The organism is Nostoc sp. FACHB-190 (assembly GCF_014696905.1).
GTDB lineage: Bacteria > Cyanobacteriota > Cyanobacteriia > Cyanobacteriales > Nostocaceae > Nostoc_B.
Genome location: NZ_JACJQW010000008.1, coordinates 1 through 57671 on the forward strand (window position 1 = coordinate 1; position 57671 = coordinate 57671).

Genomic DNA, 57671 nt, shown 5'->3' on the forward strand with positions numbered 1-57671 from the left:
ACGCCAAACGATTCATCAGAGAGTTTTATTTTTTCTGTCATTCTTTTACTGTGGTGAAAGCGTTATTTGAACTAGCAATTCACGGTCAAATTTTTGACTTTCCCAAACTCCATACCTATGGTGTTTTCTCATAACTGATTTAGGATTGCTATAGTTAGCTATACGAATGATTTCAATAAACAAATTGGATATTTATTAATTTTTAATATGGATGATGTAGAAATAAATATAGTGATACAAAACAAAGATAATAAATTGCCAGTTAAAATTGTATTTGCCGGAAAAACTTATTTTATTATCATCGTCAATATTCCTCCATTAAATACTAAAAGTGCCAGTAAAAGAGATAAACTAGAAAAAATCACTATTTCTGAAGAAGAAATAACAGCAGAAGTAACATCAAATATTTAAAATTGATAGATTAATCTATTTTGTACCTATCAAAAGCCTGGTTAACCGCAGGGCTAAGGTTTGGAATATCCTGTAAATACCATATCAAAGCATGAGTATCAGTGACTAAATCATTCATCAAATATCCTCACGGGGAAAATTTGACCACGTTTGTTGTCTTACCTCAGCAATATCTGACTCAGTTATGTTACTACCCTTCCAAATTCCTCTTAAGGAAGTGCGCTTTGGTGGCTGAATTTTGACCAACTCTTGCTCAATTTGAGGTGCAATTTGTTCAATCAAGCGTATTTTATCTACTAACGAAAGTTGCTTTATTAATGCAAGCGCATTTTCCAGGGTAACTGCTTTGTCCATTTTTGCTGTCTTGAGCCATCATTAACAGCTTATCATTCCCATTAAAGGTTGTGTTATTTAGCTAAAACCCTTACACATCATACCCTTGCACCTCTCAACCCAGTCTCCATAGACAGCCTTTGTGCGTAAGACTTGGGATATAAACTTTTGTAACTGAGAAATCTTGATAACTTTCTGGTACAATCTACGGTAACTGGACAGATTTATAGTACTTTATTTAAAAGGTCTCATACTGTTACTGGATAAAAATGTAATTTATTAGTTGTTGTAGGAACTTTGTTTACAAGGTCTCTATAAACTTTGTGGAATGCAGATGCTCATAAAATGAATAGCAAAAATAGGCTTGATCAAAGCCACTATTTTTGTTAGAAAAAATATTTTTAGCCTGATATTTATGAGATATATTCTGTAAATTATATAGTTAAAAAATTGTGAAAATATCATATTTATTCAGAGTTTGGTCATTAGATAAGAATACAAATATAGTTGACAGGATTCATCGGATAATCATTAAATTATAAAGTCGATATTTTGACTAAAGCCAATTATTTGATTACTCAATCACACAAAAATATGCGTTATAACCAACTAGGTGAAAGTGACCTCAAAGTTTCAGAGATTTGCCTTGGTACGATGACTTATGGGCGGCAAAATAGCATTGCAGAAGCTCATCAACAGCTAGAATATGCTATTGCTAATGGTGTTAATTTCATTGATGCGGCGGAAATGTACCCAGTACCACCGCAAGAGGCTACTTATGGTTTGACAGAAACATACATTGGCGAATGGTTAAAAGACCAGCAGCGAGATAAAGTTATCGTTGCAACTAAAATTGCTGGCCCTGGACGTGGTTTTAAATGGTTACGTGGCGGGGCAGATGCCATTGAGCGCGATAATATTAAACAAGCTGTAGATGATAGCCTGAAAAGATTACAAACAGACTATATTGACCTTTATCAAATTCACTGGCCCGACCGATATGTGCCACGTTTCGGTCAGACAATTTTTGACCCCACCCAAGTAAAACCATCTGTGCCGATAGTGGAACAGCTAGAAGCTTTTGCTGATATTATTCAAGCCGGAAAAATTCGTTATCTTGGGTTGAGTAATGAAACTCCTTGGGGCGTTGTGCAGTTTAGTAATGCTGCTAAACAGTTAGGATTGCCAAAAGTGATTTCGATTCAAAATGCTTACAACTTACTCAACAGAGTATTTGATGGAGCTTTGGCTGAAACAGTTTATTACGAAAATGTTGGTTTATTAGCTTATAGTCCTTTAGCTTTTGGTTTTTTAACTGGTAAATATCTCAATGGCAAACCAGAAAATACCAGAATTACCCTATTTGAAAACTTTGGTCAACGCTATCTCAAACCAAAAGTCACCTCGGCAGTTGCAGCTTATGTAGAACTAGCCAAACGTCATCAACTTAGCCCTGCACAATTAGCTTTAGCATTTGTGCGGAGTCGTTGGTTTGTTACTAGCACAATTATTGGTGCAACAACCCTAGAACAACTCAAAGAAAACATAGACAGTGCGAATGTAGTTCTCAGTAAAGAGATTTTGGCAGAGTTGGATGAAATTAACATTCAACATCCCAACCCAGCACCTTAAAAGTTTTGCATTCTGCTACTTGAACTCCAAAATTTAGCGATTTCCCAGGTAGAACATGACTCTCGCTACAACGTTTGTTGAACAAAATACTATCCGTCGTCGGGGTACTGGCTTAAAAGCTTACAATCCTGAGAAAGTTTTCAAAGGCTATACACTCTTTACACCGTTGACGGGTAATGGAGAAGTATATCTTTTGGACTTGCAAGGGGAAGTTGTACATCAATGGAATTTGCCTTATCCGCCAGGGTTATATGGTTATCTTTTGCCGAATGGCAATTTGTTCTATAACGGTAAGACTCCAGAGATTCCACCGCGTTTTCCTTTGTGGTCGGCGTTTAAAGGTGGCGTAGTTTTAGAAGTAAACCCCAAAGGCGATATTATCTGGGAATATCAGCATCCAGATCATCATCATGATGGGCGAAAACTCCGCAATGGCAATGTAATTTTATTAGCCATTGAAAAGATACCTCAATCTCTGGTTCCTCGCATCAAAGGCGGTATCGCTGGCACAGAAGCCGATGGTGATATCTATGCTGATGTACTTTACGAAGTCACACCCACAGGCGAAATTGTCTGGACTTGGCACGCCTACGAACACCTCGACCCAGAGAAATTTGTCATTACTCCCCAAGACCAACGACATGAATGGACTCACGGTAATACTGTGGGGGAACTGGCTGACGGGAATATTATTGTGAGTTTCCGGAATATTTCTACCGTTGCTATTATCGATCGCCAAACCGGAAATATCATCTGGACTTTGGGTGATGATGTACTGGCACAGCAGCATTTTCCTAACGAATTACCTAACGGCAATATCTTGATTTTTGATAATGGCGCACATCGTCGTCACACAGCGTTGAATTTTTCTCGTGTGATTGAAGTTAACCGCCAAACTCAAGAAATTGTTTGGGAGTATACCGATAGTCCACCACACAACTTCTTCAGTTCCTATATATCAGGAGCGCAACGCCTTGCGAATGGTAATACTTTGATTACCGAAGGTGCTTATGGACGCATCTTTGAGGTGACTGGAGAAGGAGAACTAGTTTGGGAATACGTCAACCCCCATTTTGCTGCTCGTAATGTCCCTGGGGAGAAGTCGTTGGTAGCTCGTGGGGAACAGAATTCAGTCTTTCGCGCCTTCCGTTACGCACCTGAAGAAGTGCCTTGGCTGTAAAGAAGGCAGAAGTCAGAAGGCAGGAGGTAAGAAAGTTTTTCTGTCTCTGCCTGACTAACAGATTTGGGATGAAACTGTCTCAAAACCGACTACAAATTCCGATTTACAAAGGAACGTAAACATGGCTGAAGTTAAAATATATAGCGCCGTCGTTTGTCCTTTTGCTCACCGTTCTCGCTTGGTATTGCAAGAAAAGGGAATCGACTTTGACTTGATTGAAATTGACTTGCAGAATAAGCCAGAAGGATTTACAGATATTTCCCCTTATGGCAAAGTACCAGCTTTGGTGCATGGCGATCGCCGCGTTTGGGAATCTGCTGTTATTAATGAATATCTGGATGAAGTATTTCCTAATCCGTCATTGTTACCCAACAATGCCATAGGTAAAGCCCAAGCTCGCATCTGGATTGATTTTGCTAACACTAGATTCGTTCCCGCTTTTTCTAGCCTGTTGAGGAGTCCAGATATCCAAAAACAAGAAGAAGCGAAAAAAGAACTCTACAAACATTTAGAATTCATCGAAAACGAAGCATTTGGGAAGTTGTCGAAAGATGGCCCCTATTGGTTTGGTGAATCTATTAGTTTGGTAGATTTTACCTTCTTCCCTTGGTTCGAGCGTTGGGCTGCACTCAAGAAATATCGTGATTTTCCCCTACCAGCCGAATTCACCCGTCTGAAACAGTGGAAACATGCTCTCAAAGAAAGAGATTCTGTCAAAGCGATCGCTAATTCCAAGGAATTTTACATAGAGCGTTATGCTAGATTTGCGACACCTGTCGCAGTCTAGTCTGGCAATTATTGAGATTGCTAAACTTAGCCAAGCATCAATAATGTAAATACTTATACAAGTTTAAAAAGTATTTACCACAGATGCCTGATCTAACTTAAGGCACTTTTCCCTGTTTTTAAAGGGGAAAGTGCTTAGTTTTCTATATTATTATTTTTATCGCTAGTATAATTTTAAATCCGAGTTTTTACTCAAAGCTAAATTCGTAAAATTAAGCATAAGTACGGTGGATAAATGCTGAGATACACAGCACAATAAGATTTATGAAGTTAAGGCAAAGAAGGGTATCAACAGAAACTTCTTATCAGGGAATCTACCTTTTCATAACCTTAAACTTGAGATTGCTTGCAGTAGTTGTTCTTTCCTTATGACTCTTGGCATCTTTGCGTTAGACCAACAAACATCTATGCAGGACTAAGTTAACCACAATTAGATATTGCTGTTGAATATTCATCGCCAACTTCAGTTAACACAATTAATTGAGGAACCAGCAATGATTCGTCGTCTTTTTATCGCTTCAGCTTTGATTTTAGGAAGTTTTGCTGTTACATCTAAAACATTTGCAGCTGATACGGAAAATGTGCCGTTTGGTGGTTCAGTTGTTGCGGCTTGTTCTTTTCCGGGTACACCTGGTAATGGTACTTTAGGCAACCCCACAGCTACTACTTTGAGTAGTGCGTTAGCAGATGGAGGAACCAAAGGAACAGCACAGGTATCATGTACAGGCAGTACTGGGAGTCTCAATATTACAGGTGTTACCCAAACAGCCGGGCCGACTCTCGCTTCTCCTGTATACACTGCAACTGCTGCTGGAGGAACAATTGCTGCCACTTTTACTGCTGGAGTGGCTGGTGCGCCTCAAACGGTGGTTCCTGGTACAACTATTCCTTTAGATGTACACATGCTTGTGGTCAATAGTAGTGCTTTAACAGCAGGAACATACGGCTTTACTGTTAATTTAACAGTCACACCTTAAAGATATTAGCTTGTTTGTTATAACTTGAGTTCTGGTTTAAAGGTAATCCCATAAATCTTGTTTACTCAACTCAAGTTATATCTACCTTATATTACTCAAGAGATTTAGAGAAAAACATCATGATTAGTAATTTGACTATAACAAAATTGGGAGTCTTACTCAAGAATTTCCAGCAGCAACATAGTATGATTATTGCCGCTACTTCTCTGAGTGGTTTGGCATTATCAGCAGGATTTTTTAACCCTAAGACGGCACAAGCACAAGTCCAAATTTCTCCGATGGTAATTACGGCTAAGGCGCACCAAGGACAAGCAGAAGGTGTAATTAATGTCAAAAATATGACTAATGAACCCTTCCGCGCTCGTGTATATGTTCAGCCTTTTACATATCATCGAGATACAGGATTTCAATCTTTGAAATCTAGCCCAACAGACCTTTCCCCTTACTTACAATTTTCACCAGGGGAACTGACAATTCCGGCTGGTGCGACTCGACGCATTCGGTTATTAAGTCAACTGCCACCTAACTTACCAGATGGTGAATATCGAGTGGTTATTTTTACTGAAAATCTCAAAGAAATTCGTGCAGAAGATGTTAATGGCAATGCCATTAGTATCATTGGTAAAGTTGGTTCTACTTTCTATGTTCGTAAAGGGAATGTATCACCTAATTTAATAGTAGATAGCGCCCAATTAAATGCTTCTGCAAAGAAAATTCAACTGTTGGTTAAAAATACAGGTACGGCTTCGGTTTTACCCACAGCTACATGGAATTTAAAAAGAGCAGGAAAAGTGATCAGAAGTGGACAATTACCACCAACAGCTATTGTGGCTCAAAGCGATCGCAATTTTTTCCTCAACCTTGTAGCTCAAAATCAGCCAGAAATTACGCCTGGTCAATATGAACTCAGTGGTGAGCTATTGTGGAGTGAAGGCTTGACAGAAAAAACGGTTCCTTTCAATGTCAATTTGACTATACCTCAAACTGCGGCATCTGCTCTTCGTTAATCAGGTCAGACTATTTCCTGATAGATTCAGCATTCTTTCTACTTTGTACCTTTGTGTATTTGGAGTTATTAATTCACGAAGGTACAAAGATATAAATATAGCAGAAGGCAGGAGGCAAAGTCTTACTATTCCTGGCATTCAAGCTTTGAAATTTTCCTAACATTTCTGACTACCGCTATAGTTTTGATAGTTGTAATAATTATGCAGATTTGACGCTACAAAATTCTGATAATTATTACTAGACCTCTTGCATAAATCAGATTATGCCTACTAAACAAGCGAATGATCTGTAACTCTTTGCGCCTTTGCGCCTTTGCGTGAGACTTAAAATTCGTGTTTCATAACATTCGTGCAAGAGTTCTACTAATTTTGGTAAGCATTCAGACTTGCTCAAGCTTAGATAATCAATCCTATAAAAAATTAATTTAATTTGTAACTCTTTTAAAATACTGTGTCTTACTTAATATCTAATACTGAACTTTCCCCAGATACTAATTATTTACCATCTGTAAATGCGATCGCTCAACCGCAAACTGCTGCATCATTGTCTTCAGCAAGTTCCACTCCAGTAGTTATTAAACCTAGCGCACCCGAAAATTTACCGCCCCAATACTCTCCCATCGACAAAACTTTAACTCCCACAGCAACTATCAAATCCTCCGCTTCGCAGACTCGTGAATCAGAAATACAGCAGTTTGCGCCAGTCGTCGCACCGCCCGAAAGCTTTGCGCCCGAAGCTTCTTTATCTCATACAGTTAAATTATCAGATGACTCAGAAATACCGTTTGCACCAGTCGTCGCACCGCCCGAAAGCTTTACTCCCGAAGCTTCTTTATCGCATAGAGTTCAACTATCAGACTCTTCATTGCAGACTTCCCCAGAAGAGAAAACAAAAGCGAGAAGCGAACCACCATCGATTAAAGTGCCAATCTCAGAAGAGTTACAGGTTTTTCCCGTGGGGTTAGATGTAGACCAACGTCCCAGCATTAAAAGTGTGTTAATGCGTGGTCGAGAAGATGGTATGCAAGCAATTAATTTTGAGCAATGGTTGATACCTTATGAGGCTGTAGTTAGGGCTTTGCAACTCAATGTCACAACTTTAGCTGATGGTCAATTAGAAATTCGCGCTCCTGGTTTGGTGACTCGAATTAATCCGCAAAAACTCACAAATGATCCGCAATTGGGATTGGTGTTTTCTGTCGCTCAGTTGCAAACTTTGTTAGGAGTCACAGCCAAATTTGATATTAGTGATTATGCTGTGCGCTTAGAACGTCCTTGGTTGCTCAAAGCCACCCAGGTAATTGCACCACCAGAAGCAATTGTAGAATTAGCTGGATTACCAGAAGTTCCGGCTCCTGGCTTGACTTTGACCGCCGTTGAGCAAAAATTGAACGTTAGTGGTTCAGCTAGTGGTGCGTCTAATTATCAAGGAGACTTCGCCGCAGTGGGTACAGCTTTAGGTGGTAGTTGGTTCGTACGTGTTAATCAACCTCAGTTTCAAAATCCCACAGCTTGGCAAGTTGCAGAAGCACAATTTCTCCGACAAACAAATCAAGCTGATTATGTGATTGGTTCACAGGCTCCTTTTTGGTTGAGCCAAGGTACTGGTGATTATTGGGGGTTGACCACAATTCAACGCTGGGGATTTCAACCGCCCAAAACTGTTGGTGGTGGTTTATCGCCCAATCAAAGAATGCAGTCTGATCAAATTGGGCGGGTAATTACGGGAAAAGCCGCACCAGGAACTTTAGTGAGACTAACTCAAGGTTTAGGCGATCGCATTATTGCCGAAGTTTTGGTAGATTCTTCGGAAATTTATCGCTTTAATGATGTCAAAGTTGATACGCGATTTTTAGGGGCAACTTATCAACTGTTGCTTTATCCCCAAGGAAGATTAACAGAAACACCAGAAATTAGAAATGTGACATTTTCTACCTTACCCGGACAACTCCCCGCCGGCGCAAGTGCGTTGGTAGTTTCTGGTGGTTTCCGCAGACAATTTGCGGAGGCTAATTCTGTAATTGGGGAGTTTGCTGATTTTCGTGGTGGTGTGGCCCAACGCTGGGGTTTATCTCCTGATTTAACAGTAGGTTTGGGTGGTGTTTACGATCAATCATTTCGCGGTTTGGCAGAAATATTTTATCAACCCCAAAATCTGCCGTTAAAAGTGGCTTTATCGGCTTTGAGTGGCGATCGCTGGGATATTAATACTAATGTCACATTTGATATCTCACCTCAGATTAATACGCGATTTACGAGCGATCGCTATAAAAGCCGATTTGATTTTGATTGGCGAATGTCTCCTTGGTTGACTTTACTTGGTGGTGTCGATAGCAAAGAAGGCGGATTTGGCGGTGTGCAAATTGCTCATAACCGCAAAAATTCTTTTACCTTTGCGCGGATGACTTTCAATACCCAAAGTCATTTACGCTGGAATTTATTGCATCGTAGGGGACAACTAGAGTTAAACAGCAATGGTAACGAAATTGCTTCAGCATCGGAATTAGCTTACTATCTTTCTCCCAAGAAATTTACTCACCAAGGCAACGCCTTATTTTTGGGTTATGAAACTAGTAATATTTTTACTCAAAGCGATCGCCTCGCTACCTTGGGATGGCGCTATCGTTCCCCACAACGCTCTTTGAATGGTAACTATTTTTGGGAAGCACAACTAGCTTATGGTATTGGTTCCCTCGGTTCTGGGGTCATTGCAACTTTAGGCACTAATATTCTCCCTGGCTTATTACTCCGGGGACGTTATCAAGGCATTTCCACCACATCCAATGAACCAAGTTTTGGCTTAGAGTTGGTATCTAGTCTCGACTTGCAAAGAGGTATCAAGCCTCACCCCTCTCGCCAAGCGAACAACTTACGTACTCAAGGCGGAATTTGGATTCAGCCATTTTTCGACCGCAACGGTAACGGTAAACGCGATCCCAATGAACCTATATATTTGGATCAGCCAAACTTACTATTTACCATTAACAATCAACCTTTACAGTCTTTTGCACCCACAATTCAAAATGATGGCGCTTTGATTTATTTATCTCCCGGTAAATATCGCCTTGACCTCGATCCGGCTGGCTTTCCAGCCAATTGGCAAACAGCCATTGAAGCTTTAGCCGTGGATGTAGTTGCTGGCAGTTACACACCTGTTATGCTACCCATGATTCGTTCTTTTACTCGTTCAGGCGTGGTTACTGATTCTCGCGGTAAACCAATTCCCGGTGCCAAAGTCGAAGCCATAGAACTAAATTCGGGACAAAAGCGATTCTCCGTTACCAATGGCGCAGGAGTCTATTATTTGCAAGGTTTACAGCAAGGTAACTACAAAATAGAAGTCAATGGCCAGCCGCTTAACACCGAAAATTTACAACTACAAGAAACCTCAGCACCATTTCAAGAACTCAATCTTCAGTGAAATAAACTGGGTTAGCGGTTATGGATCAAAGCTAAAGGCGGAAATATATACAGAAATGAAGTATTTTGTCTAATTTTGGCTAAAAATTTTACATTATAAATATTAATCAATCTGTATCAAATGATTCTAATTTAGATTTAGTTAAGAGTTAAGATGACCAGATTACGTTAAATTGTGGTTAATCTACAAAAAATTGTCACAACAATTAATTCATCCTGTTTTCCCAGCCTCGATTTTAAAACTTGATAATGGTCTAACATTGATTCATCAAGAGATTCCGACTACTCCCGTGGTTGTGGCGGATGTATGGGTGCGTGCTGGAGCAGCCAGAGAGCCAGAACAGTGGTTTGGAATGGCTCATTTTTTAGAACACATGATTTTTAAAGGGACAGCCACAATTGCCCCTGGAGCTTTTGATTATAAAATTGAAAACCGTGGTGGCGTGAGTAATGCAGCCACCAGCCACGACTACGCTCATTACTGCGTGACAACTGCTGCACCTTATTTAGAAGATACCTTGCCTTATCTGGCAGAAATACTAGTAAATGCGGCTATTCCTGACGATGAATTTCTGCGCGAACGAGATGTAGTACTAGAAGAAATTCGCTCTTGTTATGATGATCCTGAATGGTTGGGATTTCAGTCTTTGATCAAAAATGTGTATCCGCAGCATCCTTATGGACGTTCGGTGCTGGGTACGGAACAGGAACTGATGCAGCACTCAGCCGATGACATGCGCTGTTTTCATCGCGCTCACTATCAGCCAGAAAATATGACTGTGGTAATTGTGGGCGGAATTGAAAAAGCCAAAGCCTGGGAATTAGTGAATCAATCATTTGCTAATTTTGCTCCACCTGTTGATTGTCCACCATCTATTACAGCCCAAAAACCGTTAATTCAAGGTATACAGCGTCAAGAACTGTGTTTACCCAGGCTAGAGCAAGGGCGGTTACTCATGGCTTGGACTGCACCGGGAGTTGACCAACTCCGCACTGCTTATGGCTTAGATGTGTTATCTGTATTCTTAACAGAGGGGCGGACTTCGCGCTTAGTGCGTGACTTGCGGGAAGAACAGCAATTAGTGTATGGAATTTGTAGTAATTTTTCTCTACAAAAAGAATCGAGTTTATTTACTATCACTGCTTGGCTAGAACCAGAAAACATCGAGAAAGTAGAGTACTTAATTCGCAGTCATTTACATGATTTGCAAACTGACGGAATTAGCGAACAAGAATTAGCAAGAATGCGTAGGTTGTTATGTAATGAGTATGCTTTTTCGACGGAAACGCCCAACCAATTAACCGGGCTGTATGGTTACTACAACACTATTGCTCAAGCGGAAGTAGCCACAACTTATCCAGAGCAAATTCAGTCATTTACTACCCAAGAACTGCAACAATTAGCTAAACAGTATCTTTCACCGCAGAATTATGCAGTGACTATCCTGAAACCAGGTTACTAAGAAGGCAGTCCCGATGAAACAAGTTTCATAGCCAAGCATGAAAGTGGGACTAGCATTTTTACTCAGCACTCAGCACTTTCAAGTCAAAAGTCAGACGGGAAGCAAGGGAGCAGGGGTGAAAAGAACTAATGACGATTGACTAATGACCATTGACTATTAAAAAATGACTCCAACTGTAAAACCTTCCCTGTCTCACTCCTTGATTCATCGCACCGTACTCAACAATGGCATTGTTGTGTTAGTGGCAGAAAATCCGGCGGCGGATATTATTGCTGGGCGAATTTTTCTCCGGGCTGGTAGTTGTTACGAACAACGAGAACAAGCCGGGTTAGCACATTTGCTTTCGGCGGTGATGACTAAAGGCTGTGAAGGGCTTTCGAGCTTAGAAATTGCCGAACAAGTAGAATCTGTAGGGGCTAGTTTGAGTGCAGATACCTCTACAGATTATTTTTTATTGTCTTTAAAGACTGTCACCTCAGATTTTCCAGAGATATTGGCATTGACGGGAAAAATTTTGCGATCGCCCACCTTCCCCGATGAACAAGTAGAATTAGAACGGCGGTTAGCCTTACAAGATATTCGCTCCCAAAAAGAACAGCCTTTTACTTTGGCTTTTGAGCAAATGCGGCAAGCAATATACCAAAATCATCCCTATGCGATGTCGCTGCTAGGTGATGAAACTACCATGAGCCGCATTACTCGCCAAGACTTAGTGCAGTATCACCAAACTTATTTTCGTCCCGATAATTTGGTTGTGAGTATCGCCGGCAGAATCACTTTAACAGAAGCCGTCGCCTTAGTAGAGCAAGTGTTTGGTGATTGGCAAATACCCCCACAACCATTACCAGTATTGCATCTGCCCGAAATTCCCGTGAATCCCCAAAGTCTAATCAAGCCGCTACAAACACAACAATCTATTGTGATGTTGGGTTATTTAGGGACAGCCGTCAATTCTCCAGACTACGCCCCACTGAAACTGCTGTCTACCTACTTGGGTAATGGCTTATCTAGTCGTTTATTTGTGGAATTACGCGAAAAACGCGGTCTGGCTTACGAAGTCTCGGCTTTTTATCCCACCCGCTTGTATCCTGGTGCGTTTGTCGTTTATATGGGTACAGCCCCAGAAAATACCACCATTGCCATTGACGGACTACGGACAGAGGTAGATTTACTGTCGGCGACGGAAGTTTCTACCAACGCCTTTCAAGCTGCGAAAAACAAAATTCTTGGACAGTATGCTTTAGGTAAACAAACTAACGGACAAATTGCCCAGATTTACGGCTGGTATGAAATTTTAGGTTTAGGAATTAATTTTGATAGCCAATTTCAACAGCTAATTGCGGACGTGACTGTTGCAGATGCTCAAGCTGCTGCTAGTCGGTATTTGCAAACCCCTTACTTATCTTTAGTTGGTCAGGAAGAGGCTATTAATTTGGCATTGAATTGATATGTGAACATATAGAGACAGGGGGGACAAGGTAGACAAGGGAGACAAGGAAGATAGACAAGATAGATTCATATCTTGCAGCATTCTCAATAACTGTAGGGTGGGCAATGCTCACAGTAAATTTTTAGCATTGCCCACCTTATACCATTTTGGATTTTAGATTTTGGATTGGGTAAGGGTTGATCGGTAAGCTTTTGAGCCATCAATCTGTCGCAATCATTTTTTAATTTGGTATTACCTTAATTGCAAGTCCCCAACTGCTGCAAGATGTAAGTAGACAAGGGAAGTCAGGACTACTATACGGCAGTCCTGACTTCTCTAGTATTGGGACAGGAAACAAGGAATAGAAGAGAGCTAACAATATAGTTCTAAATGAGAACCAAACCAATCTGTTCCCCGTTTCCCGTCCTCATTCCATGAGATTGATGTTTCTAGATGTTACTCATACTTTAGAGTGCCATCAATATTGGCAATGTGGTCGTCAAGGTTTATTGTGGTGGAAACCCACTGTTGAGCGCGGGTTTTACATTGAGCACTTAGACGTGAACCAACTAGTTGGGTTCCTCTGCAAGTCTCAATAAAGTTACCGGGTTGCCACTTCAGACTACCATTAACATTTTCAACTTCTGGGTTCAAATTAATAGAACTAGTTTTGTAAACGCCACCACTCGCTCTTTCGCAAGTAGATGTTAGAACAGAACCTTGAATACTAGTGTTACGACAAGTCAAGCTAAACTGACCCAAAGCCAAGGCAGAATTTGTGGTCATAAAAGACACAACAAATGTGAACAGGACGGCAATACATAGTTTCAGAACTGATTTCATTGTTTTCATCTCCAAGATAAAGAAAATCTAAACAAGGACAGACATTACAGCTATCGCTTCTATACAAACTCTATCCAATTGGGTGGTTTGTACGGGGCTATTATCAAGCAAGAATTTTTAAAACGACAAGGGTAATGATATAAAAGTTTATACTTGTGTTCATAGTATTTTCAGTAGATGGCAAAGTTGTGCGATCGCACAAAAAATGGCATCACTGGTAGTTGTTAATACAAGGGTTAACTACCCTCTACTTTTTTAATTACAGGATTGTGTTAAAAATGCTTTCACTCGATTGACAAAATCTTCTAGTTCTGAAATTAGTTCTGTACTGCCGCGACGTTCTTGATAAAGAGCGAGTTGTTCTAACTTTTCCGCCGCTAAATACATAGATTTAGCACCAATGTTGTTAGTAGTACCTTTAATTTGATGGGTTTGTTGTGCCATTTGCTGAAAGTCACTGTTAGCGATCGCAGCTTTGATTGACTCTAAACGAGACTGCATATCTTCAACAAAAATTTCTAATAATTGCAATTCAAATTCGGCATCATTTTCGGATAACTGATGTAAATGTTCCCAATCAATAAAGAATGTATTACCATCCTCATGATTAATAGCAACTGGATGTTCAGTAGCAATTAAAAACTGACTCCAATGTTCTAAGACTGCGGCTAAATTTTCTCTAATGACAGGCTTGCTTAAATAATCATCCATACCTGCATCAAGACATAATTGTTTATCTTCTTTCATAGCATTGGCCGTCATCGCAATAATCACTGGACGACGACGGTGAGCAAAATCACCTTCATACCAACGATGAATTTCTTTGGTCGTTTCCAACCCATCTAAAACGGGCATTTGGCAATCCATAAAAATTACATCGTAAGGAATTTTTTCTAATAGTTGTAAAACTTCTTGACCGTTGGCAGCAACATCGGCATTGTAACCCAAGCTTTTTAGTTGTTTGAGCGCAACTTTTTGATTGACTAAATTATCCTCAGCCACGAGAATTCTTAATTTAGAGGAGCCAGTAGCCAGACGAGGGTGACTATTTTGTAAATTGTTCATTTCTAACTCCTGATTATTTGGTAGATGCTGTGGTGGGGAGTGGAAACCTAAAATAGTAATGAGAGTATCAAGGAGCCGAGATGGCTTCACAGGTTTGACTAAATAGGCTGCAAATCCCATTTCTAGCGATCGCTGCATTTCATCCCGTTGATTGGTAGATGTCAGCATAATCAGAGGGATCTCCGCCATTGCAGATTGAGCCTTAATCATTCCTGCTACAGCCATCCCATTGATTGGGGACAGCATATCAATTAAAACCACATCATAGGGTTTTCTTTGCTTGTCAGCCGCTTCTATCGCCCGGATAACAGCCTCCGCACTATCAGCTTTATCCACCTGCATTCCCCAACGAGTGGCTTGATAATCGATAATTTTGTGATTAGTTGTGTTGTCATCTACTAAAAGCATCCGGCGATCGCGCAAAATTCCGCGATCGTCCATCATGGTGACTGGTTGCAGTTGTTTGGTAAAAGGAATCTCAAACCAAAATTCCGAACCTTTACCTAACTGGCTGTCTACACCAATTTCTCCTCCCATTAAAGTTACAAGTTGCTTGCAAATTGCCAATCCTAAACCAGTACCACCATACTTGTATTTATTAGCAGTATGCACTTGGGTAAATGGAGTAAATAATTGATTTTGGTTTTCTGTGGTAATCCCCAAACCAGTATCGATAACGGCAAAACGAATATTAGCTGTTGTGGTATTTTCCCAACGCAATTCAGCTTTAATTAGTACTTCTCCCACACTAGTAAATTTGATGGCATTACTAATCAAGTTCATCAAAATTTGTCGCAGACGACTAGCATCACCTTGGAGTTGTGTCGGCACATTGCGATAAATTAACGCAGCAATTTCTAAGTTTTTTTGATGCGCTTGGGGGGCTAATAAATCTAAGACTTCTTCTACACAATTGGCTAAATCAAAATTGAGGGTTTCTAAAGTCATTTCTCCAGCCTCAAGTTTTGATAAATCCAAAATCTCGTTAATCAGACTTAACAGTGCATCACCACTAATCCGAATGGTTTCGATAAAATCTCGCTGTTCTTGATTGAGGGGAGTTTCTAACATTAAACTAGTCATACCCAAAACAGCATTCATCGGTGTGCGAATTTCATGACTCATATTCGCTAAAAATGCACTTTTGGCTTGAGAAGCTAATTCTGCTTGACGACGAGCTACTTCTAATTCTTCTCGTTGTTGGGTTTCTACTTTGAGCAATTGAGCTTGGGCAATAGCAATCCCGACTTGATCAGCAATTTGCCGCAAAAGATGAGTTTCAAAACTTGACCATTGGTGAGGCGAAGCACATTGATGAACAATTAATAAACCGCAGAGTTCCTCTTTAACCAGAATTGGAATGACTAAATTGGCTTTGACCCCAAGCTTTTGCAATAATTCTAGATGACTTTGTTGAATACTTAGTAAATCTAACTCGCTATTGATGGCGATTTGCTTTTGGCGGTACTGTTGTAAATAGTATTGTTGTTGATATTCTGTTTGTAAGTAAGAGTCGGCAATATTTTGTTGTTTGATTGATGGCCAGTCAGAAACTACAGCCTCAACTAGCATATTATCTGAGCCATGACTAGATATTTGCGAAATTAATACCCGGTCAGTTTGCAGAATTTTTTGGACTTCTTTGGCGGTGATTTCCAGAATCTCTGCTATTTCTAAAGATTGACGAATTTTGAGGGTAATTTCTGTCAATAATTGCGATCGCAAGTTTTGTCGTTGTAGTTCTTCTTCCGCTTTTTTGCGTTGAATAAACTGCCCGACTTGTTCCCCAATCGAATTGAGAATTTTCCCTAACTCTTGGTCATATTGTTGAATTTGCTGGCTGAAACAAGTAATTACCCCAAAGATTTTATGTTCGCTGCGAATGGGGAAACCAAAAGCGCCATGCAATCCCATTTGGTTCGCTAGTTGATGGCGCAAAAACCTGTGGTTATTGGCAACATCAGTAAACCACACCAGTTCACAATTAGCCCAAGCGCAACCAGGTAATCCGATTCCTGGTGCAAATGAAATTTCCTGACTCACAGTGGTAAACTCTTGTATTTCTAAAGAATCCCGATGCCAAGAGTCAGAACATCTGAGTACATTTGTTTGTTGGTCAACTATCCAAATTTCGCTGACATCCCATTCCAAGTTTTCACCAATAGCTTGCAAAATCTGGGGAATGGTTTCGGCGATCGTGGTAGATTCTGCTAAGACACGGGTAATTGCATATTGTGTCTTTAGTTGCTTTTGGGCGCGTTTGCTATCAGTAATATCAATCCCTGTACTGATGACATATTCCACTGCGCCTTCGTAGTTTTGCAAAATCGCATTTGACCAAGCAATTAGTCGTCGGCTACCATCTTTTGTTACCCAACAGCTTTCGTAATTTTGATAGCCTTGATGCTCACTTGATTGCAACTGAGCAAACGCAACTTTGACTGGCTCGATTTCTTCAGGTAATAAAAATAAATTCCAGAAATATCTTCCCCTGACTTCATCAAATGAGTAACCTGTAATTTGCTCACAAGCATGGTTAAAGCGAACAATTTGCCCTTTGGCATCAAGTACAATCACCAATGCACTAGCTGTATCTAAAACTGCGGAGATAAAGTTGCGTTCTTCGTTGAGTGTATCTTCTGTTAACTTTCGGGCTGTAAATTCACAATAAATCAGGTAGTAAACCACAGCTAAAATCACAAAGCTCAGACAAATAGCAAAAGCCAGAATTAAAATTGTGTAGCGCGTGCTAACTCTGTCTGTTTGTGACTGCTCTTTTAATAACTGCTTTTGTTCATTTTCTATGGCATCAATAGCTTGGCGAATATCAGCCATTAAATTGTTTTTTTTATCTGCCAATATAGCCTGCAATGCTACATTAAAGCCTTTATCTTGACGCAAATTAATAGTTTTTTCGAGGATATTTATTTTATTATTTATTAGGCTTTCTATGACGATTAATTGCTGTTTTTGACGCGGCTTATCTGTTGTGTGTTTTTGCAGATTTCTGATTTGTCCATTAATATTTTTTAGTGCTATTTGATATGTGTCGAAATCAGCCTGATCTCCTGTAAGTATATAATTTATTTGCCGAGCTTCGGCATCTTTAACATCAGACAGCAGTGTTTCTAAACGAGAAATTTGCTTTTGAGTTTTTTGAATTTGATGGTTGATATTAATAAATATTTTGGTATTTTTATAAGAAATTAAGCCGATTAAAACTAAAATTATCGAAGCTAACCCAAAACCGCCAGTAACTCTTTTAAAAAAATCTCTATGTACCTTTTGTTTGTGTTTACGTTCATTCGTTATGCTGGCTAAATTTGCTAAATTCCGTTGCAATTCCATCTGTTTGATGACTTGTCGCCCCAGAATGCGTAATGCTTCTATTTGTTGTGGAGATAAATTACGAGGCACACGGTCAATAACGCAAAGTGTACCCAAGGCATAACCTTCAGGGTTAATCAATGGCACACCAGCATAAAATCGAATGTGGGGATTAGAAGTAACCAAGGGGTTTTTCGCAAAACGTTCGTCAGCTGTGGCATCAGGGACAATAAAAACATCAGACCCTAAGATAGAATACCCACAAAATGCAATATCTCTGGGTGTTTCTGTTTCGTTCAACCCAACTTTTGCCTTAAACCACTGCCGATTTTGATCAATTAAGCTAATTAAGGCAATTGGTGTTCCGCAAATATACGAAGCTAAATTAGTCAAGTCATCAAATGCGGCTTCTGATGGAGTATTGAGGATTTTATACTCTAAAAGTGCCTCTATTCTTTGTGCTTCGTTATCGGGTAATGGTGCTTTCATCCTAATTATTTACAGATGTGTTAAACAACTTGGCTAATGCAATCCCTGAATTTTTTAGTGAAGAAGAATTATATAAATCAAAATTCTTAGTAAAATTTACTAATTAATAAACAGTACCGATTATCTGCTGTTGGTTCATAAGTTAATTTATCGGCGATCGCTGACATAATTTTTAAGCCTCGCCCTCGTTCTCGATGATTATTTTCAAATTCAGGAACTTGTTGTAATTGCTTTTCTAAATCGAAAGCTTCTCCTTGGGATAATATGCGGATGTCTATTTGTTTATTCGACAGCCAAACTTCTATCTCAATCGGAGTTTCTTGGGGAAGATTTTTATGAGCATGTTCTACAATGTTGGCAAAGCCTTCTATTAACAGGGTTTGGCATTGCCACCAAATTTCTTGGTCAATATTGGATGTTTGATTAATTTGCTCAAACCAAGATAAAATCTCAGACGAGGCATTCAAGTCTGTGTTTACTTTTAAACAAATTTTATTATCCACTTTGAGTTTATTAAATATTTAGCCTATATCATAAGCGGAACTCAATTTATTTAATTTGAGTATTTTCACTATACATTAACAACTTAAATATCGTTAATTTAAAGTTAAGCAAATATTTAATAATCATTTTATTTAGTTAGCTGTAGTTTATGGTAAAAATTCTAGTGATTGATGATGACCCAATTGTGCAGGCGGTACTGAAAAGAACGCTCCAGAATCAGGGTTATGAAATTACTGTGGCGACAAATGGCAAAGAAGGAATTATCCAAGCGCGGTTACTGCGTCCAGCTTTGATTATTTGCGATTGGGTGATGTCATATTTAGATGGGTTGGAGGTATGCAGACAAATTAAAGCTGATCCAGAATTAGCGACAACCTTTTTTATTTTGTTAACTGCGAAGGGTGCAGCTAGGGGAGAAGAAGAAGATAGAGTCAGAGGACTAGATGCGGGGGCTGATGAATTTATTTCTAAGCCGATTGAGATGAATGAGTTAAAAGCGCGAGTCCGGGCTGGTTTGAGGTTGCATCAATTAAATCAAGATTTGCACAGTCAAAAACAAGCTCTAGAAATTCTCAACCAAACTTTGCAAACTCAAAAGCAAATTATGGAAACAGAATTAGCTGAGGCGGCTGATTATGTGCGATCGCTTTTACCGCTACCACTGACAGGAGTAGTCACCACTGAAACCCTATTTATTCCTTCTGCACAGTTAGGAGGTGATTGCTTTGACTATTACTGGCTAGATGATGATCATCTCGTAATTTATCTGTTAGATGTATCGGGACATGGCGTAGGTTCGGCGCTGCTGTCGGTGTCGGTGCTGAATATGTTGCGATCGCAATCTTTACCCCACACTAATTTTTGTCAACCAAGTGAAGTTCTCAAAGCACTTAATCATAACTTTCAAATGAGTAACCAAGGTGCTAAATATTTCACCATCTGGTATGGAGTGTATGACCGCATTAAACAGCAACTTGTTTATGCTAATGCAGGTCATCCACCAGCCATCCTCATCTCAAATCAATCTCCGAATAATTTGCAAGTTCAACAACTAATCTCCTTAGATTTACCTATAGGTTTTTTACCAGAGGTTGACTTTGTAGAGGCTGTCTTTGAAATTACCGAAAACAGCACTCTTTATATTTTTAGCGATGGAGTTTATGAAATTAATCAACCCAACGGTAAACTCTTGGGTCTTGATGCTTTTATTGAAATTTTAATCAAACATAACCAAGCAAACAATTACACGCTCAATCATCTATTATTAAAAATCATGACTTTAAATATTCAACAATCTCCAGAAGATGATTTATCTTTACTAAAAGTTTATTTTGGTAGTGCAACCTAAATCAAATTTTTATTTTTAGAAAATTTTTCAGAATCGACACAAATAAAAAAATAAAGTCCAAAACAGAGATATTTTTTGACTTTTTAAGAAGTTGCCAACACTTGGCGTTTACAGTCTTCTTGATCAGCAAAAGTTTGAAATACTCTGTTAATTTTTGTTAATTGAAATAACATATTCACTTGGTCACTTACAGAGCAAACAAACAGTTTGGCATGAGCAGTTTTCACCATTTGAGCGGCTGCAACTAAAGACCCTAAACCAGAGCTATCAATAAAATGGACTTCTTTCAAATCAATCAACAACATATCTGCGCCATTATCCAATAGATTACTCACTTCATGCTGTAACTTATTACCTGTCAAACCATTTAATACGCCTTGTGGTTGAATGACTTTGATTGTCGAATCCATAAGCTAATTACCTAATTTTGTAATCAAATATACACTTTTCTATTTTGGCATTTGCACTTCCTAAACGCAAGTTATCAAATTAATATCAATCACAAAAATGCAATTTACATGATTTCTTTAATTATCAAAAGCTAATTTTCATAAACTCTTTAATACTTTGGGGATGGTTGCCAAACAGCCGCCCGAATCACACCCCACAAAAGCATTAGATTATAAATAGCCCAAACACTGTTGATGAGAGATATCCCAGGATACTTATTATGACCAATGATAAATAAATAAAAACTCCATAGCATACCTAAAACTGTCAGTATAAATACCAGTAATTGCGGCCAGACCATACGCAGGTAAATACCAGATTGTCGCTGTTTTGGGGTAACTTGGAAATTAATTTTTTGTCCGGTGAACACACTCCAGACAGCTTGAATTAATAAGGGAAATAATGCGATCGCATATTGTTCTGAACGCCACAATTCACCAGCCGGAATCCCCCAAGCCACTGTTAAAAATGTTAAGCGATTGATAATAAAAGCCGGAATAAAATGTATAGCAAAATCATAGCCAAAGGTTTTTACAGGGGCAATTTCGGTAAAGAAATAAATAATTGGACAAACAATAAATACCAGACTAGCAAAGCCTGAAAAATAGCTATACATGGTTTTAAAATATTGTAGGCGTTGCCAAAATGTCAGTCCTGGTTTAGCAAAGGGATTTTCTTTTAATAAAACTTGGATAGTTCCTTGAGCCCAGCGTAGTCGCTGTTTTAAAGTAGAACTCAAATCATCCGGTGCTAAACCTTCTGCTAAAAGTTCGTGATGATAAATCGATTTCCAACCAGCACCATGCAGCCGCATAGCTGTATTCATATCTTCTGTAATACTATTACTAGATACCCCACCTACTAATTTAAATTCATCTAACTTAGTTTCATCTTTACTAAACTCATCAGCAAAATATTGCAGTCCTACATTAATCAGGGCTTCCCGGCGGAGGATAGCATTTGTCCCTGTGTAAAATGCCGCATTCATCCCATCTTTGCCCTGTTGTAGTGGCCCGTAAAATAAATTAGCTTGATGTCCAAAAGGATCACCAACTGGAATATTATAAAAAGCTTGTGGTGTTTGGACAAAAGCAATGCGGTTTTGTTCGTACTTACCAGTGAAAAGATTATATGTATAAAAATATGGTAAAACTCGTTTGAGAAACTGTGGTTTAGGAATATGATCGGCATCTAAAGTGAGAATAAATTCCCCCGCAGTTTCTCCTGAAAAAATCGCATAATTAAGATTACCTGCTTTTGCATGGTGAGGTACACCCACGGGCTTAGGACGTGCAATATAATGAAATCTTAGCAGTTGAGCTAATTCTTGTTCTTTTTGGTAAATTGCTGTTTCTAAAGCTCGTTTTTCAGTTTTCAGACGTGCAGTTATAGTGTGATGTTCCGGCGGTAAACACAAAATAAACTGTTGTAGACTTGCGAGTAATTCTGCTGCTGATGTTGTCTGAGCATTTTGAGTTGATGATAATTCTTGTAACCACTCTTCCGCCGCTTGAATATTGACTTTGAGATTTTCTAGTTTTTGCAGACGTTCTACTAAATGAGAGCGTTCAGCATCAATACGGTTAGCTTCTTGTTGTAATAATGGTGATTGCAAATCTTGAATACATAATCTTTCGGTCATGGTTCGCATGGCTGGTGAGTTGCCATCATCTAATACATAAACATGCAATTTAGTAACAGGATAATCAATTGCTAAAGCCGCCGTTGCAGTTTGCTCAACAATTTCTGGTGGCTCATTGTAGCAAGTGATAAATACATCTACTGTTGGCCATTCCGATTTTGCTAAAGGTGGGATCATTTGGTCAAGAGATTTAACCTGCCGCACTAAAGGCCGCCACAAACCAATGACAAATAGCACACCGCCAAAATAACTATAAATTTCCGCTAATAATAAAGGAATTGACAGCCACAAAGCATCAAAGTTAATTGAATGAGTAATGCGCCATTGTAAATACCAAAAACCGAAAATTAAATTAATTTCGGCTAAGTAGCGAAATAATAATGTGCGTTTTTTGAGTGTTGAGCGACTGTTACCAGGAAAATTAGCCGAGTTATTCAAAGATGCAAAATTCATGGGAATACCAATAATCAAAAAATCAATTTCAAATATTCAATCAGCCTCCAGATGTATCTGTGGAATTTATTTGCTATCTACAATCGCAAATTATTTTGCAGTGCGGTGATTTTCTGGCGGAGATGCCCAGTAATTGCCATTACTATCAGAAATTAGTTTAATTTTTGGCTGAGGAATTCGAGGAAGACCACGGCCGGAATCTCCTTGGGCGATCGCTTCCCACCAGGGAGAATTCAGGGAAGTATTGGCAGCAATTAAGGGTTTGTGCTTGGTGAGTGTATACAACAAAGATTGCAAAATCATACTGTTGGTGCTGCTGGTGAAGCCAACGGCGGTTTTACCTGTAGCTTCGTAAAAGCCTTCGTAAAAACCTGTGAGTGGGTTATATAAGTCAGTTGTACCTTGCAGTAACTTTTGACTGTATTGATTGTCTGGTAACAAAGCAGCATATCCAAAAGCCACAGCAGTACTGACCATTCTTCCTTGGGGTACCGTTTGTCCATCATCGCTAACAGCTTCCCAAGGTTGGCCCTGGGCGGTAATGGCGCTGTGGACAGTGTAAGGCTTGCGGTCGATTAAGGTTGTCGCGGCGGCTGTTAAAGTCCCGGTGCGACGGTAACGTTCAACTTGGGCTTGGAAAATGGGTTCAAATAGCGATCGCATTTTCGGATCTAAACCAAACTCTAATCCATAAAGAAGAAACGGATTACTGACGGTGTATTGATTGACTTTGGAGTTAGTATCAGTACGTTGACGCTGAGTCGGTATTTTCACTCCTTCTACTACAGTTGTTTGATATTCGCCACCCACAGCCGAACCTGAGACATCAAATCCCCACAATTGAAAAGCCCGTGCTGCATATTCTTCATACCCTAAACGAGTATCCAGGTTGACGCGAGTCAGATATCGCCCTTGGGGATTTTTAATCACCGTCGCACTGGAAAGCAATCCATCCCGGACTACCCGCAGGTATGACCAATCCAAGACAATTTGATCAACCGCTTTGGTATATTCTGGATGGTAGCTTTTTAAGTTATACAACCCAGCTAACAGTCTGCCAATATCCAAAGCTGACCAACCATTGCCTTCAATGACTGGATTACCGCCGTAGTCTATGGGTTGGAGCGATCGCGTATCATAACCCCGATTCGGTAATTCCCCGGCGAATAACTGTAATTTTCCTAACGCTGCTAATAAATGGCGGGTGCGCTGGTCAAATTCTTTTGGGGAAATTACATCCAATGATCGGGCGGTGTGGAGTGCGGCGAGATAATCGCCTAATCCCCAGAGTGTTGCACCTTTGAAATCACTGCGATCGTCAACTAAGCCATTCTTGGGATGATAATTGGCTTGAAAATACCTCCAAGCCGCTTCTGCATAACGCCGTTCTACCACTGTTAATGGTCGAGTTAATTTCAACTGAGATGATGAATTTGGGCTATCAACTGGGGGAATCGGGGTAATCGCCACCTCCTCAACTTGGGGATTCTTGGCTGGGGGATTGGGCGTGACTTTCACCTCTCCCACATTAGAATTATTCCCAGATGTTGGCGGTGGATTTGTGGGTGTGGGAGTCGCCGCAGAATTATTATTACTTGGTGCTTTGGCGGCTGTATTGACATAACCAGTAATTAAAGAACGATTTCCTCTGGCTTTGTAGTACAAAATCTCTAAAATTAGCCCGTTGGTATTCCCAGTTAAGGCTTTATTTGGCTGTTTCGTTTCCTCATAAATCCCTGCATAATAACCACTTTCATCAGGGCTACGCAGATCCTTGACTGCATCAAACAGTTTTTGGGCGTAAGCATTATCTGGGTACAAGTAACGCCAACCAAATGCGGCTTTGGTACTTACACTGCGAAACTGGGGATAAGGTTGGTTAGTATCGGTAATTGTGGCCCAACTCTGCCCGTTAGCGTAAACAGTATTGTAGAGAAAATAAGGTGCTTGGTCGATGTTATCTTCGGTGACTGCTGTTAACTGACCTGTCGCTTCGTAACGGCGCTTCTGCACTTCCAGAACTTTAGCTGCAAAATCAGCTAATTCACCTTGTAAGCCAAATTCAATGCCATCTAAAATATAAGACTCGCTAACAATGTAATTATTGGCGTTAGTACTTTGAAAATCGCGGGTGTCAACGGGAATCTGCACACCATTAATTTCCACTGTTTTATATGGTTCCCAGGCCAAAGCTTTGGGTGCAGAAAAACCCCAGAGTTGATACCCCCGGACGGCATATTCTTCGTAGCCTAGTCGCCCTTCTTGGACTAATAATGTTTTGTTATCTGGGAGAACCGTCGCCCCGTAAAGTTGTCCATCCTTGAGCGATCGCGCTACTTGCCACCTGGCTATAATGCCTTTGAGCCAATCATTATATTGGGGATGACAAGTGCGAATCACATCAAACGCCGCTAAAACTCGACCAATATCTAAAGCAGACCAGCCAATACCCCGTTCAATGGCATTGTTACCGTAATCAACCATCTGCCCGGTAGCTGTGTTATAGACTTTATTGGGTAAGCCATCTTCAAATAGTTTGATATTGCTCAACCCTGTTAAAAACTTATTCAGACGAGAATCAAAATCTGCTTGGTCAGTCAGATTCATCCATCGCGCCGCATTTAACGCCATCAAGTAATTCCCCATATCCCACAGGGTTCCTGAAGGATAACCCCCCACAGAATTGGTAAATCCGGTTGCTGGCTGATAATTTTTGACAAAATATTGCCAAGCAGAACGGGCATAAGTTTGTTCTTCGGCTGTCAGAGGCGCAGTAATATTGCTACAGCTATTGGCATTTTGCGATAAAACTGGCGTGGGGATGTAAATTAAAAATTGCAAGAATGTTCCAATTAGGAACAATGCAATCCATCTCCACAATTTTTGTGAAAAGTACTGGCGCATAAGATTTCAAAAAATTTGTAATGGCACGAATTCCAAGTATGAATAATTAGCAATTATTTAAGTAAGTCGGTGTAATCAAATCAAGCTATTTGCAGAAAAGTCAATAAGCCTCAAACTCTTTACCTGCCTTATTCCCACAATAATTATTTACGCTGACCTACTTACTTGACTCCCGCCCAAATAATCAAAGGTTGACCAACTTGTTTATAAAGCAAACTTTCTAAAATCACCCCATTATTATTTGCCGTTAGAGATTTATTTGGTTGACGCAGAGATTCATATAAGCCGTTGTACCAACCTTTTTCTGATTTGAGTTGAGAGAAGACAGTATCAGTTAAAGAACGGGTGTAATCAGTTTTGTAAAGTACGTGCCAGCCGATCGCAGCTTTGGCACTGAGAAAACGTAAATTATTATGTTGTGCTTGAGTATCGGTAATTGTCGCCCAAGGTTTACCGTTGACAAACAAGCTATTGTAAACAAAATATGGTGGACGATCTAAGTTATCTTCGGTTAGGGCGGTTAATTCTTGTGTGGCTTGATAACGCGCTGCTTGAGCCGCTAAGATTCTATCGGCATAAGCTTTTGGCAGTGCTTGGAATCCTGTTTCGATACCGTCTAGAATATATGGTTCGCTGAGGACGTAGTTATTTCCGCCGGAGTTGTTAGCATCCCGACGATCATAAGGAACGCCTTGACCGTAAAGATTCACAAAAGCTGTATTCGACTGATAATCTAAGGCTTGTTTAACATCCAAACCCCAAAGCTTCAAACCATAAGCAGCATAATTTTCATAGCCCAAGCGACCTTCTTGGTTATACTGCTCTTTACCTTCAACAACAGATGTACCGTACATCTGACCATTTTTGGTGAGGCGCTTGACTTGCCAATGTTGCCACACAGCTTGTACAGGCGATCGCATTTTGGGATACTTGGCTTCCACAATCTTCAGCCAAATTGCCATTCTTCCCAAATCAATGGCTGACCAACCAATTTCTTCTGGTTTATCGAGTTGACCGTAATTAACAGGTATGAGAGTTTGAGCGTTGTAGACTTTGTTCGGCAGTTCACCTTTATATAAAGGTAAAGATGCTAAAGTCTGCAACATTTTGGTCATCTTCGTTTCAAATTCTGCGTTAGTAATAATATTCAGTTCTTTGGCGCTAACCAAAGCTGCGATCGCAGCTGCTTGATCCCAAATCGTGACAGATGCAAAACCATCCACAGAATTAACTAAGCCGGTTTTCTCGTTCCAGTTTTTTTGGAAATATGACCAAGCTAAACGCGCCGCCGCCATCTCTGCTGCATCGAGTTTGCCTACTCCCGGCGCAATGTAAGGTGTTTTGCTTACAAGTTCACTGGCGGCGATTGGTGTTCCTGGTAAAACGGCAGAGTCAGCATCAAGTTTGGCGATTTTTTGGGCTTGTGTATCTACCTGATCTGTGGGAGTAGCAGTTTGAGAGGCTGATACTTCTGGTGTTTGTGTCTTTTGGGAAAGACGACCAGACCAAAAATTTAACCCAGCGATCGCAATTATCGCTGTCACCACCCCTCCAACATAACTCAGGATAGATAAGCCTTTAGGTGGTGGTTGAAAATCAGAACTCATGTTAAGCAAAGCCTTATAATGTAAATCATTTTTTAGTTATCTTCATAACAAGCTTATTTTTCCCAACGTTAGGGAATAACTCACAAATGTTAGTTGTAACCAACTGTTAGTTAAGAGTGTAAAATCCCCTTTATGAAAGGTTTTTCGGGTTTATTAACTTATATAAATTTGTCTCACTTCGTGATCAAACACTGTTATGACTAACGCTTATATATACGCAGGTAATATAAATAATCAGTATAAAAATTTGCGAATTTTCATTTAATTGAGTAGCTAAAAATACTGGTGATGGACAGTTAAAATTTGACACGTAACTGTCCGGTTAAAGAGTTACTACCATAGCCACCTCCCCCCGTGCTTTGATTGCGAACATTACTAAAGCTGTAGTCTAGTTCAGCGTCTAGAATGGGCGAGAACTTAGTTGTACAGCGACTACCGTAACCATAAGCATCGTCCAATTCACCATTTAACCGTTGTTGTCCTAAAGTGGCGAACAGCCGACAACGCAAAAAATCAGCAATCTCCCCTTCCCAAGCAACTTCAGCGTTGTATACCAAAAAATCTGGTGGAGAAAAATAGCCATTTGTGATTTCTGCATTGCGGCTATAACTCCAGTTAAATAAGTTAGCCGCCAGAGAAAATTGTCCCAACTTGCGTTCTAATCTGCTGAATGATTGAATTTCAAAATTCCCATCATTGTAGTTACCCAAGCGCAAAGAAGAAAACAAACTTGTGTATTTATCAATTTGCCAATATAAATCAGGGCCAAACCGCCAAGCTGTAATTTGATTTTCTAAGGTTTGAGCATTAAATTTATAAGGACTGTGGTCTACATTGCCTGATAATGTGACACCCGACAGTAATTTTCCCGTAGAAGAAACTTGAGGCGGCACTATTGGGAGTTCAAATTTAGCATTGAAATTGATGGCTGTGGGTAAGCGGTCAAAAAAATCAACTCCGGCTGTGGTGTGTAAAGTTGCGTCACCGATTTTTCCTTGCCAGCCAAGTTTTACAGGAATATTGCTAACTGATTCTATACCCGGTTGTTCAAATAAATTAAAACCAGTAGTCAAAAATATTTTATTGCCATTAGGCGATCGCCACTGCAAAGTCGGTTCAATAAACAAATTTCTTTGCCCAAAGTTATCTGTATTATTGCGAAAATTAGTTTGAATACCTTCTAAAACTACAGGCTTAGTTGGTTTCTCAGGCTTTGATGCTGGAGGTGGACTAGGTTTTTCTGGTGGTTTGATGACTGGTGGTTTGGGTAATGGTGGCGGTACTCGCAACCCCGGATTAAAATTTTCTGGTGCAGCAATTAAAATCGGTGCTTGATTGAATTGTTCAGGAAGTTTAATTTGCTGACTTTCTTGATTTTGAAAAAGCACAGAATCAATTGATGTTAAGTTACTGACTAGTGCTGGTAATGAACTTCTGTTTTGAGCCGCTTGGGAATTTCCACCAAATAAATTCCAAAAGCTCAATATTAAAACTACTTGCCATTGAACATATTGGTAATTCCCAATCCAACCCCAGTAAAAGTTATCCCGAAATCCCAAAATATAACATTTAAATATATTGCTCATTTGTAATGACTACAATTTAAGACAAAAAAAGTTACAAAAAAATGCTTGAGCAACTCCTAAATTGCTGAGACTTGGCATTATGATGCCCAATAAAGTACTGCATAACTACACCTCCACACCCCTAAACCTCACAAGTGTAGATTTTTAACAGGGTGATGAGTAGCGACTCTAAAAATCACGATTTAATCAGAGTTCCATCCCCCTCACCCGGATTTCTCACCACACCTTTCAAAGCCTGTGCAGGGGAGCAGGGGAGCAGGGGAGCAGGGGAGAATGAAGGTACTCTCTCCCCTGCCCCTCCGCACCTCTGCCCCTCTGCCCCATCAAACGCCTGAAGCTTGTGAGAAATGCGGGCTCATACCCCCACACCCTAAATCAAGGTTTTTGGGGCATAACGTAAAAAACCTACACCCTTACACCCCTAAACCCTTAATTTCTTCAGCCCTGTTTGCAATACTTAATGTTCGATTAACTAACAATTAGATTTTCATGATATTGTGTTGTACAGCACATCTTTTCTGGATCTAGATGTGTAAACTGTATATGCTGACTCAGATTACTACATCAATTTGTGGTATAAGCTCAAGCGCCAAACAGCAGCATTACTAGTTTTGTCAAGCTCAAACAAGAGTAGACATACGAGCTTTGACCCATAAAAATTTACTAATTTATCGTAGCGTCAGATATTTGACTGACGTTACCCAAACAGCCTTTAGCTAGACGCATAGACAAGAAAAAGCAGATGAGCAAAACACGTAAGTTTCGTTTAGGTGCATTTATTCAAGCCACTGGACATCATGTTTCCGCATGGCGGCACCCCGATTCACAAGCAGATGCTGGGTTCAACTTTGAGCATTATAAAGAAATTACCCAGACCGCCGAACGTGGCTTGTTTGATGCAGTTTTTCTGGCAGATAGTCCAGGAGTCTGGGGTGGCTCTCCAGAGACTCAAAAACGCAATGGCAAACTAGTGCATTTCGAGCCAGTCACTTTGTTTTCGGCTTTGTCTGCTGTTACTCAAAATGTCGGCTTCATTGCTACTGCCTCCACTACCTACGAAGAACCCTACACCCTGGCACGTAAGTTTGCCTCACTAGACTACCTCAGTAATGGTCGGGCAGGCTGGAACGTAGTTACAACAGGTAATGAGAATGCTGCTGCGAATTTTGGTCTTGAGCATCATCCAGAACATAGCCAGCGTTATGAACGGGCGGAAGAATTTGTCGAAGTAGTCAAAGGACTGTGGGATAGCTGGGACGATGATGCCTTTATTCGTGACCGAGAATCAGGCATCTATTTCGACCCCGACAAGCTGCATATACTTAACCACAAAGGCAAACACTTTTCCGTCAGAGGCCCGTTAAATGTTGGTCGTCCACCGCAAGGTTATCCGGTAATTGTGCAAGCTGGAGCCTCGGAAGCTGGACGAGACTTGGCAGCACGGACAGCCGAAGTAATCTTTACAGCCAATCAAACCTTAGCTGATGCCCAGGAATTTTACGCTGATGTCAAAGGTCGGTTAGCGAAATATGGGCGCTCTCCAGAGGATCTAAAAATCATGCCTGGAGCTTTCCCCATCATTGGCCGGACTGAAGCAGAAGCCCAAGAAAAATATGAGTTCCTGCAATCTTTAATTCATCCTGATGTTGCTTGGGGTATTTTAAAGACCTATTACAAAGGTGTTGATTTATCAAAATATTCTTTAGATGATTTAGCGCCTGAACTACCAAACGACACCAACAATAACAAGAGTCGTCTGAAGCTAGTAAAAGATTTAGCCACTCGTGGGACTCTCACACTCCGCCAGTTGTATCTGGCCTTGGCGACCGCAAGAGGCCATCGCACCATACTTGGTACACCTGAAACCATTGCTGACCAACTAGAAGAATGGTTCAACAATGGGGCAGCAGATGGCTTTAATATCATGCCACCAATACTACCTACAGGGTTGGATGACTTTGTTAACTTGGTCGTTCCTGTTCTCCAGAAACGCGGACTATTTCGGACTGAATACGAAGGTCGTACCTTGCGTGAAAATCTCGGTCTGCGTCGTCCAGTCAATGGTTTTGTTGCTAAACAACAGAATGAAAGATTGGTATTGGCATAAATCAAGCCGTGTGCAACTTTATCTCAAACCTAACCCCCAACCCCTTCCCTACAAGGGAAGGGGAATAAGATTCAAAGCCTCTCCCCGAAGCAGAGCTACCGTGTACACACAAATCCTCTGATCCCCCTAAATCCCCCTTAAAAAGGGGGACTTGAAGAAAATTCCCCCCTTAAAAAGGGGGGTTAGGGGGGATCAAAGTGCTACTAGGCAACTTGATAAGACTTGTGTGTACACCGTAGCCGAAGCGGAGAGAGGTTTGGAGAGGGGTTTCAAAGGTAAGTATCACGTTAAATCAGCTTTGGATCTCTGCACAACAAAAGTTTGTCGGAATGGCGTAAATCAATTTTTCACAGATGATGAAGCCACACCAGTTAAAGAGCTTTTTCTGTAGATCCCCGCCCTACAGAACATAAAAATTTTGTCATTGGTTAATTGTGGAGCAAAGACAAAGGACAAATGACCAATGACAAAGGATAACCCTACTGCGGATGCTCAGAAAACCTTTGATTTTTGAAGGAAAAAATATGGTTGAATATAGCAGATTAAAAACTTCTCCCTCTGCCGCAATCAGAGCCACCCTTGATTATCCGGTAATTGATACCGACGTTCATACTAATGATTTCACCCCGGCTTTTGAAGATTACATTGCTAAATACGGCGGGTCAAAGCTTGTAGACGAATTACGCAAGGCAGAATCTTCTCGGCTGAACTCTAAGAGTAACGGTAAAGACTGGTATCAACAAACTCCAGAAGAGCGTCAATACAATCGCACAATTCGATCGCCTTGGTGGGCGAGAGTTACTCGCAATACTCTAGACCTTGCTACTTACACTTTGCCTGCACTACTTTATGAACGCCAAGCAGAGCAAGGTTCAGACTATTCGGTATTGTTTCCCAATAATGTGCTTGCACCTGCTGGAGCCAGCCCAGAAAATCGCCAAGCACTACAACGGGCGGTCAATCACTACCACGCTGATATCTATCGCAAATATAGCGATCGCTTGACGGTGGTAGCTGGTATCCCGATGACTACTCCAAAAGAAGCCATCGAAGAGTTAGAGTTTGCTGTAAAAACCCTAGGTTTAAAAGTAGCAAATATTCCTGGTGGTGTGAAACGTCCAATTAAAGCGATCGCCGATAAATATCCCGCCGATCAATTCCCTGAAATCGCCAGATATGCTTCTTACATTGACTTTTTTGGATTAGATAGCGAATACGACTACGATCCATTCTGGGCTAAGGCTGTGGAATTGGGTGTGCCAATTACTACTCACTATGGTAGCCAAGGTTGGACGGGACGCTCTTCCATCAGTAATTACATGAACAACCACATCGGTCACTTTGCCGATGGTTCCCAAGCATTTGCTAAAGCGTTGTTCTTCGGCGGTGTTACCAGACGTTTCCCTCAGTTGCGCGTGGGGATGCTGGAAGGTGGTGCAGATTGGGGCGCTCACGTCTACATTCATTTGGTAGACCGTTTCTCCAAACGTAATATCAAAGCACTGCAAAACTACAATCCAGACCTTACCAATGCAGATGAGTTGTTTGAGTTGTTTGAGCGTTTTGGTGGCGAAATTACTGAAGGATATTCCCTCAGCAAAGAAGAATTAACCAAGAGTGTACTTGGTTCTTCCTTCAGCCGTCATAGCCGTGCGCCAATTGGTAGCGAACTTGAAGACTTTGCTGCGGCTGGAATTGAAAACATTGAAGACATCCGCGATCGCTGGGTGAATAGCTTCTTCTTTGGTTCCGAATCTGACGATCGCACCATCGCCGCAGCATTCAACAACAAAGCTAATCCCTTGGGTGTGAAGATTAACGCCATCTATTCTTCCGACGTTGGTCACTGGGATGTACCCGACCTCACCTCACCATTGTCTGAAAGCTGGGATTTGGTGAAAGAAGGCGTAATTACTGAAGACGACTTCAAAGCTTACGTATTTAGTAATCCCTACAAGTTCTATACCGAAGCTAACCCTGATTTCTTCAAGGGTACAGCGATTGAATCCAAGGTAAATAGCTTTACTTCTCCACAAGTTGATCAAAAACTTGTCGTAGCTTAAATCTTTTGCTGAGAGGTTACGAGATCCCCGACTTCTTTAAGAAGTCGGGGATCTAACCACCAAACATACAAGGAAGGAATTATAACTATGGCTATTGAACGTCGCTCTGGTTTATTGCCTTATCTGTTCTCGGCTGTTGGGGAAGATGCCAACAAACCCGCGCCTTTAGTATTGTTTTTGCATGGCGCACGCGATCGCGGCAATGATTTAGATGTGCTGCTGAAATGGGGCTTACCTCGGTTTGTGAATGAATCAAGCTCTTTACCTTACTTCTTTTTAGCGCCCCAACTTCCTGAAGGACAGACTTGGGTAGAGCGAGAATCAGATGTGATTGCTTTGTTAGATAATTTCATTGCTTCCCGGCCTATCGATGCTTCCCGTGTGATTATCTCTGGATTTAGCTTGGGAACTGCTGGGGCTTGGCATATCGCTGCTTCTCATCCTGGTCGCTTTGCTGGTTTGGTAGCGGTGTCTGGTCGCGTTCCTCAAACCTTAGAATCAAGCCAAATAGATGCACTCAAGGAAATTCCCATCCAAATATTCCAAGGTGCTAAGGATGAAAAACTCTCAATCGACGCTACACAGCAGGTTGTTGATACCTTACGGGGAGTGGGTGGCACAGTAGATTTTACTGTATTACCTGAAGGTGATCACTTTATCGCCGATGAAGTGTATACAGACTTGAAATTGCAAAATTGGCTAATTTCACAGAGCCGTCGTGCTTCTGTAGCTGTTTAAAGCAGAAATCATAGATTTGATGCGAAATTTTCAATACGGTTCAGATAAAAATAATTAACCGCAGATGGACGCAGATATAGACGCGCAAGCGGCTTGCCGCAGGCTACGCGGATGAATCAAGATTTCTAATTAACTGAATCGTATTTGCCCATACTCCAATACCGTTCATTTAAGCAGTTTTTCTTATCTAGGACTTACGCAAAAATTCCCACAAAGCTTAATTTATCGAACCGCCAAGTCGCCAAGAACGCCAAGAAATCTAGAGTCTGCGTAAGTCCTATTATCTTTGAGTCCTTTGTGTCCTTTGCGGTTCGTTAAAAAACTTTGCTTTCACAAAGGACTTAAGCCTTATCTAAACGGTATTTACCTATTCCCCAACTAAACCAACAACTATGACATTACCAACTACGAAACTTGGTCAAACTGGATTGACTGTTTCGCGCCTTGTTCTAGGTACAATGACCTTTGGCTTGCAGACGGATGAAGAAACTTCGATAAAAATCCTCGATACAGCCGCCGAGGCGGGAATCAATTTTTTAGATACAGCCGATGTTTATCCTTTAGGTGGTGGTTTAGCTACGGCTGGGCGTACCGAAGAAATTATTGGACGCTGGTTAAAAGGTAAGCGCGAACATTTTATTTTGGCTACCAAGGCTGTGGGCAAGGTTGGCCCTGCACCTTGGGATCAAGGAGCTTCACGCAAACATATTTTAGATGCGATCGATGCTTCCTTAAGACGACTGGGAACTGATTATGTTGACTTGTATCAACTGCATTCTGATGATGCGTCAACTCCCCTTGATGAAACACTAGAAGCATTAGATACAGTGGTGCGTGCTGGGAAAGTGCGCTACATTGGGGTTTCTAACTACTTAGCTTACCGACTTGCCCGTGCTTTGGGTCGGGCTGATGTGCGGAATTTAACTCGCTTCGTCTCGATTCAACCCCGCTACAATTTGTTATTTAGAGAAATTGAGCGAGAACTATTACCTTTGGCGAAGGAAGAAGGACTGGGTGTAATTCCTTACAATCCTTTGGCGGGTGGTTTGTTAACAGGTAAACATAATTTTAATCAAGGCCCCACAGCCGGCACTCGTTTTACCTTGGGTACTGCGGCAGAACGTTATCAAGAGCGTTACTGGCGCGATCGCGAGTTCAATACTGTGGAAGAATTACGCACAGTGGCGGATCATGCTGGTTTATCTCTGACAACTTTAGCATTAGCTTGGGTTTTGGCGAATCCGATTATTACTGCCCCCATCATTGGCGCGAGTCGTCCAGAACAACTCAGTGACAGTCTCAAAGCTTTGGAAGTCACACTTGATGAAAATTTGAAACAAAAACTCGACGATATTACCGCCGAATACAGAAGAGGAGATTCGCTGCGTTAGTACGAGATAGGTAAGGCAAAAGGTAAAAATAAAAGCAGAATTATGGTTAATCGCCGTCGTTTTCTCAATGTTGCCACATCGGGTATATGTGGTTTTTCTATGGCATATATGTTGGGAAGTTGTAGTCAACAAACCCAACAGCAAGTAATCAAAACTGCCAATTTAGAAATTAAAACTAAAGTCCTCCGTATGGGCTATCAGAGTGCGGGGGATTTGGTACGAAATCGCCAAGTTTTAGAAAAACGCCTAGAACCATTGGGAATTAAGGTGGAATGGGCGCAGTTTGTCCAAGGGCCGCAACTGATGGAGGGAATGGCCGCAGGTAAAGTTGATGTGGGTTCTGTAGGAGAAACGCCGCCAATTTTTGCACAAGTCGCTGGTTCCAAATTGGTTTATGTTGTTGGTACACAAAGAACGCCAACAACAGGAACAAGTAGTGTGATTGCTGTACCACCAGAATCTTCTTTAACTAAATTTGAAGAAATTAAGGGACAGGAAGTATATTTTCAAAAAGGTTCAGCATCCCACTATTTTATTTTGAGAGCTTTACAATCTATTGGTTTGACTATCAAAGATATAAAAATCAGAAGTATACCGACTATCGAAGCACGGGCGGCTTTTTTAGAAGGGAGAATTCCGGTGTGGATGACTGGTGATCCCCATTATGCGATCGCCCAAAAACTCAACCGTATTCGTGTCCTCAGAGATTCTGTAGGTTTAGATTCTCCTGGTAGTTACTATATTGCAGATCGAAAGTTTGCGGAAGAAAATCCTGGCTTACTCAAAATTATCATTGAGGAACTTCATGGTCTTGATAAATGGGCAGATGCAAATCGAGATGAAGTCAAAAAATTGATAATTACAGAACAAAAACTAGCACCAGATGTAGCCGATTTAGTAATGTCTCGCCGCACTTTCGCCGGACGCAGAGGTCTAAGTCCGTCTTTGATAGCAGAACAACAACGTGTAGCCGATTTATTTTTTGAATCAGGTGTCATACCCAAGAAAATCAACATTCAAGAAGCCTTACTTCCACCTGAGTTATATGCTGCTATCACACCATCAGAAATTATGGTTTAGTTTCTTGCACAGGACATAACCACAAAGATTGTCTGTGAAGATAGGGTGCAAGGGTGCAAGGGTATATAGGACTCATATTTGATTTATGAAAAAAATCAGTACACCCAGATCAGCCGTCTTTCCTACTCCCTACTCCCCATTCCCTACTCCCTACCTACATAACTAGATTCAGGAATCAAACCGTATTCCTATAGGGGTGTAAGTGTTTTGAAAACCTCCTCCTTTCTCTACAACCTGAATTTTTTGTTTTCTTGCATCAGTTTTTTTGTAGATAGTTATGGCCTTCTTTCAGCAATTGGACGGCGGATTTAGTCGTCCATTTTTATTCCGTCCATCAGTTTAAACAATGCTACGATATCGACTTTACATGACGAAAAAGATTAGAAAATCCAAATCTTTTCAACGTGCTGCGACTGCGCCAAATTTACCTGATACACCATTCAGATTTATTTGCTATTTTGTTAACCAGTTTCGCTGGTGGTATTTAGTCATGGTACTTTTGGAAATAATGCACGCAACTTGTGGCATTATGTTACCTTATGCCATTGGCGAAATTATTCGCAGTGTGACGCGATCGCCTAACAACAGTCAGCAAATTTTTGATGTTATTCGTCAACCTCTAATACTGTTCACCGCGTTGAGTGTGGGTGAAGTAATCTTTGGACGTGCGGCTGGACTTTTGCAAACGATTCTGCATCCCATCCACCGCCAGCACATCGTCAGATCCTTATATGCTTATTTGCAACATCATTCCCATCGTTACTTAAGTAGTAGTTTTGCTGGGGCTTTAGCACATCGCATCGGGGAAACTTCTCTGGGTGTTACCCAAACGATGCAAATGTTAATTACAGAATTTATGTCTGTGATTGTCGGGTATATTGTCGCCACAATCTTACTGTATCGCGCCTATCCTCCCTTAGCGGCGTTTGTTGGGATATGGGCAGTTTTGTTTATTACTATTTCCTTTTGGTTAGCGACTCGCTGTCGAATTTATTCTCGCAAAGCCGCCGCCGCCAGAAGTGAAACTACAGGCATTATTGTAGATGCAGTCACAAATCTCAGTAGCACTCGGTTGTTTGCGCGTTTGGGTTTTGAACGACGCTATTTAAATGAACAATTAAAGGGCGAACTCAAACAGGTAAGAAAATCTAACTGGTATTCTGAGCGAATTCGCTGGTTTCAGTTTATTTCAGCAGCGATTCTGAAAATTGGCACGTTGTATTATTCTCTCACCCTCTGGAGTCAAGGTGCGATCGCTGCGGCTGACTTTGTTGTCGCTACTAGTTTGTCATTGTTAATCATCAGTGAAGCACGTAATTTAAGCCGTCGCTTTCTGGAATTTTTTGAACATATCGGGAATATTGCCAATGGTGTGATGACAATTGTGCAACCCCATGAGTTGATTGATCGAGAACAAGCGATCGCTCATCCCATCACCCAAGGTAAAATTGAGTTTCGCCAAGTTAATTTCAGCTACACAGAAGATAAGAAAGTATTCGATAATCTTTCCATCACTATTCAACCAGGTGAACGTGTCGGTTTGGTAGGTTTTTCTGGTTCTGGTAAATCTACCTTCGTGAATTTGATTTTGCGTTTATTCGATCCCCAGTCAGGACAAATTCTGATTGATGGGGTTGATATCCGTGATATGACGCAGGATGCTTTACACGGGCAAATCAGCTTGATTCCCCAAGATCCATCGCTGTTCCACCGCACATTGATAGAAAATATTCGTTATGGGCGATTGGATGCCAGTGATGAGGAAGTAGTTGAGGCTGCACGTAAAGCTTACGCCCACGATTTTATTAGCCAAATCAAGGAAGGCTACAATTCTTTGGTGGGTGAACGGGGTGTAAAATTATCGGGAGGACAAAGGCAACGAATTGCGATCGCACGAGTCATCCTCAAAGATGCACCAATCCTAATTTTAGATGAAGCCACCTCCAGCCTTGATTCCATCACCGAAAAAGCCATTCAGGATACTCTAGACTTAGCAATGAATGGCAAAACCGTTATAGTCGTTGCTCATAGGCTGTCTACAATTGCCCACCTCGATCGCATTTTAGTCTTTGACCACGGTCGAATTGTCGAAGATGGTAGCCACGCCAAACTTTTAGCACGCGGCGGTGCTTACTATAGGTTATGGAAAATGCAAGCTGGTGGATTTCTCCCTGTAGAAGCGAACAACAAGAACCCATCAGATTTACAAATTAAATCCTTGTGAATCCTTTGGATTCACAAGGATTTCTCACAAGAGAGAAATCCAGGGGTGAGGGAGGGGTGGGAAGTGTGGGAGGATGGTGAAGAAATCTTTCCCCCCACACTCCCCACACTCCCCACACTCCCCACACTCCCCTTCCCCTCTCTTTCTAATCTCCCTTGTCCAGCAAATATCCCCTGAATGCAGCGAAAAAACCTGCTAATCTTACATCAAGACTAGCAGGATTAGGGATTTTATCAATCGGAGCGGCGGGATTCGAACCCACGACCTCCACTACCCCAAAGTGGCGCGCTACCAAGCTGCGCTACGCCCCGGTCAGAATTATTATTGTATCGCAACGCTTGGGGAGAATCAAGGGTGAAGTTTAAAAAACTTGCAACATCCCAGCAGCTTGCAACAGACCAGGTATAGCAGAGGCATTCCATTTACCTTCTGCACAGCGTCCTGTATTCAGGATAAAGCGCAGATTGTATTCATGGGGATAACCTTCCACTTCCATCCATAATAAATCGCTTTCGGCCTCACAAGCAATTTTTTCTTCATCCATTAATTCTGCTGCGAGTTGTTTCATGGTTTCTGCTAACTGTGCTAACAAACGGCAAAATTCATTTAACTCAGCTTCTGTTAACTCAATCGCCCAATCATCTGTACCCACTAATCCTTTAAATTCAGGTGCATTAGGGTTCCAGCCAATACGCCAACCTACACCGCTTTTCATCAGACGTTCCATCTGCAAATTTTAGATTTTGGATTTGAGATTTTAGATTGTATCTTTTTTTGTCTGTGATGAGATTTGAGGGGCGATCGCTCTTTCACTACGGATATAATTTATCGGTTGTTGTAGGTAGAGACGTTGTACACAACGTCTCTACAAATATTTCAGCAAGTCGGGGGAAAAAATAAAACTATGTTTAAGAGAGGTTAATGAAACTAAAACCCTCTTCCCTTCTGCCTTCTCATGTCACTTTAAGAGTTCAGCACCGCCTGTTTGGGGTGGTTGGGGAGTGGTGGAAGTACTAGGGCGAGGTTTTTGGCGAATGTTCTGCGCGTTGGGGTTAAAAACATCGACTAATGTTTGGACTAAAGCATCTCGTTGATGGCGACTCAGGCGAGAAATGGCAGCGCGATCGCCCTCTATCGGATTCTCGCGTAATATATCATTACCGGGATAGGTAGCATCATACATAATTTCATTGGCTCCCAGGTAATCAGCCAATGTTAGCTTCCAGTCAAAGCGATAAATTGGCGATCGCTCTTTGACGTAAACGTGATAACGTATCAGGCGACTAGCTAAGGTATTATTTTCCGCCTTTTTGCCAGTTTCTTTGTTGACGTACTGGTTTTCTTTCGGCAGGTCTGGTAATTGCTGATATACTAACTGCCAAACATCAGAAGGGCTAATTCTTTGAGCTAGAGCAGGCTGAATGCCAATAAAACTAGAGTGTTGTAGTTGACTTGTGCCTAAACTCACAACAAGTCCAACTACAACCAACGCCATAATTAATGCTGAATTAAACTTCACAACCATCAGTAGGATAATTGAGCAACGCAGAATTATTCTTCTTGTACCATCAGCTATAAGTGCATTAAAACCCGCGCAGGCAGTCACTGAGCTTGCCGAAGTGCGGGTTTTGTTCGTGTAGCCGCGACTTTAGTCGTTAGGCTGGACTAATTTTACATTTCACCGATAATTTCTGGCTGAGTTAGTTCATCAGACATTTCAATGATTGCCCGTAAAACAGGTTTCATCAGAATATCTTCAGAGCTTTCAAAATCTTCATAACGCCGACGCTTGGCACGATTTGCCACCTGAACCGTGATGCGGTAGCGATTCGAGGCTGCACTAATTAAATCCTCGGCGCGGTGCATAATCTGAGATTGGGTTGTCTCGAACTTGGAACGCTTGAGCATAGTTAATGGTTCTTGGGGACATTCCCCAGTTTAGCAGTCCTAGACAAGATACGGCTTATACATCAGCCAATCGTCATTTAAGCTGCATCATATTCATATTCATAAAAGCTGCAAACCCTCTTCCTGCTCCCCTGCTGTCTCAATATGCTTGTTTATATGCTGAACCTGGATTTCTCACAAGAGAGAAATCCAGGGGTGTGGGAGGATGGTGAAGAAATCTTTCCCCCCACACTTCCCACCCTCCCCACACTCCCCACATCCCCTACGTGAGAAATTCGGGTTAACAACTAATTTTCCGCTACCTCTCCGTTGATAGAGGTTAATAGTTTTGTATCAATTTATAACTAAATTTGTCAGACTATCTTGATATCGTAATGGCTAACATTTGGGAAACTGCTGTTAAAGCAGGCAATTTTAACACTTTAGTAAAAGCGGCTGAGGCTGCAAAAATTATACACACTCTGCAAAGTTCTGATTTTTTTACACTGTTTGCACCCACAGATGAAGCTTTTGCCAAGCTACCAAAGGGAACCTTAGAAGAACTACTGCAAGATACTGCCAAACTGAGGAAAATTGTCGCCTATCATGTCACTTATGGCGATGTGAGGTCAGATGACTTAGTACAAATCGCAGAAGCTGAAACCCTGGAAGGATCTGTGTTAGCAATTGAGTCTACTAACGGGGATATCACAGTGAATGATGCTCATATCCTGCAAACCGATATTTTGGCAGACAATGGCGTAATTCACGTTATTGATGCAGTTCTCATCCCGGCGATGGTGGCTGGACATTGAAAAATTAGGGCGTAAACCGCCTCGGAATTCATTCCGAGTCTCATAGCGCCAGTTATCTGAAGATGACTCAACTAAAAATGTCTGACAGTCCACTTAAGTGGACTTTGGCTATGAGCCTGGAACTTTAGTTCTAGGCGGGATGTGGTTGAGGATGAAAATTTTTGTGCGTCAGTCCTAAAGCTGTTTGATTGATCGCATTTACCAGTGGGAATCATAACAAAAATTCCCTACGGTAAAGATAAAATGGCTTACCAAAATATCACCGCCTCCCTTTCCCCAGAAGATATCCAAGAAATTAAAGCCGCCTTTGCAACCATTCAAGCAAAGTTGCCGTTTCTCGTCACCCTCAGCGCCGAGGAACGACGCAAGTTATTTAAAATGGGCGATAAAAGACTATCTTTTGTCAACACTAGCCTAATTGCTGCCCAGTCGAACCGCGATATTTTACCAGCGAGTTTTGATTTAGAAGAATTTGTCCGGGATTATCAATTAGCTACCAATCTCACCGAACTGTTAATTGGACTGCGACAACTGACAGAACAAGTAGATGATACCTTAATGGCAGTTGGTAGCGAAGCCATGAGCAGTAGTTTGACAGTTTATGATTACGTCAAGACTGCGGCTAAGAAAACACCGGGGTTAAAAACCATTGCTGAACAGATGGGTGAAAAGTTTAAAGCTATTAAAAGTAAACCTGCTAAACCTGCATCGGGTTCTTAGAGGATTTTTTAAAAGTCTTTAGAGATGTAGCAAAACATTTTAGATCCCCCTAAATCCCCCTTTTTAAGGGGGACTTTAACTCCAGTCCCCCCCTTTTGAAGGGGGGCTAGGGGGGATCAAAATGCTAGTAAACAACTTGATAAGTCTTGTGTATACACCGTAGTTTTCAAGGGAATCAAAATAGTGAATTTAATTTTATTTCACACATTTTCAATGAGTTGAAAGATATAAACTGTCTAAAAGATGAGGAACAAACTTAACAGTAGCGATTTCCATTTACCTTACAATCCAAAGCTTGTAGAAAGAGCAAAAGAACTTCGCAAAAACATGACTCCAGCAGAAAAAAAGCTGTGGTGTGATTATTTAAGGAATTTTCAATTTCGGGTTTTGAGGCAACGACCGATTGATCATTTTATAGTTGATTTCTACTGTCCTACTTTACAAGTAGTAATTGAAATTGATGGGGATAGCCATTTTACAGATGAAGGTCAAGACTATGACAGAGATAGAACAAGAATTTTAGAAGGGTATGGTTTAAAGATTATTAGGTTTACAAATAGTCAAGTTTTAAATCACTTTGAGAGCGTGTGTGAGCATATACAGGGTTTGATCCCCCCTAGCCCCCCTTAAAAAGGGGGGAATAAGATTTAAAGTCCCCCTTTTGAAGGGGGATTTAGGGGGATCTAAATGTTTGGCTACCAAAAAACAGACTTTTAAAACAGCCTTTGACAATTGAAAAACGAGAAGTATCTTTTAACGAATGAACCTCTGAGCATGGACGATAAACCTTTGAGGTTAGTGAATGAAGCTCGGAGGTTAGCGCGTAAACCTTTGAGCATTGGCGATAAACCTCCGAGGTTAGCAAATGAACCTCAGAACATTAGCGATGAACTTTTGAGGTTAGCGAGCGAACTTCAAAGCATTGGCAATGAACCTCAGAACATTGGCGATGAACTTTTTAGCATTGGCAATTAACCTCAGAACATTGGCGATGAACCTTTGAGCTTCTTTAATTAACCTTTAATCATCATCAGTAAGTATTAAAGTGTTTCAATCAGGAATTACAGATTGCAAGACTGATATTATACCGATAGCCGCGTGTAATCTGCTGCCTTGCCCCAAATTATGCTCACCACACCCCGCCACGCTCAGAAGCTTTCCCTGTTTTTCCTTTTCTGCTTCACCTTACTGTTAACTCTCTGCCTCTCCCTGCCTTGGGTGAGTGCGAAAGAACAGCCCAAACCCAAGCCGGAAGCATGGCAAATTAACGGTATAGTCGCCGCCCTTGATGATGGACATGACCCAGTTAAGGGATATGCACTCCGTAAATTAGTTGAATATGACTTGCAAAACTTAAAATCTGTCGTGCAGAAGCCGGAGGATATTGCAAAGAAAGCTGCCCAAATCCTCAAAGATGAAAAGGTGGACAACTCTGTTCGTGGCAGTGCGGCAGAGGCATTAGGGAATCTGGGGCAGGCGGCGGCTAACTATGTCCCTGACATCCTCAAGTTCCTCAAAGATGAAAAGGTGGACAACTCTGTTCGTGGCAGTGCAGCAGAGGCATTAGGGAATCTGGGGCAGGCGGCGGCTAACTATGTCCCTGACATCCTCAAGTTCCTCAAAGATGAAAAGGTGGACAACTCTGTTCGTGGCAGTGCGGCAGTGGCATTAGGGAATCTGGGGCAGGCGGCGGCTAACTATGTCCCTGACATCGCCCAAATCCTCAAAGATGAAAAGGTGGACAACTCTGTTCGTGGCAGTGCGGCAGTGGCATTAGGAAAAATTAGACAACTAAAGTTAGAAGAGGTTGTTGTAGTTTTGAGTTATGTCTATGAACCAAATCAGAAATTCTTTGATCTTACTTCTGATAACAATAACTTTGAATTTTGGAGCTTTTGGTCTTATTTCCTGGGTGGCGGCGATGAAAAAGTCAAAACCTTGCTGAGATGGCTAGGCAGACCTCAAGCTATTCCTGAGAAGCTGGAACACTCTCAAGCTGTCAAAACACTAGAACTATTCCGCGACATTTGGCAACCCAGCAAAGATTTAACAAGATTACAACAAGACTTAGCCAGCCAAATTGCCGTAGTATCTAGAAAAGTCGCTTGGCAACCACAAGATATTACCATTTTAGAAACCCACTACAACAACCTCAAAAACGCCGGCTATAACGAAGCCGACTCATTGCAATCAGTCATAGTTAACCTCAAAGGTTGGCAGTGGTTTTTCAACGCCAGAATTACCATCATCTCTCACGCCGCCTTTTGGCTTGCACTCATATTCGCTTATCCCAAATTTCCCCAAGTCCAAGCCATCTTCTTCTGGAACCCTTGGGTACGCCGTATTTTAGGCGTGGGCTACGTCGGCTTTCTCCTCACCTGGGTTCCCTTTTTCCGCCGCAAGTTATTTGAACCCTTCAAGCCTTCCCTGTTAGCCGATGCCGGGTTAGATAACTTTCATGACCAATCATACTTCCCCCAGTCGCAAGTTAAAGTTCCCGGTACAGGCGACATCCAACCAGTTACCGCCGCCCTCCCCGGCATCAACGGACAAGTTATCTTACAAGGTGATTCCGGCTTGGGCAAGTCGATGTTTCTCCGCCATCTGCTGACAAACTCCCAGCGCATCGTTGTTTACCTCCCTGCCCAAAAATGCCATAAAGGCGTAATTGAAGCCATTCAAGACAAGCTGCACGGCCAAGCCCAAGATGCCGACTTTCTGAAAAACCTGATTTACAGTGGTGCAATAGATATCTGCATCGACGGACTCAACGAAGTCACCGCCGAAACACGCGCCAAAATCTGCCAGTTTGTGGAAAGCTACTTCCGGGGCAACATTATTATGACTACCCAGCCCCTAGAATGGACACCACCCTCAACGGCCAAAACCTATTACTTACAACCCCTGGAACAAACCCAAATTCAAGAGTTTCTCCTTTCCCGTCAGCCGCGACTGCCCAAAGATGCCACAGTCCAAGGTCAAGATTACGAAATAGCCTGCATTAATTACCTCCAAGAAGTCCTCACCACCCAGCAACCCCAAGAAGAATTAAACGCCGCCCGCCGCATTCTCTCTAACCCAATGGATTTAACAGTAGTGGCGCTGATGTTATCCCAAGGCAAACATCCTAATTTATTCCGCCTGCAAGAACAGCAATATAATTTGATGGCGGCAGAATACCTGAAGGAATGGAATCAAGAATTTCCTTTGAAGAAATTCGCCGCCGCCGTCTATGAAATGCGGATGCAAGATAAACAAGCTTTACCCGCCGATGAATTTTTCCAAGTTGTGAAATCTTTGGAAGACGAGAAATACAAAATGGTCGTCAGCCGTCAATGGCAAGATGAAAAAGGCGAACCCAAGCAAGAATGGTATTTCCGCCACGATAAAATCATGGACTTTTTCTTAGTGCAGAACTTCCTGGGCAACAGCGATGAAGCGGAAGTACTGTTAGTAGATAGAATGGGCGATCCCCGTTTTCGTGGGGTGTACTTCTTGTTAGCAACTTTGCTACCGTTAGATGCAGCGAAAGAACTGCGGGAGAAGTTGATTCAATACGCGGCGGATACTAAAGACAATACGGTGAGTAATACTTTCGTGCAGTTGTTACGGACTCGATAAGCATATAAGCTATTAAGCACCTAATTTGCAGTGTAGACCACATGGGAGTAGAGGAGAGAATTTTTAACATCACCCCCAGCCCCTCTCCTACGAGGATATGGTGTACACACAAATAAATGTTCGTTGAGTGCATCTGTCCCGCCTCGGAATCAATTCCGAGTCTCATAGCGCAAGTCATCTGAAGATGACTCAACTAAAAACATCTTCCAGTCCACGCTTTGTGGACTTTGGCTATGAGCCTGGAACTTTAGTTCTAGGCGGGATGTGGTTAAACACGAAAATTTGCGACTTGTGTGTACACGGCTACGAGGAGAGGGGAGTAAAATCCACGTTATGTTTAAGCCAAAATACAACCAGTACGGGGAGGAACTCTGAGAGAAAGCTGTTTAGTTTCTCCGGCGTTATTCCACTCGTATTCTGCGTAGCCGAATAAAAGTTTGCTGGGTTGAGTTGGCAAACTAGCAATATCTATGTTTGCTACAGCTGATCCTGTACCAGTGTTCACAGCAATGATTAATTCTTCTGTGCCTAAAGTGCGGGCAAAAACGTATAGTGTGCCTTGGGCATAAAGAACTTGATAATCTCCTATCCGCAAAGCTGGGTAAGCATGACGAATGTCAATTAATTGGCGGTGAATTTGGAGAATTTCTTGATCCCAATTCGCTTCTAAGGGAAAGCTGCGCCGGGAGTCGGGATCTATTGCACCAGGTAAACCCACTTCATCACCATAATATATACTGGGCGCACCCGGAAAGGTGAGTAACAGTAAAGTTGATAATTCGATGCTGGCTTTATCGCCACCAGCAATAGTCATTAAACGTGCGGTATCGTGACTAGCCAGTAAGTTGAGTTGCGTTAGCTGAATTTCCCAAGGATATAGTTGCAATAATTCTTGGATTTTAGTGGCGTACTCGGCAGCAAATAAAGGTGGATAAGGTTGATAATCGCGGCTTTGGACTTGTTCTAAGACTACGCGATCGCCTGCGGTAAAGGCAATTGTCGGCCCAGCAAATAAATAATTCATCACGCCATCAAATTGCGTTCCATCTAACCACTCGCGCGAATCTCCCCACACTTCCCCCACAATATAAGCTTCGGGGTTAATTGCTTTGACTCGCTCTCGAAATTCTTGCCAAAAACCAGGAGCTTTCACTTCAAATGGTACATCCAACCGCCAACCATCAATGCCAAATTTCATCCAATATTCGGCAATCTCCATAATATATTCCCTAACTTCTGGGTTGTTATGGTTAAAGGCTGGCAAAGCCCGATTATCCGCCCAACCCTCATAATTAGCCGGAAAATCACCGTTGTAAGCAGAAAGCGGCCAGCCATGAATTTTAAACCAATTCACCCAAGGCGAATGAGGGCCATTTTCCAACACATCATGAAAAAAGAAAAACCCACGGCTGGAATGATTAAATACTCCATCCAAAACCACTTTTATATTCCGTTGATGGGCAGCTTCTAGTAATTCTTTAAAAGCTTCATTTCCTCCCAACAACGGATCAACTTGATAATAATCATGAGTGTGGTAACGGTGATTACTCGCAGATTGAAAAATCGGCGTGAAATAAATCGCGTTAATTCCTAAACTTTGGATGTAGTCTAACCCTTCTAGAATGCCCCACAAATCACCGCCCTTATAACCTTGTAATGTTGGCATTGCTTCCCAGTCTTCCCAACGGGCTTCGTGTAACAATCGTTTACGCGGCTGTTTACTTCTGGCAAAGCGATCGGGAAAGATTTGGTAGAATACAGCGTGCTTAACCCAGTCTGGTGTTTGAATTTGCATAGGTAATTATTTCTACTTTCAGGAGAGATTGTGACAAATATTTCTCCAGTTATGACTCTCACCTATGATGGAAAAATCTCCAAGGTTTTAATTGTTAATTTTAGATTTGAAATTTATTACTCACGCAGAGACAAGGCAGCGCGTTGGGCAGATTTCCCGACTTGAAGCGACTGCCGTGCAGAGACGCGGAGAATCAGATATGAAGGGAGGGAATTTGCGATATATGATGATTTACTTCTCTATCTGAAGTTAGTTGACAGTTATATTAAATTTTTGCGATTTTTATTCATGAAATTTCCATAGAATCTCAGCACTATAGCAATTCTATCCGAGTCGTGAAAAAGTATTCTTTTTAACGAACCGCAAAGGACGCAAAGGACACAAAGAAGAAGAGGAAGGAAAAGAAAGGAAATTTCACGAATGATTTAGGACTGCTATATAGCAATTCTAAATGACTTACAAACATCTTGCTTCCTTGTCTACCTTGTCCTCCTAGTCTCCCTTGTCTGTGTTGTTCACATATCATCAAACAGGACTGCGCTATTCACAGTGAATGTTACTGAATTAGTTAAAATTTCCATTATTCTCTTACTAGTTGCCACTGGTGTAGCTTTAGTATCCCGTCGATTGCGCGTTCCTTATGTGACAGGTTTGGTGTTGGCGGGGTTGCCCATAACCGAATTATTATCCTACCGCATTGGTTTAGATCCTGCTTTAGTTTTGAATTTGTTTTTGCCAATTCTAATTTTTGAAGCTGGGATCAATACAGATGTTAGTCGTTTACGCAGTACTTTTAAACCTATTGCCCTGTTAGCTTTACCTGGGGCTGTTATTTCTAGTGGAATTATTGCCTTATTACTCAAACTAGGGCTGGGATTAGCTTGGATACCAGCTTTACTTGTGGGTGTGATTCTAGCAAACACAGACACTGTTTCGATGATTGCAGTGTTTAAGGAAATACCAGTTCCTTCTCGACTATCTACAATTGTTGAAGGCGAAACTTTATTCAATGATGCGGCGGCATTAGTTTCCTTCAACCTGATTTCGCAAGTATATTCCACAGGTTCAATCACATTATTAGAAGGAATCCAACAACTGCTATTTATCTCTTTAGGTGGTTGCGTTGTAGGTTTAGTATTAGGTTACTTAAGCATACCTGTATTCACCCGTTTAGATGATCCTCTGAGTAGTCTGTTGCTGACGGTTGCAATTGCATTGGGTACTTTTCAGGTGGGGCAGTTTCTCGGTGTGTCAGGCGCGGTGGCGGTGGTTGTCGCTGGCTTAATTTTCGGGAATCAGGGACTTTCGCGCAATACTTCGGCTTCGAGTCGCATCACTTTATTGAGTTTTTGGGAATATGCCAGTTTTACGGTGAATACGTTTATTTTTCTGTTGATTGGTTTAGAAATCAACTTAGTCACCTTCTGGAAAACCTTACCTGCGGTTTTACTGGCAGTTTTAGCTTATCAAGCTGGGCGAATACTAACAGTTTATCCACTACTGGCGATCGTTCGTTGGTTCGATCGCCCGATTCCTCTGCGTTGGCAACATTTACTGTTTTTAGGCAACATCAAAGGCTCACTGTCAATGGCTTTGGCTTTGAGTTTACCAACTACTCTACCGGGTAGAGATGTTTTAATAGCTTTAGTTTTTGGTAGTGTGCTAGTTTCATTAGTTGGACAGGGTTTAAGTTTGCCTTGGTTAGTCAAACGCTTAAAATTATCGAAATTCTCCGCAACTCAGCAGCAAGTTGAAGAATTACAAGCCCAACTGATGACAGGGAAAGCCGCCCAGGATGAATTAGATAGTTTGTTGAAAACAGGGGTATTACCAAAATCAGTTTACGAGGAAATGCGATCGGCTTATCAAGTCAGGGTAGCTGGTGCGGAAAAATCTTTGAGAGATTTGTACAATCGCCGTGTTGATAATTCAGATGCTAAAAATCATGATTTAAGCAAATTGGATGCTATTCGTCGTCGTTTATTATTAGCAGAAAAAGGCGTTCTGAATGAAGCACTACGCAAGCGCATTCTTTCTGAAGAAATTGTGCAAGTGCGGATAAAATCTATTGATGAACAATTGCTGCAACTTGATGATGATTAATTAGGGTAGAAGGCAGGAGGCAGGAGGCAGGGGGACAAGGGAGACAAGGAAGAAACGATGTTTCAACTACCTTGTCTACCCCCTCTACCTTAGACCTCTTGCATGAATGTTATAAAACACGAATTTTAAGTCTCACGCAAAGGCGCAAAGACGCAAAGAGTAACAGAAAATTCGCTTGTTTAATAGGCATAATCTGATTTATGCAAGAGGTTTCTTGTCTACCCCTCTCAGCACTCAGCACTCATCACTCATTACTTTTGATTTTTGATAACTTTCCCAGGACTAATAAAAGAAATACCTTGCTGAAAGTCTGTGCCAATCATCACGGCTTCAACTATTGGCTCAGATATTTTTGTTGATGATACCCACTCAACAATAAAATTTGCCCCGACACCGCCCCGGCTATCATTACGATTCACAAAAAATTCGGTAGAAGCCAAGGCATCTAGTTGAATTGGCTTTTCTAAATATGGTTCAATTAATTTACCACTAGAGTCATAATAGCGGACAGCAGTAATAATTATAGGATTAGTCAAATCAGTATTCCGAATACTGAGTGTAGCTGCTAAATTAAAAATTTCTTGGCGATTGTGATGATAAATTTCCGAATAGATGGGAACATAAATAGTCTGACCCATTGCTATTTTAAAATTCGGATCTAAATTCACTGTTTTGTATGTCTGATTAGTTGGAGTTGGTTTAGGTTGTGAATTTAGGGAATTTTCGGAGGCTTGACAAGCAGCCAGGAAAATAACTGCGATCGCTAAAATAATCTGTAAATGAAATTTCATGAAAACTACTGGCAACCTTCAATAAAATCAATGACTTGATGTACACTTCCTGGCTTAGTCGCAATCAATACAGTCGAACCTGGTTCGAGGACTGTACTACCATTCGGAATCATCAAATCTTCGTGGGGGTGAGGTTGATAGCCAATGATGAGAGAACCACTAGGAAAGCGAGAATCTTGTGCTATTTCGGCAAGACTGCGATTCACTACATAGCAATTATTAGGAATCGCTAGTTTTAACACTTCAATCTGTCCCTGCTCAAAGTGCATCATTGATTCTACTTGGGGATATTCAATGGCATTGACCATTGTAGACACTGATAGTTCAACGGTGCTAATCACATGGTTTGCACCTGCTAAACGCAGTGGTTCTGCAAAATCACCATGACGTAACCGACTCAAAATATGTGGTACACCATAATGTTTAGCCAAAGTCACCATCGCCAAGTTCAAAGCATCACTTCTCAAGACTGCTACTAAGGCATCGGCTTTGCGAATTCCCGCTTCTAACAACACTTCTGTACTCACAGCACTGCCTTCAAATGCCATTGCTCCCACTTGTTCACGGGCATAACGGCAAGCATTCGGCTCAATATCAATGACAGCAACCGTATGTCCTAGTTCTACCAATTTTTGAGCCAAAGAAAGCCCTACTAATCCTGCTCCACCCACTAGCACGTACATGGCTACTCCTGATACTCAAAAACTGTCTACTTTACAGGTTAACAAGAAAGTACTGAGTAAACATACTAGTCGCTCTTTCATCCAAGGCTCGTGAAACCAGTTCATCGGGACTGACTTCTGCTCACTTCGACTACTTCGGCTGCGCTCAGTACAAGTACGCTCAGTGAGCCTCCTGGCTTATCACAACTATAAATATTTACGCTGCTCTACTCCAACTTGTTCAATTCTCTGGCACATCAACCACACGCCACTCCTGAATACCCCAACGTTGCAGAATTGCTTCAGCACGACGAATATCAGCTTCTGTGCTTTCGATTGTGACCAGATAATTGCCTTGATATACTTGTTCATCATAAAGTTGCGCTGCTTCTTCCGGCAAAAACCAACCCCGCAGCGCACCAATAATTCCACCTGCGGCCGCACTAGCACCACTGCCTAAAAGTGTGGCTAAAGCAGACTCGACAGCTAAGGCTGGGCCAAACCCAGGAATCAGTAAAATCCCGAAACCGGCAACTAAAGTCAGTAAACCTGCGGTTCTGGCGCTGGCTAATGCACCTATAGTTGCACCTTCAGTTTGTGTCAGATGATTTTGCGTTGTATCGCTATTCTCAAGTTCTGGCTTGCGAGTAATTACAGAAATTTTATTCATCGAAAAGCCAGTATTTCTTAACTCGTCGATCGCTTGTAGTACAATCTGGCGATCGCTAAATATACCAATAGCATGTTGCCATTTACCTGAAGCCATTTTACCTCTCCAAAGTCTGGATGAATCTACAAGGTTTGGATCTTTACTGGGTTGGTTTTTAGTCTTACCAAGAAATCTGACCAAAAAATGACTATCTACAGGCATGATTGATGGGAGTAAATTTTGACCTCAACTACTAATTTGCCCCAACCTTAGTAGCTTAAATATTCTTGATATAACAGGAGGCAGAAGTTTAAATGATTTACAAACATCTCTCTCCCTTGTCTTCCTTGTCTCCCTTGTCTCTGCTGTTCGCTATAAATCTTTCCGTAATTATGAGCTTTGGTGATGTATGAATCAAAAGAATTGCTGAAAAACGTCTAATTTTAGATGCTGTTCGCTGATGAACTCAGATAATCACCTCTAGGATTTTTCTTGACATCAGAGTATTTCAGCAGTTACAACAACTCAAATAAGGAGACAAATAATTTATAAAAATCAGCAAGAGAGCAAGATTTTAGCCTTAAAATTTACAAGTTACTCACACATTTCTCAAATTATTTATTCACTATAATATGGTGAATTTTATTACTGAATTGAATAGAGGTTGAAGCCAAAATGAGACACGAAAAACTTTCTCCTGGTTTGCTGTTAGCAGTTGAAGATTATCAACATGAAGGTTTGCCAGCTTTGATGACACACAAGCGATCGCTTGGGATTATGGCTCCTAAAAGTATTGTCAAACCAACCAAGAGCCTAGTTTTTATCTACTGTGATGATGACGCAGATTTAAGCCACTTGGCACAATATGGCATAGAAGTTAATCAAAATTCCGGCCATGTGCGTACTGCTTTCCTACCCGTTGATAGTTTAGATGCTTTATCTGAAGAACCTGCCATCCAGCGAATTAAACCATCACGCAAACTCAAGCTACGGATGGATGTTGCACCCCAAGCCGTGAAGTTACCAGAATTTAAAAATAAAACTGGACTAACTGGCAAAGGCGTAATTATTGGTGTAGTTGACAGTGGGATTGATGCAAAACATCCTGCCTTTGCTGGGCGCATTTTACGGTTATGGGATCAAACCATACCAGGGCCAGGCGTGAAAGAAGGCGCTTATGGTGCGGAACTAACGGGTTCCCTACTATCTGTTTCTCAAGATACTGACGGTCATGGTACACACGTCGCAGGTATCGCGTCTGGTGCTGATGCTACTTATGGTGGTGTCGCACCAGACGCAGAATTAATCATTATCAAATCTGACCTCCAAGATGCCCACATTGCTGATGCTGTTCGTTACGTTTTTCGGGTAGCGGCTGAATTAGGCAGACCCGCAGTCGTCAATCTCAGCTTGGGTGGACATGCTGATGCCCATGATGGTACTGACTCCCTCTCGAAAGTCATTGACGCAGAAACTGGCCCTGGCAGAATTGTTTGTTGTGCCGCAGGTAATGAAGGTAACGACAATATTCATGGTCAAGCAAATATCCCCAGTGGCCGAATCAAAGGAATGCGCTTTAATGTACCCTTCAATCAAGTAGGCATTGTTTGGTTAAATGCTTGGTATGGCAAAGACAGCGAATTAGAAGTTTCTGTACGCAGTCCTAACGGATTTGTTACTCCCTTCCAAAAAATTATTCCTCAAGGCAATCCCGCAGTAGATCATCAACTACCCGACTCACGGGTACAAATTGTCACTCCCGGCCCAGATAAAGCCAACGGCGACCATAATTTCTTTGTACAGATTCGGGGTAATGGCCCTTCGCCAGTTATGGGAGGGATTTGGCAGTTACGAGTCCGCAACACTTCTTCTCAAGATACTCGCCTAGATGTATGGACACTAGATGATAGTTCTTCAGTGTTTTTCACAGGTACTAGTGTCCAAGATGCTGTAAAAATTGGTTCCCCAGGATCTGCCAGCACTGCTGTAACAGTTGCAGCTTACACTACCAAAGTCAAATACACCGATATTGATAACCAAGTACGCGAAGTGGGTTTAGAACTCAACAGTATTTCTGATTTCAGTAGTGAAGGGCCGTTACGCAATGATGCTCAAAAACCGGATGTTGCTGCACCAGGGGCGATGATTGTGGCTGCGCTTTCTTCTAATGCAAATTCTGACCGTTCGATGACGATTAATTCTAAATTTCAGGCGATGGCTGGTACTAGTATGGCCACACCTTTTGTTACCGGGTTGGTAGCGTTATTATTACAGCGCGATCGCAATTTAGACCCCAACACCATCAAAGAGTTATTCCGCAAAAATAGCTCAATTCCTGGCAAACCAGCCGGCACTTTTGATAATAAATGGGGTTACGGGTTAATTAACACTGAAAATCTGTAGCAGGGGAGTGTGGGGAGAGAGGGGAGTGTGGGGAGTGTGGGGGGAAAGATTTCTTCACTATCTTTCCACCCCTCCCACATCCCTGGATTTCTCTTTTGTGAGAAATCCAGGGTATAAAGTCTGTACAAGGGTAGGTAATCAAAAACGAAAAATTTGATAGGTTAATCTTAGGACAGTTTGCAACTGCCTACCCTTTTACGCAGGAAACACTTATGAACTATCAGAAGCTAGGTGCGGCATTGTCGATCGCACTGAATGATGTTCAAGACTCAACCACACCGAGTTTAACTGTATTTATTCATACAGAACCAATCACAGATGAAGCGATCGCGGTTTTACAAAGTGTCGGCGTTAATGATGTAACTCCAGACAAAGATACCTTTACGGCTACATTATCCGCAAATACTATTTCCCAACTTTCAGAACAACCGTGGGTGACATCTTTGCAACTTTCCCAACAATTGCGTTTACTGAACGGCGGAAAAAGAATGCCGGGGTTCAAAATGTGAAGATTTAAGTAGAACGGCTTAAATAATCCACGCTATGTCATTGCAAATGAAACGAAGTGGAATGAAGCAATCGCAAGGGTTATGCCAATTTTACATTCTGTTACATAGTTGGGTTTATTCTCACCGACTTACTTAATTCGGCAGATAAGCAGGTGGACAAAATTAAACATAACTTGAGATTCCAGGTCTTGAGACTTCGGCAAAGCTCAGTGACCACTAGGCTTAACCCTCTTCTAGTCGGCTGATTGAGCATTTCGACTTCTCCCCAAGGGAGACGCTACGCGAACGCTTAATGCGTCTTGTAAATTATTTTTTCTAAATACTGATTAACGTTAATAACTCTATCAATAAATCAAGTGATCGCTTATCAAAAAATTTCCCGTTATTAGCTACTAGTAATAACGGGAACGCAGATTATTTTTAATAAAAATAGCAGTCGAAGTATAGGTTTAAGACTATTATTGATGACTGAAAACTGAGTTCCTAGTCAGCACTCAGCACTTTGCTATTAGCGAGTAGCTACTTGTGGCCCTGACCATACTTCTTTGTGTTCACCAAAAGTTACAGGCTGATCAGTGTCGTTTGTATTAACTGTTTTACCATCAGTAGCAACTTGTACTAAAGGCCAGTCTTCTTCACCCATTTCGCCTTCGCGGAACAGTACATGATCTGGTTGGTTTTTACTCCAACCTAGCAATACAGCAATTTTTTCATGTTCATCGTCTTGACGTGCGGGTGCAACGGTGTTGGTATGATTTTTTTGTCGATCCCAAATCACTGCATGATCTGTAGCATCGCCAGTATTGAATACACCCTCAAATTTGCGTGCTAAAAAGCGATCGCTTTTTTCTGACCAACTAACCGGAACCAACACCCCAATATTGCCATTTTCTGGCATCTGCTCTGGCGGTGCAACTTGATTACGGAGTAACGGATCTTTGATCTTGGAAGTTGAAGCCATTACCCGCAATTTCTTGGTTTCTCTGTCTTCAACAAACATGGTGCTACTCACGCGGCTGTTATACATTTCCGGTTGAACGTCCATCTGTACCCGGCTATAAACAGCATACTTACCATCAGGAGACACCACAGGTAAACTCCGATAATAACGCACCCCAGAACTACCCTTCGAGCCAACCGCTTCTTGAGTCGCTAAAATCCATTTCCAAGGAATGGGATGGGGACTACCGATAGGATCTACCTGTTCGGCTTGCTCCTCACTCGGTGCTTCCATTGCAGGTAAATCATCTGTAGATTCTGTTTCTGGTGTTTGGGGAATTGCGTCAACCCCTGGAATGCGATTGAATCCTGATGAACCAACAAGAGAATCTTTAGCTGATGCCAAATTATTTTCTTGCATTAACGCTTCAATTTCAGATGCTTGGCCTTTTTTGTGATGACCACGAATATTGGGAACAGGAGCCAGTTCTACTGCTGCGAAAGGATCAGCACCACTTGTCTGAGAGCCATTGCCAATTGCATAATCCGCTACTACTAAAGATTCGATTTTGTGTGCTTGTAAAACTGGCTGTTTCCCCACTCCCAGTAGATTCTGTGACAATGAAATCGATTCTCCGGGGGTGGAGTTATTCGGAGCATCTTGAAACATTGCTGCTAAATCTGGTTCATTAGCTGTTTCTTGAGTTACAGCTTCTGATTCTCCAGCTTCAGCAGGAAGTTTAGCTACTACTTTGGATTGTTGAGCAGAGGTAGAGTGACCTGATGCTGCAAATAAAGGCGCAATCAGCATCACTAGAACAACAGAATTAAGAAATGGTTGCACACGGAACCATCCTGACAGCAAGAGGGGTTTGAGCATGTGTGGACTCTCTAGAAGTGCGGGTGCTGTGTGAGGAGCAATCGAGGCTTATGTAGTAGGAGGAAAAGTGATGACTACAGGTATAACAATAAACTCACGCTTTTAACTACTAATTGTGAGAAATATTTTTTTTAAACTTGCACCTTGTCACAAAAATTTATTATCATTGCCTGCACCTTTTTGCTTAATAAATACTATTGATTAGCGAAATTTCTGCCATAACAAAGTTGATGCAGATGAACAACATAATTACTGCATAAACCAAATTTTCACGCCTTTAACCAGCAATTAACCACACCATAAAACTGGTGCTTGATTTAACTGCATTAGGCGCATTATGTTGGCTACAAGGCATTTGTAGCCTCTAGGTAGAGCGAAAAGCTGAACTGTTGGGATAGACTTTAGCAACTGCCAAGCCGCAGGAGGCTCCCCTATTTATCCCTGCTACAACAGTGCAGACCCCTGTAACGATGAAACTGAGTGAGGCGTTTCTTTTAAAAGCTGGTAAAGCTGACGCACAACATATAATACTCGAAAAATCGAGTTAGTATCCACCCCTGGAAGTAAATTAATATCTAATCTCTAACAATTGCAAAAATGCCGCTAAACTTGTAACTGCATTTTGGCAAAAACTGAATCAACAGCTTTGTTTTGGCAACCCTCGCAAAGCTTGTGTATGGTCTCTAGGGGAATCAGCCGACTAATAAAGTGTCAAGCTGGTATCAATCTATCAACATATTGGGGTAAATTACTTTTAGTCTATCAATAAAACTCAATTTCGCCAACTTGTGTGTAGAAAATAGTGAGCAAGGAGGATAATAATAAATAACTAAGTAAATATTACCTATTGATGTTTAACTATTGATTATTGATTAATGAAAGTTGTATTTTTTGGTACTCCTGAATTCGCTATTCCTACTCTCGAAAAATTACTGAATCATCCAGAATTTGAAATTTTGGCAGTGGTGACTCAACCAGATAAACGTCGAGAACGGGGAAACAAACTGACTCCTTCACCTGTAAAAACCCTTGCTCTCCAGCATAATTTGTCAGTGTGGCAACCAGAGCGAGTCAAAAAAGATCGTGAAACTTTAGCTCAACTGCAACAAACAGAAGCAGATGCGTTTGTAGTGGTAGCTTATGGGCAGATTTTATCCAAAAAAATCTTGAATATGCCCAAATTAGGCTGTATTAATGTACATGGTTCAATTTTACCGAAGTATCGCGGTGCGGCTCCGATTCAGTGGTGTCTCTGTAATGGTGAACCAGAAACAGGAATTACGACCATGTTAATGGATGCTGGGATGGATACAGGGGATATGCTGCTAAAAGCAACCACACCCATTGAATTGTTAGATAATGCTGACAATTTAGCTGTAAGATTAGCAACAATTGGTGGAGATTTGTTAATAGAAACGCTGTTAAAACTGAAGCACCA

Annotated in this window: 43 protein-coding genes, 1 tRNA gene and 1 pseudogene (1 of these 45 running past the window's edge); 27 read left to right on the forward strand and 18 right to left on the reverse strand. The window is 41.4% G+C overall.

Going from position 1 to position 57671, the window contains the following annotated elements; genetic code table 11:
• A pseudogene (locus tag H6G28_RS11575) lies at positions 1–134 on the forward strand (IS630 family transposase); the annotation flags it as partial.
• 73 nt (positions 135–207) lie between these two features.
• Positions 208–411 (forward strand): hypothetical protein, encoded by a 204-nt coding sequence (locus H6G28_RS11580; protein ID WP_190670886.1) that lies wholly within the window; start codon positions 208–210, stop codon positions 409–411.
• A 117-nt stretch (positions 412–528) separates the two neighbouring features.
• Here H6G28_RS11580 and H6G28_RS11585 read toward each other — a convergent pair whose 3' ends face one another.
• Positions 529–765 (reverse strand): hypothetical protein, encoded by a 237-nt coding sequence (locus tag H6G28_RS11585; protein WP_190591722.1) that lies wholly within the window; start codon positions 763–765, stop codon positions 529–531.
• Between the two features lie 573 nt (positions 766–1338).
• Here H6G28_RS11585 and H6G28_RS11590 point away from each other — a divergent pair.
• The 8 genes from H6G28_RS11590 (at position 1339) to H6G28_RS11625 (ending at position 12656) form a co-directional block, all read left to right on the forward strand.
• On the forward strand, positions 1339–2376 hold the full coding sequence (locus tag H6G28_RS11590; protein ID WP_190670888.1) for an NADP(H)-dependent aldo-keto reductase: 1038 nt from the start codon (positions 1339–1341) through the stop codon (positions 2374–2376).
• A 55-nt stretch (positions 2377–2431) separates the two neighbouring features.
• A complete protein-coding gene (locus tag H6G28_RS11595; protein ID WP_190591723.1) occupies positions 2432–3556 on the forward strand; it encodes an aryl-sulfate sulfotransferase in 1125 nt (374 codons plus the stop codon).
• A gap of 121 nt (positions 3557–3677) precedes the next feature.
• Positions 3678–4343, forward strand: coding sequence for a glutathione S-transferase family protein (locus H6G28_RS11600; RefSeq protein WP_190591724.1), 666 nt, complete (start codon positions 3678–3680; stop codon positions 4341–4343).
• Positions 4344–4785: 442 nt separating this feature from the next.
• Entirely contained in the window at positions 4786–5319 is a 534-nt protein-coding gene (locus H6G28_RS11605; RefSeq protein ID WP_242049131.1) for a hypothetical protein, read from the forward strand.
• Positions 5320–5438: 119 nt separating this feature from the next.
• On the forward strand, positions 5439–6326 hold the full coding sequence (locus H6G28_RS11610; protein WP_190670890.1) for a fimbrial biogenesis chaperone: 888 nt from the start codon (positions 5439–5441) through the stop codon (positions 6324–6326).
• 451 nt (positions 6327–6777) lie between these two features.
• Complete coding sequence (locus tag H6G28_RS11615) at positions 6778–9747, forward strand: carboxypeptidase-like regulatory domain-containing protein (protein WP_190670892.1); 2970 nt, start codon at positions 6778–6780, stop codon at positions 9745–9747.
• A 193-nt stretch (positions 9748–9940) separates the two neighbouring features.
• Positions 9941–11209, forward strand: coding sequence for a M16 family metallopeptidase (locus H6G28_RS11620; protein WP_190670893.1), 1269 nt, complete (start codon positions 9941–9943; stop codon positions 11207–11209).
• A 163-nt stretch (positions 11210–11372) separates the two neighbouring features.
• Positions 11373–12656 carry a M16 family metallopeptidase gene (locus tag H6G28_RS11625; RefSeq protein ID WP_190670895.1) on the forward strand — a complete coding sequence of 428 codons (1284 nt, stop codon included), beginning with the start codon at positions 11373–11375 and terminating at the stop codon, positions 12654–12656.
• A 438-nt stretch (positions 12657–13094) separates the two neighbouring features.
• On the opposite strand, the gene H6G28_RS11630 is transcribed toward H6G28_RS11625, so the two are convergent.
• The 3 genes from H6G28_RS11630 to H6G28_RS11640 all read right to left on the reverse strand — a co-directional run bounded on the left by H6G28_RS11630 (position 13095) and on the right by H6G28_RS11640 (position 18865).
• A complete protein-coding gene (locus H6G28_RS11630; protein ID WP_190591728.1) occupies positions 13095–13481 on the reverse strand; it encodes a mannose-binding lectin in 387 nt (128 codons plus the stop codon).
• 255 nt (positions 13482–13736) lie between these two features.
• Positions 13737–18362, reverse strand: a complete 4626-nt coding sequence (locus H6G28_RS11635; RefSeq protein WP_190670897.1) for a GAF domain-containing protein — start codon at positions 18360–18362, stop codon at positions 13737–13739.
• An 86-nt stretch (positions 18363–18448) separates the two neighbouring features.
• Positions 18449–18865, reverse strand: coding sequence for an ATP-binding protein (locus H6G28_RS11640; RefSeq protein WP_190591730.1), 417 nt, complete (start codon positions 18863–18865; stop codon positions 18449–18451).
• Between the two features lie 149 nt (positions 18866–19014).
• Here H6G28_RS11640 and H6G28_RS11645 point away from each other — a divergent pair, with 149 nt between their 5' ends.
• On the forward strand, positions 19015–20214 hold the full coding sequence (locus H6G28_RS11645) for a PP2C family protein-serine/threonine phosphatase (RefSeq protein WP_190591731.1): 1200 nt from the start codon (positions 19015–19017) through the stop codon (positions 20212–20214).
• Between the two features lie 83 nt (positions 20215–20297).
• On the opposite strand, the gene H6G28_RS11650 is transcribed toward H6G28_RS11645, so the two are convergent.
• The 5 genes from H6G28_RS11650 to H6G28_RS11670 form a co-directional block, all read right to left on the reverse strand.
• Positions 20298–20624, reverse strand: a complete 327-nt coding sequence (locus H6G28_RS11650; protein WP_190591732.1) for an STAS domain-containing protein — start codon at positions 20622–20624, stop codon at positions 20298–20300.
• Between the two features lie 149 nt (positions 20625–20773).
• On the reverse strand, positions 20774–22759 hold the full coding sequence (locus H6G28_RS11655; protein WP_190670899.1) for a glycosyltransferase: 1986 nt from the start codon (positions 22757–22759) through the stop codon (positions 20774–20776).
• 90 nt (positions 22760–22849) lie between these two features.
• Entirely contained in the window at positions 22850–25663 is a 2814-nt protein-coding gene (locus tag H6G28_RS11660; protein WP_190670902.1) for a DUF3131 domain-containing protein, read from the reverse strand.
• A 161-nt stretch (positions 25664–25824) separates the two neighbouring features.
• Entirely contained in the window at positions 25825–27270 is a 1446-nt protein-coding gene (locus H6G28_RS11665; protein WP_190670905.1) for a DUF3131 domain-containing protein, read from the reverse strand.
• Between the two features lie 296 nt (positions 27271–27566).
• Positions 27567–28856 carry a hypothetical protein gene (locus tag H6G28_RS11670; protein WP_190670907.1) on the reverse strand — a complete coding sequence of 430 codons (1290 nt, stop codon included), beginning with the start codon at positions 28854–28856 and terminating at the stop codon, positions 27567–27569.
• Between the two features lie 742 nt (positions 28857–29598).
• Here H6G28_RS11670 and H6G28_RS11675 point away from each other — a divergent pair.
• The 7 genes from H6G28_RS11675 (at position 29599) to H6G28_RS11705 (ending at position 38459) form a co-directional block, all read left to right on the forward strand.
• Positions 29599–30963 (forward strand): LLM class flavin-dependent oxidoreductase, encoded by a 1365-nt coding sequence (locus H6G28_RS11675; RefSeq protein ID WP_190591737.1) that lies wholly within the window; start codon positions 29599–29601, stop codon positions 30961–30963.
• Between the two features lie 226 nt (positions 30964–31189).
• The gene (locus tag H6G28_RS11680) at positions 31190–31354 is read left to right on the forward strand and encodes a hypothetical protein (RefSeq protein ID WP_190591738.1); all 165 of its coding nucleotides are present in this window, start codon (positions 31190–31192) and stop codon (positions 31352–31354) included.
• A gap of 133 nt (positions 31355–31487) precedes the next feature.
• A complete protein-coding gene (locus tag H6G28_RS11685) occupies positions 31488–33026 on the forward strand; it encodes an amidohydrolase family protein (RefSeq protein ID WP_190591739.1) in 1539 nt (512 codons plus the stop codon).
• Between the two features lie 87 nt (positions 33027–33113).
• Positions 33114–33764 carry a carboxylesterase family protein gene (locus tag H6G28_RS11690; protein WP_190670909.1) on the forward strand — a complete coding sequence of 217 codons (651 nt, stop codon included), beginning with the start codon at positions 33114–33116 and terminating at the stop codon, positions 33762–33764.
• 392 nt (positions 33765–34156) lie between these two features.
• A complete protein-coding gene (locus H6G28_RS11695; protein ID WP_190591741.1) occupies positions 34157–35155 on the forward strand; it encodes an aldo/keto reductase in 999 nt (332 codons plus the stop codon).
• 42 nt (positions 35156–35197) lie between these two features.
• Positions 35198–36235, forward strand: a complete 1038-nt coding sequence (locus tag H6G28_RS11700) for an ABC transporter substrate-binding protein (protein WP_190670911.1) — start codon at positions 35198–35200, stop codon at positions 36233–36235.
• Positions 36236–36602: 367 nt separating this feature from the next.
• Entirely contained in the window at positions 36603–38459 is a 1857-nt protein-coding gene (locus H6G28_RS11705; protein ID WP_190671072.1) for an ABC transporter ATP-binding protein, read from the forward strand.
• A gap of 237 nt (positions 38460–38696) precedes the next feature.
• On the opposite strand, the gene H6G28_RS11710 is transcribed toward H6G28_RS11705, so the two are convergent.
• From H6G28_RS11710 to H6G28_RS11725, 4 genes are all read right to left on the reverse strand, one after another.
• Positions 38697–38770 (reverse strand) — tRNA-Pro (locus H6G28_RS11710).
• A gap of 50 nt (positions 38771–38820) precedes the next feature.
• Positions 38821–39186: a DUF1818 family protein gene (locus H6G28_RS11715; RefSeq protein WP_190591743.1), complete on the reverse strand. Its 366-nt coding sequence runs from the start codon at positions 39184–39186 to the stop codon at positions 38821–38823.
• Between the two features lie 231 nt (positions 39187–39417).
• Entirely contained in the window at positions 39418–39984 is a 567-nt protein-coding gene (locus H6G28_RS11720) for a hypothetical protein (protein ID WP_190591780.1), read from the reverse strand.
• 146 nt (positions 39985–40130) lie between these two features.
• Entirely contained in the window at positions 40131–40367 is a 237-nt protein-coding gene (locus H6G28_RS11725) for a DNA-directed RNA polymerase subunit omega (protein WP_190591744.1), read from the reverse strand.
• 374 nt (positions 40368–40741) lie between these two features.
• Here H6G28_RS11725 and H6G28_RS11730 point away from each other — a divergent pair, with 374 nt between their 5' ends.
• From H6G28_RS11730 to H6G28_RS11750, 5 genes are all read left to right on the forward strand, one after another.
• Positions 40742–41161: a fasciclin domain-containing protein gene (locus tag H6G28_RS11730; RefSeq protein ID WP_190670913.1), complete on the forward strand. Its 420-nt coding sequence runs from the start codon at positions 40742–40744 to the stop codon at positions 41159–41161.
• A 243-nt stretch (positions 41162–41404) separates the two neighbouring features.
• Positions 41405–41881, forward strand: coding sequence for a hypothetical protein (locus tag H6G28_RS11735; protein ID WP_190591781.1), 477 nt, complete (start codon positions 41405–41407; stop codon positions 41879–41881).
• A gap of 243 nt (positions 41882–42124) precedes the next feature.
• Positions 42125–42511 carry an endonuclease domain-containing protein gene (locus H6G28_RS11740; protein WP_190591746.1) on the forward strand — a complete coding sequence of 129 codons (387 nt, stop codon included), beginning with the start codon at positions 42125–42127 and terminating at the stop codon, positions 42509–42511.
• 144 nt (positions 42512–42655) lie between these two features.
• Positions 42656–42856: a hypothetical protein gene (locus H6G28_RS11745; protein WP_190670915.1), complete on the forward strand. Its 201-nt coding sequence runs from the start codon at positions 42656–42658 to the stop codon at positions 42854–42856.
• Positions 42857–43006: 150 nt separating this feature from the next.
• Positions 43007–45502, forward strand: a complete 2496-nt coding sequence (locus H6G28_RS11750; protein WP_190671074.1) for a HEAT repeat domain-containing protein — start codon at positions 43007–43009, stop codon at positions 45500–45502.
• 337 nt (positions 45503–45839) lie between these two features.
• Here the strand turns inward: H6G28_RS11750 and H6G28_RS11755 are convergent, their stop codons facing one another.
• Positions 45840–47297 (reverse strand): glycoside hydrolase family 13 protein, encoded by a 1458-nt coding sequence (locus tag H6G28_RS11755; RefSeq protein WP_190670917.1) that lies wholly within the window; start codon positions 47295–47297, stop codon positions 45840–45842.
• Between the two features lie 549 nt (positions 47298–47846).
• Between H6G28_RS11755 and H6G28_RS11760 the strand changes: the two genes are divergently transcribed.
• Entirely contained in the window at positions 47847–49400 is a 1554-nt protein-coding gene (locus H6G28_RS11760; RefSeq protein WP_190670919.1) for a cation:proton antiporter, read from the forward strand.
• 251 nt (positions 49401–49651) lie between these two features.
• On the opposite strand, the gene H6G28_RS11765 is transcribed toward H6G28_RS11760, so the two are convergent.
• The 3 genes from H6G28_RS11765 to H6G28_RS11775 all read right to left on the reverse strand — a co-directional run bounded on the left by H6G28_RS11765 (position 49652) and on the right by H6G28_RS11775 (position 51619).
• Positions 49652–50191, reverse strand: coding sequence for a DUF3124 domain-containing protein (locus H6G28_RS11765; protein ID WP_190670921.1), 540 nt, complete (start codon positions 50189–50191; stop codon positions 49652–49654).
• Positions 50192–50196: 5 nt separating this feature from the next.
• On the reverse strand, positions 50197–50874 hold the full coding sequence (locus tag H6G28_RS11770; RefSeq protein WP_190591752.1) for a potassium channel family protein: 678 nt from the start codon (positions 50872–50874) through the stop codon (positions 50197–50199).
• Between the two features lie 220 nt (positions 50875–51094).
• On the reverse strand, positions 51095–51619 hold the full coding sequence (locus H6G28_RS11775) for a general stress protein (RefSeq protein WP_190670922.1): 525 nt from the start codon (positions 51617–51619) through the stop codon (positions 51095–51097).
• A gap of 558 nt (positions 51620–52177) precedes the next feature.
• Between H6G28_RS11775 and H6G28_RS11780 the strand changes: the two genes are divergently transcribed.
• Complete coding sequence (locus tag H6G28_RS11780; RefSeq protein ID WP_190670924.1) at positions 52178–53905, forward strand: S8 family peptidase; 1728 nt, start codon at positions 52178–52180, stop codon at positions 53903–53905.
• Positions 53906–54117: 212 nt separating this feature from the next.
• Complete coding sequence (locus tag H6G28_RS11785; RefSeq protein WP_190670926.1) at positions 54118–54414, forward strand: hypothetical protein; 297 nt, start codon at positions 54118–54120, stop codon at positions 54412–54414.
• Between the two features lie 508 nt (positions 54415–54922).
• On the opposite strand, the gene H6G28_RS11790 is transcribed toward H6G28_RS11785, so the two are convergent.
• Positions 54923–56233, reverse strand: coding sequence for a hypothetical protein (locus tag H6G28_RS11790; protein WP_190670928.1), 1311 nt, complete (start codon positions 56231–56233; stop codon positions 54923–54925).
• An 875-nt stretch (positions 56234–57108) separates the two neighbouring features.
• Between H6G28_RS11790 and fmt the strand changes: the two genes are divergently transcribed.
• On the forward strand, positions 57109–57671 hold the 5' portion of the coding sequence (gene fmt / locus H6G28_RS11795) for a methionyl-tRNA formyltransferase (RefSeq protein WP_190670930.1). It continues 442 nt past the right edge of the window; only the first 563 of its 1005 coding nucleotides appear in the window; its start codon is at positions 57109–57111; its stop codon lies beyond the right edge, outside the window.

Coding starts and splice junctions, on each gene's coding strand:
- H6G28_RS11580 (WP_190670886.1), top strand. CDS start 208: ATGGATGATGTAGAAATAAATATAGTGATACAAAACAAAGATAATAAA.
- H6G28_RS11585 (WP_190591722.1), bottom strand. CDS start 765: ATGGACAAAGCAGTTACCCTGGAAAATGCGCTTGCATTAATAAAGCAA.
- H6G28_RS11590 (WP_190670888.1), top strand. CDS start 1,339: ATGCGTTATAACCAACTAGGTGAAAGTGACCTCAAAGTTTCAGAGATT.
- H6G28_RS11595 (WP_190591723.1), top strand. CDS start 2,432: ATGACTCTCGCTACAACGTTTGTTGAACAAAATACTATCCGTCGTCGG.
- H6G28_RS11600 (WP_190591724.1), top strand. CDS start 3,678: ATGGCTGAAGTTAAAATATATAGCGCCGTCGTTTGTCCTTTTGCTCAC.
- H6G28_RS11610 (WP_190670890.1), top strand. CDS start 5,439: ATGATTAGTAATTTGACTATAACAAAATTGGGAGTCTTACTCAAGAAT.
- H6G28_RS11625 (WP_190670895.1), top strand. CDS start 11,373: ATGACTCCAACTGTAAAACCTTCCCTGTCTCACTCCTTGATTCATCGC.
- H6G28_RS11630 (WP_190591728.1), bottom strand. CDS start 13,481: ATGAAATCAGTTCTGAAACTATGTATTGCCGTCCTGTTCACATTTGTT.
- H6G28_RS11635 (WP_190670897.1), bottom strand. CDS start 18,362: ATGAAAGCACCATTACCCGATAACGAAGCACAAAGAATAGAGGCACTT.
- H6G28_RS11645 (WP_190591731.1), top strand. CDS start 19,015: ATGGTAAAAATTCTAGTGATTGATGATGACCCAATTGTGCAGGCGGTA.
- H6G28_RS11650 (WP_190591732.1), bottom strand. CDS start 20,624: ATGGATTCGACAATCAAAGTCATTCAACCACAAGGCGTATTAAATGGT.
- H6G28_RS11655 (WP_190670899.1), bottom strand. CDS start 22,759: ATGAATTTTGCATCTTTGAATAACTCGGCTAATTTTCCTGGTAACAGT.
- H6G28_RS11660 (WP_190670902.1), bottom strand. CDS start 25,663: ATGCGCCAGTACTTTTCACAAAAATTGTGGAGATGGATTGCATTGTTC.
- H6G28_RS11665 (WP_190670905.1), bottom strand. CDS start 27,270: ATGAGTTCTGATTTTCAACCACCACCTAAAGGCTTATCTATCCTGAGT.
- H6G28_RS11670 (WP_190670907.1), bottom strand. CDS start 28,856: ATGAGCAATATATTTAAATGTTATATTTTGGGATTTCGGGATAACTTT.
- H6G28_RS11675 (WP_190591737.1), top strand. CDS start 29,599: ATGAGCAAAACACGTAAGTTTCGTTTAGGTGCATTTATTCAAGCCACT.
- H6G28_RS11685 (WP_190591739.1), top strand. CDS start 31,488: ATGGTTGAATATAGCAGATTAAAAACTTCTCCCTCTGCCGCAATCAGA.
- H6G28_RS11690 (WP_190670909.1), top strand. CDS start 33,114: ATGGCTATTGAACGTCGCTCTGGTTTATTGCCTTATCTGTTCTCGGCT.
- H6G28_RS11695 (WP_190591741.1), top strand. CDS start 34,157: ATGACATTACCAACTACGAAACTTGGTCAAACTGGATTGACTGTTTCG.
- H6G28_RS11700 (WP_190670911.1), top strand. CDS start 35,198: ATGGTTAATCGCCGTCGTTTTCTCAATGTTGCCACATCGGGTATATGT.
- H6G28_RS11705 (WP_190671072.1), top strand. CDS start 36,603: ATGACGAAAAAGATTAGAAAATCCAAATCTTTTCAACGTGCTGCGACT.
- H6G28_RS11715 (WP_190591743.1), bottom strand. CDS start 39,186: ATGGAACGTCTGATGAAAAGCGGTGTAGGTTGGCGTATTGGCTGGAAC.
- H6G28_RS11720 (WP_190591780.1), bottom strand. CDS start 39,984: ATGGTTGTGAAGTTTAATTCAGCATTAATTATGGCGTTGGTTGTAGTT.
- H6G28_RS11725 (WP_190591744.1), bottom strand. CDS start 40,367: ATGCTCAAGCGTTCCAAGTTCGAGACAACCCAATCTCAGATTATGCAC.
- H6G28_RS11730 (WP_190670913.1), top strand. CDS start 40,742: ATGGCTAACATTTGGGAAACTGCTGTTAAAGCAGGCAATTTTAACACT.
- H6G28_RS11735 (WP_190591781.1), top strand. CDS start 41,405: ATGGCTTACCAAAATATCACCGCCTCCCTTTCCCCAGAAGATATCCAA.
- H6G28_RS11740 (WP_190591746.1), top strand. CDS start 42,125: ATGAGGAACAAACTTAACAGTAGCGATTTCCATTTACCTTACAATCCA.
- H6G28_RS11745 (WP_190670915.1), top strand. CDS start 42,656: ATGGACGATAAACCTTTGAGGTTAGTGAATGAAGCTCGGAGGTTAGCG.
- H6G28_RS11750 (WP_190671074.1), top strand. CDS start 43,007: ATGCTCACCACACCCCGCCACGCTCAGAAGCTTTCCCTGTTTTTCCTT.
- H6G28_RS11755 (WP_190670917.1), bottom strand. CDS start 47,297: ATGCAAATTCAAACACCAGACTGGGTTAAGCACGCTGTATTCTACCAA.
- H6G28_RS11765 (WP_190670921.1), bottom strand. CDS start 50,191: ATGAAATTTCATTTACAGATTATTTTAGCGATCGCAGTTATTTTCCTG.
- H6G28_RS11770 (WP_190591752.1), bottom strand. CDS start 50,874: ATGTACGTGCTAGTGGGTGGAGCAGGATTAGTAGGGCTTTCTTTGGCT.
- H6G28_RS11775 (WP_190670922.1), bottom strand. CDS start 51,619: ATGGCTTCAGGTAAATGGCAACATGCTATTGGTATATTTAGCGATCGC.
- H6G28_RS11780 (WP_190670924.1), top strand. CDS start 52,178: ATGAGACACGAAAAACTTTCTCCTGGTTTGCTGTTAGCAGTTGAAGAT.
- H6G28_RS11785 (WP_190670926.1), top strand. CDS start 54,118: ATGAACTATCAGAAGCTAGGTGCGGCATTGTCGATCGCACTGAATGAT.
- H6G28_RS11790 (WP_190670928.1), bottom strand. CDS start 56,233: ATGCTCAAACCCCTCTTGCTGTCAGGATGGTTCCGTGTGCAACCATTT.